At 41.6% G+C, this 57671-nt stretch carries 61 protein-coding genes, 1 pseudogene and 3 riboswitches (1 of these 65 running past the window's edge); of the genes and pseudogenes, 35 read left to right on the top strand and 27 right to left on the bottom strand.

Annotated elements, in window-relative coordinates:
• Positions 1-125: 125 nt before the first annotated feature.
• Together BK139_RS19775 and BK139_RS19780 are read right to left on the bottom strand one after the other, a co-directional pair.
• The gene (locus BK139_RS19775) at positions 126-1139 is read right to left on the bottom strand and encodes an AI-2E family transporter (RefSeq protein WP_076262236.1); all 1014 of its coding nucleotides are present in this window, start codon (positions 1137-1139) and stop codon (positions 126-128) included.
• A 41-nt stretch (positions 1140-1180) separates the two neighbouring features.
• Positions 1181-1489: a hypothetical protein gene (locus tag BK139_RS19780; protein ID WP_286149061.1), complete on the bottom strand. Its 309-nt coding sequence runs from the start codon at positions 1487-1489 to the stop codon at positions 1181-1183.
• A 107-nt stretch (positions 1490-1596) separates the two neighbouring features.
• Here BK139_RS19780 and BK139_RS19785 point away from each other — a divergent pair, with 107 nt between their 5' ends.
• Positions 1597-2442 (top strand): SDR family oxidoreductase, encoded by an 846-nt coding sequence (locus BK139_RS19785; RefSeq protein ID WP_076262240.1) that lies wholly within the window; start codon positions 1597-1599, stop codon positions 2440-2442.
• Here BK139_RS19785 and BK139_RS24470 read toward each other — a convergent pair.
• A complete protein-coding gene (locus tag BK139_RS24470) occupies positions 2439-2771 on the bottom strand; it encodes a hypothetical protein (RefSeq protein ID WP_286149062.1) in 333 nt (110 codons plus the stop codon). The two genes, BK139_RS19785 and BK139_RS24470, sit on opposite strands and share 4 nt — an antisense overlap.
• A 166-nt stretch (positions 2772-2937) precedes the next feature.
• Here BK139_RS24470 and BK139_RS19795 point away from each other — a divergent pair, with 166 nt between their 5' ends.
• Complete coding sequence (locus BK139_RS19795; protein WP_076262242.1) at positions 2938-4080, top strand: metallophosphoesterase; 1143 nt, start codon at positions 2938-2940, stop codon at positions 4078-4080.
• Between the two features lie 25 nt (positions 4081-4105).
• On the opposite strand, the gene BK139_RS19800 is transcribed toward BK139_RS19795, so the two are convergent.
• The 5 genes from BK139_RS19800 to pxpB all read right to left on the bottom strand — a co-directional run bounded on the left by BK139_RS19800 (position 4106) and on the right by pxpB (position 8708).
• Positions 4106-4897: a putative hydro-lyase gene (locus BK139_RS19800; protein WP_076262244.1), complete on the bottom strand. Its 792-nt coding sequence runs from the start codon at positions 4895-4897 to the stop codon at positions 4106-4108.
• A gap of 20 nt (positions 4898-4917) precedes the next feature.
• Positions 4918-6108 carry an NRAMP family divalent metal transporter gene (locus BK139_RS19805; RefSeq protein ID WP_076262246.1) on the bottom strand — a complete coding sequence of 397 codons (1191 nt, stop codon included), beginning with the start codon at positions 6106-6108 and terminating at the stop codon, positions 4918-4920.
• A gap of 110 nt (positions 6109-6218) precedes the next feature.
• Positions 6219-6989 carry a LamB/YcsF family protein gene (locus BK139_RS19810; protein WP_076262248.1) on the bottom strand — a complete coding sequence of 257 codons (771 nt, stop codon included), beginning with the start codon at positions 6987-6989 and terminating at the stop codon, positions 6219-6221.
• A 1-nt stretch (position 6990) separates the two neighbouring features.
• Positions 6991-8001: a 5-oxoprolinase subunit C family protein gene (locus tag BK139_RS19815; protein ID WP_076262250.1), complete on the bottom strand. Its 1011-nt coding sequence runs from the start codon at positions 7999-8001 to the stop codon at positions 6991-6993.
• Positions 7998-8708 carry a 5-oxoprolinase subunit PxpB gene (gene pxpB, locus BK139_RS19820; RefSeq protein WP_076262252.1) on the bottom strand — a complete coding sequence of 237 codons (711 nt, stop codon included), beginning with the start codon at positions 8706-8708 and terminating at the stop codon, positions 7998-8000. Before pxpB ends, BK139_RS19815 begins: the two co-directional genes overlap by 4 nt.
• A gap of 337 nt (positions 8709-9045) precedes the next feature.
• Here pxpB and BK139_RS19825 point away from each other — a divergent pair, with 337 nt between their 5' ends.
• Positions 9046-9768 (top strand): CBS domain-containing protein, encoded by a 723-nt coding sequence (locus BK139_RS19825; RefSeq protein ID WP_286149063.1) that lies wholly within the window; start codon positions 9046-9048, stop codon positions 9766-9768.
• 50 nt (positions 9769-9818) lie between these two features.
• On the opposite strand, the gene BK139_RS24475 is transcribed toward BK139_RS19825, so the two are convergent.
• Positions 9819-9947 (bottom strand): hypothetical protein, encoded by a 129-nt coding sequence (locus tag BK139_RS24475; RefSeq protein WP_286149064.1) that lies wholly within the window; start codon positions 9945-9947, stop codon positions 9819-9821.
• A gap of 152 nt (positions 9948-10099) precedes the next feature.
• Positions 10100-10142: riboswitch (PreQ1 riboswitch) on the top strand.
• 53 nt (positions 10143-10195) lie between these two features.
• Here BK139_RS24475 and queC point away from each other — a divergent pair.
• From queC to BK139_RS23765, 9 genes are all read left to right on the top strand, one after another.
• Entirely contained in the window at positions 10196-10855 is a 660-nt protein-coding gene (queC, locus tag BK139_RS19830) for a 7-cyano-7-deazaguanine synthase QueC (protein WP_076262254.1), read from the top strand.
• 3 nt (positions 10856-10858) lie between these two features.
• Positions 10859-11335: a 6-carboxytetrahydropterin synthase QueD gene (queD, locus tag BK139_RS19835; RefSeq protein ID WP_076262256.1), complete on the top strand. Its 477-nt coding sequence runs from the start codon at positions 10859-10861 to the stop codon at positions 11333-11335.
• Positions 11328-12059: a 7-carboxy-7-deazaguanine synthase QueE gene (gene queE / locus BK139_RS19840; RefSeq protein ID WP_076262258.1), complete on the top strand. Its 732-nt coding sequence runs from the start codon at positions 11328-11330 to the stop codon at positions 12057-12059. The genes queD and queE overlap by 8 nt, the downstream gene beginning before the upstream one ends.
• 144 nt (positions 12060-12203) lie before the next feature.
• Complete coding sequence (locus tag BK139_RS19845; protein WP_076262260.1) at positions 12204-13310, top strand: ABC transporter ATP-binding protein; 1107 nt, start codon at positions 12204-12206, stop codon at positions 13308-13310.
• Complete coding sequence (locus BK139_RS19850) at positions 13300-14103, top strand: ABC transporter permease (RefSeq protein WP_076262261.1); 804 nt, start codon at positions 13300-13302, stop codon at positions 14101-14103. Before BK139_RS19845 ends, BK139_RS19850 begins: the two co-directional genes overlap by 11 nt.
• Positions 14104-14907, top strand: coding sequence for an ABC transporter permease (locus tag BK139_RS19855; protein ID WP_076262262.1), 804 nt, complete (start codon positions 14104-14106; stop codon positions 14905-14907).
• Positions 14904-15977, top strand: a complete 1074-nt coding sequence (locus BK139_RS19860) for an ABC transporter substrate-binding protein (protein WP_076262263.1) — start codon at positions 14904-14906, stop codon at positions 15975-15977. The genes BK139_RS19855 and BK139_RS19860 overlap by 4 nt, the downstream gene beginning before the upstream one ends.
• An 89-nt stretch (positions 15978-16066) precedes the next feature.
• Positions 16067-16840 (top strand): divergent polysaccharide deacetylase family protein, encoded by a 774-nt coding sequence (locus BK139_RS19865; protein ID WP_076262264.1) that lies wholly within the window; start codon positions 16067-16069, stop codon positions 16838-16840.
• A gap of 347 nt (positions 16841-17187) precedes the next feature.
• Positions 17188-17340, top strand: coding sequence for a lmo0937 family membrane protein (locus BK139_RS23765; RefSeq protein WP_113880971.1), 153 nt, complete (start codon positions 17188-17190; stop codon positions 17338-17340).
• A gap of 113 nt (positions 17341-17453) precedes the next feature.
• Here the strand turns inward: BK139_RS23765 and BK139_RS19870 are convergent, their stop codons facing one another.
• Positions 17454-19184: an AAA family ATPase gene (locus BK139_RS19870; RefSeq protein ID WP_076262266.1), complete on the bottom strand. Its 1731-nt coding sequence runs from the start codon at positions 19182-19184 to the stop codon at positions 17454-17456.
• 280 nt (positions 19185-19464) lie between these two features.
• Here BK139_RS19870 and BK139_RS19875 point away from each other — a divergent pair, with 280 nt between their 5' ends.
• Positions 19465-20805, top strand: a complete 1341-nt coding sequence (locus BK139_RS19875) for an MATE family efflux transporter (RefSeq protein ID WP_076262268.1) — start codon at positions 19465-19467, stop codon at positions 20803-20805.
• 52 nt (positions 20806-20857) lie between these two features.
• Positions 20858-20960, top strand: a riboswitch (TPP riboswitch).
• A 63-nt stretch (positions 20961-21023) separates the two neighbouring features.
• Positions 21024-21623 carry an energy-coupled thiamine transporter ThiT gene (gene thiT, locus BK139_RS19880; RefSeq protein ID WP_076262270.1) on the top strand — a complete coding sequence of 200 codons (600 nt, stop codon included), beginning with the start codon at positions 21024-21026 and terminating at the stop codon, positions 21621-21623.
• Positions 21624-21771: 148 nt separating this feature from the next.
• Here thiT and BK139_RS19885 read toward each other — a convergent pair whose 3' ends face one another.
• The gene (locus BK139_RS19885; RefSeq protein WP_076262272.1) at positions 21772-22143 is read right to left on the bottom strand and encodes a VOC family protein; all 372 of its coding nucleotides are present in this window, start codon (positions 22141-22143) and stop codon (positions 21772-21774) included.
• A 170-nt stretch (positions 22144-22313) separates the two neighbouring features.
• Between BK139_RS19885 and BK139_RS19890 the strand changes: the two genes are divergently transcribed.
• Together BK139_RS19890 and BK139_RS19895 are read left to right on the top strand one after the other, a co-directional pair.
• On the top strand, positions 22314-22592 hold the full coding sequence (locus BK139_RS19890; protein WP_286149065.1) for a hypothetical protein: 279 nt from the start codon (positions 22314-22316) through the stop codon (positions 22590-22592).
• Positions 22593-22712: 120 nt separating this feature from the next.
• On the top strand, positions 22713-22952 hold the full coding sequence (locus tag BK139_RS19895) for a hypothetical protein (RefSeq protein WP_076262276.1): 240 nt from the start codon (positions 22713-22715) through the stop codon (positions 22950-22952).
• 81 nt (positions 22953-23033) lie between these two features.
• Here the strand turns inward: BK139_RS19895 and qoxD are convergent, their stop codons facing one another.
• The 4 genes from qoxD to qoxA are packed head-to-tail and all read right to left on the bottom strand — an operon-like array spanning position 23034 to position 26893.
• Positions 23034-23339, bottom strand: a complete 306-nt coding sequence (qoxD, locus tag BK139_RS19900) for a cytochrome aa3 quinol oxidase subunit IV (RefSeq protein ID WP_076262278.1) — start codon at positions 23337-23339, stop codon at positions 23034-23036.
• Complete coding sequence (gene qoxC / locus BK139_RS19905; RefSeq protein WP_076262280.1) at positions 23340-23945, bottom strand: cytochrome aa3 quinol oxidase subunit III; 606 nt, start codon at positions 23943-23945, stop codon at positions 23340-23342.
• Complete coding sequence (qoxB, locus tag BK139_RS19910) at positions 23935-25911, bottom strand: cytochrome aa3 quinol oxidase subunit I (RefSeq protein WP_076262282.1); 1977 nt, start codon at positions 25909-25911, stop codon at positions 23935-23937. Before qoxB ends, qoxC begins: the two co-directional genes overlap by 11 nt.
• Positions 25901-26893 carry a cytochrome aa3 quinol oxidase subunit II gene (gene qoxA, locus BK139_RS19915; RefSeq protein WP_076262284.1) on the bottom strand — a complete coding sequence of 331 codons (993 nt, stop codon included), beginning with the start codon at positions 26891-26893 and terminating at the stop codon, positions 25901-25903. The genes qoxB and qoxA overlap by 11 nt, the downstream gene beginning before the upstream one ends.
• Before the next feature lie 376 nt (positions 26894-27269).
• Here qoxA and BK139_RS19920 point away from each other — a divergent pair, with 376 nt between their 5' ends.
• The 4 genes and pseudogenes from BK139_RS19920 (at position 27270) to ltaE (ending at position 32148) form a co-directional block, all read left to right on the top strand.
• Entirely contained in the window at positions 27270-28769 is a 1500-nt protein-coding gene (locus BK139_RS19920) for a spore germination protein (RefSeq protein WP_076262337.1), read from the top strand.
• A pseudogene (locus BK139_RS24480) lies at positions 28759-29871 on the top strand (GerAB/ArcD/ProY family transporter). Before BK139_RS19920 ends, BK139_RS24480 begins: the two are co-directional and overlap by 11 nt.
• Positions 29858-30985 carry a Ger(x)C family spore germination protein gene (locus BK139_RS19935; RefSeq protein WP_076262290.1) on the top strand — a complete coding sequence of 376 codons (1128 nt, stop codon included), beginning with the start codon at positions 29858-29860 and terminating at the stop codon, positions 30983-30985. The pseudogene BK139_RS24480 and the gene BK139_RS19935 overlap by 14 nt, the downstream one beginning before the upstream one ends.
• Before the next feature lie 131 nt (positions 30986-31116).
• Complete coding sequence (ltaE, locus tag BK139_RS19940; RefSeq protein ID WP_076262292.1) at positions 31117-32148, top strand: low-specificity L-threonine aldolase; 1032 nt, start codon at positions 31117-31119, stop codon at positions 32146-32148.
• Positions 32149-32194: 46 nt separating this feature from the next.
• Here the strand turns inward: ltaE and BK139_RS24135 are convergent, their stop codons facing one another.
• On the bottom strand, positions 32195-32371 hold the full coding sequence (locus tag BK139_RS24135; RefSeq protein WP_175609163.1) for a hypothetical protein: 177 nt from the start codon (positions 32369-32371) through the stop codon (positions 32195-32197).
• 152 nt (positions 32372-32523) lie between these two features.
• Here BK139_RS24135 and BK139_RS19945 point away from each other — a divergent pair, with 152 nt between their 5' ends.
• A complete protein-coding gene (locus tag BK139_RS19945) occupies positions 32524-33384 on the top strand; it encodes a CAP domain-containing protein (RefSeq protein WP_076262294.1) in 861 nt (286 codons plus the stop codon).
• Positions 33385-33410: 26 nt separating this feature from the next.
• On the opposite strand, the gene BK139_RS24140 is transcribed toward BK139_RS19945, so the two are convergent.
• Positions 33411-33557, bottom strand: a complete 147-nt coding sequence (locus BK139_RS24140) for a YwzD family small protein (RefSeq protein WP_175609164.1) — start codon at positions 33555-33557, stop codon at positions 33411-33413.
• Between the two features lie 278 nt (positions 33558-33835).
• Between BK139_RS24140 and BK139_RS24485 the strand changes: the two genes are divergently transcribed.
• Positions 33836-33964 (top strand): hypothetical protein, encoded by a 129-nt coding sequence (locus BK139_RS24485; protein WP_258750318.1) that lies wholly within the window; start codon positions 33836-33838, stop codon positions 33962-33964.
• A gap of 43 nt (positions 33965-34007) precedes the next feature.
• On the opposite strand, the gene BK139_RS19950 is transcribed toward BK139_RS24485, so the two are convergent.
• On the bottom strand, positions 34008-35000 hold the full coding sequence (locus BK139_RS19950; RefSeq protein ID WP_286149066.1) for a DMT family transporter: 993 nt from the start codon (positions 34998-35000) through the stop codon (positions 34008-34010).
• Positions 35001-35096: 96 nt separating this feature from the next.
• Between BK139_RS19950 and BK139_RS19955 the strand changes: the two genes are divergently transcribed.
• From BK139_RS19955 to BK139_RS19965, 3 genes are all read left to right on the top strand, one after another.
• Positions 35097-37265, top strand: coding sequence for a beta-propeller domain-containing protein (locus BK139_RS19955; RefSeq protein WP_076262298.1), 2169 nt, complete (start codon positions 35097-35099; stop codon positions 37263-37265).
• Between the two features lie 154 nt (positions 37266-37419).
• Positions 37420-38424: a DUF3231 family protein gene (locus BK139_RS19960; protein WP_076262301.1), complete on the top strand. Its 1005-nt coding sequence runs from the start codon at positions 37420-37422 to the stop codon at positions 38422-38424.
• A 106-nt stretch (positions 38425-38530) separates the two neighbouring features.
• A complete protein-coding gene (locus BK139_RS19965; protein ID WP_076262303.1) occupies positions 38531-38938 on the top strand; it encodes a hypothetical protein in 408 nt (135 codons plus the stop codon).
• Between the two features lie 34 nt (positions 38939-38972).
• Here BK139_RS19965 and BK139_RS19970 read toward each other — a convergent pair whose 3' ends face one another.
• Entirely contained in the window at positions 38973-39356 is a 384-nt protein-coding gene (locus BK139_RS19970; RefSeq protein WP_076262305.1) for a globin domain-containing protein, read from the bottom strand.
• A gap of 202 nt (positions 39357-39558) precedes the next feature.
• Here BK139_RS19970 and BK139_RS19975 point away from each other — a divergent pair, with 202 nt between their 5' ends.
• A complete protein-coding gene (locus tag BK139_RS19975; protein ID WP_076262307.1) occupies positions 39559-40386 on the top strand; it encodes an aldo/keto reductase in 828 nt (275 codons plus the stop codon).
• Between the two features lie 42 nt (positions 40387-40428).
• On the opposite strand, the gene BK139_RS19980 is transcribed toward BK139_RS19975, so the two are convergent.
• A complete protein-coding gene (locus tag BK139_RS19980) occupies positions 40429-40629 on the bottom strand; it encodes a hypothetical protein (protein WP_076262339.1) in 201 nt (66 codons plus the stop codon).
• Positions 40630-40791: 162 nt separating this feature from the next.
• Between BK139_RS19980 and BK139_RS19985 the strand changes: the two genes are divergently transcribed.
• Entirely contained in the window at positions 40792-41364 is a 573-nt protein-coding gene (locus BK139_RS19985; RefSeq protein ID WP_076262309.1) for a hypothetical protein, read from the top strand.
• 32 nt (positions 41365-41396) lie between these two features.
• On the opposite strand, the gene BK139_RS19990 is transcribed toward BK139_RS19985, so the two are convergent.
• Positions 41397-41705: a hypothetical protein gene (locus tag BK139_RS19990; protein ID WP_076262311.1), complete on the bottom strand. Its 309-nt coding sequence runs from the start codon at positions 41703-41705 to the stop codon at positions 41397-41399.
• A 156-nt stretch (positions 41706-41861) separates the two neighbouring features.
• Between BK139_RS19990 and BK139_RS19995 the strand changes: the two genes are divergently transcribed.
• The 3 genes from BK139_RS19995 to BK139_RS20000 are packed head-to-tail and all read left to right on the top strand — an operon-like array spanning position 41862 to position 42879.
• Positions 41862-42371 carry a hypothetical protein gene (locus BK139_RS19995; protein ID WP_076262313.1) on the top strand — a complete coding sequence of 170 codons (510 nt, stop codon included), beginning with the start codon at positions 41862-41864 and terminating at the stop codon, positions 42369-42371.
• A gap of 3 nt (positions 42372-42374) precedes the next feature.
• On the top strand, positions 42375-42518 hold the full coding sequence (locus tag BK139_RS24145; protein ID WP_175609165.1) for a hypothetical protein: 144 nt from the start codon (positions 42375-42377) through the stop codon (positions 42516-42518).
• A gap of 25 nt (positions 42519-42543) precedes the next feature.
• On the top strand, positions 42544-42879 hold the full coding sequence (locus tag BK139_RS20000) for a DUF3889 domain-containing protein (protein ID WP_076262315.1): 336 nt from the start codon (positions 42544-42546) through the stop codon (positions 42877-42879).
• A gap of 186 nt (positions 42880-43065) precedes the next feature.
• On the opposite strand, the gene BK139_RS20005 is transcribed toward BK139_RS20000, so the two are convergent.
• The 5 genes from BK139_RS20005 to BK139_RS20025 all read right to left on the bottom strand — a co-directional run bounded on the left by BK139_RS20005 (position 43066) and on the right by BK139_RS20025 (position 51326).
• Positions 43066-43650, bottom strand: a complete 585-nt coding sequence (locus BK139_RS20005; protein WP_076262317.1) for an HAD hydrolase-like protein — start codon at positions 43648-43650, stop codon at positions 43066-43068.
• Positions 43651-43738: 88 nt separating this feature from the next.
• Complete coding sequence (gene metH, locus BK139_RS20010) at positions 43739-47185, bottom strand: methionine synthase (RefSeq protein ID WP_076262319.1); 3447 nt, start codon at positions 47183-47185, stop codon at positions 43739-43741.
• On the bottom strand, positions 47178-49028 hold the full coding sequence (locus BK139_RS20015) for a bifunctional homocysteine S-methyltransferase/methylenetetrahydrofolate reductase (RefSeq protein WP_076262321.1): 1851 nt from the start codon (positions 49026-49028) through the stop codon (positions 47178-47180). Before BK139_RS20015 ends, metH begins: the two co-directional genes overlap by 8 nt.
• 4 nt (positions 49029-49032) lie before the next feature.
• Positions 49033-50217 (bottom strand): cystathionine beta-lyase, encoded by a 1185-nt coding sequence (metC, locus tag BK139_RS20020; RefSeq protein WP_076262323.1) that lies wholly within the window; start codon positions 50215-50217, stop codon positions 49033-49035.
• Positions 50214-51326 (bottom strand): methionine biosynthesis PLP-dependent protein, encoded by a 1113-nt coding sequence (locus BK139_RS20025; RefSeq protein WP_076262325.1) that lies wholly within the window; start codon positions 51324-51326, stop codon positions 50214-50216. The genes metC and BK139_RS20025 overlap by 4 nt, the downstream gene beginning before the upstream one ends.
• Before the next feature lie 76 nt (positions 51327-51402).
• Positions 51403-51518, bottom strand: a riboswitch (SAM riboswitch).
• Positions 51519-51707: 189 nt separating this feature from the next.
• On the opposite strand from BK139_RS20025, the gene BK139_RS20030 reads away from it, so the two are divergent.
• The 4 genes from BK139_RS20030 to BK139_RS24490 all read left to right on the top strand — a co-directional run bounded on the left by BK139_RS20030 (position 51708) and on the right by BK139_RS24490 (position 56720).
• Positions 51708-51947, top strand: a complete 240-nt coding sequence (locus BK139_RS20030; RefSeq protein ID WP_048011627.1) for a hypothetical protein — start codon at positions 51708-51710, stop codon at positions 51945-51947.
• A gap of 314 nt (positions 51948-52261) precedes the next feature.
• The gene (gene sucA, locus BK139_RS20035; RefSeq protein ID WP_076262327.1) at positions 52262-55105 is read left to right on the top strand and encodes a 2-oxoglutarate dehydrogenase E1 component; all 2844 of its coding nucleotides are present in this window, start codon (positions 52262-52264) and stop codon (positions 55103-55105) included.
• A gap of 1 nt (position 55106) precedes the next feature.
• Positions 55107-56360, top strand: coding sequence for a 2-oxoglutarate dehydrogenase complex dihydrolipoyllysine-residue succinyltransferase (gene odhB, locus BK139_RS20040; RefSeq protein ID WP_076262329.1), 1254 nt, complete (start codon positions 55107-55109; stop codon positions 56358-56360).
• A 234-nt stretch (positions 56361-56594) separates the two neighbouring features.
• Positions 56595-56720, top strand: a complete 126-nt coding sequence (locus BK139_RS24490) for a hypothetical protein (protein ID WP_286149067.1) — start codon at positions 56595-56597, stop codon at positions 56718-56720.
• 71 nt (positions 56721-56791) lie between these two features.
• On the opposite strand, the gene sda is transcribed toward BK139_RS24490, so the two are convergent.
• Positions 56792-56923, bottom strand: coding sequence for a sporulation histidine kinase inhibitor Sda (gene sda, locus BK139_RS20045; protein WP_035330849.1), 132 nt, complete (start codon positions 56921-56923; stop codon positions 56792-56794).
• 210 nt (positions 56924-57133) lie between these two features.
• Here sda and BK139_RS20050 point away from each other — a divergent pair, with 210 nt between their 5' ends.
• Positions 57134-57671: the 5' portion of a VOC family protein gene (locus tag BK139_RS20050; RefSeq protein WP_076262331.1), read on the top strand. Its footprint extends 257 nt past the window's final position; 538 of the gene's 795 nt are visible here — the first part of the coding sequence; the start codon lies at positions 57134-57136; the stop codon falls past the right edge of the window.

Consider the following 57671-nt stretch of genomic DNA (forward strand, 5'->3'; position numbering starts at 1 on the left):
GGTCTATAATCCTCTGAAAATGATTCAAATCCAGTAAAAAATCAAAAAAGGGGTTCGGAATGAGACTATTCCGAACCCCTTTTGTCTACAAACTGAAACACACAGCAGACTGTGTGTTTTTCAAGTTACTGTATTTTCGGAGGATTGCTCTTGACTTCAAGTACATCCAGCAGAAACACAAACACCGGTATACCGACAATCAATCCCCAAACACCGAAGAAATGCTCTGAGAAAATCAGTACGATGAACGTATAAAATACTGGCAAATCCGTTTTGGAAGACATAAGCTTCGGGTTTAAAATATAGGCTTCAATCGCATGAATCACCATAATTAACAGGAGGATATATAACACCTGGATGAAGCCGCCTAGTGAATAGGCAATTGTACATAAAGGAACCAGGGAAATAATCACGCCTGCTACCGGGATCAGACCAAGCAGGAAGATAAGTATTGACAAGCCCATCAGGTGAGGGAAGTCCATGATCCAAAGGGCAAGTGTTGTCAGGATACAATTCACTGTGGCAATGACCACTTGAGCTTCAATAACCTTTCCAAATGTTTGCACGAACTTACTTCCAAAATAGGAAATCTCATTATAAAAGGCAGCCATTTTGCTGTATTTGAACTTTAAAGTAAACTCCATAAGTTTAGGCTTTTCAAGCAGGAAGAACAAACTAAGGATAAGCGACAGCAATACTTGAATCGCAATATGGCTAATATCGGAAAAATATTGAAGCAGGAACGCAAAGCCCTGTTCGAGATACTTCGTAATTTCATTTCTTTCAAGCATTTGTACAATGTAAGTGATAACAAGATTGTCATGCTTCTGAGTATAAAAGCTTTCAACCTGCTTAAACAGCTGAGAAATCTCAGTTACTATTAAAGGAAGATATTTAATAATCCCGATAGAAAGCAGGCCGATAATTCCTATATAAAGGGTTACGACAGTCAGTTTTCTATTCAGTTTAAATCTAGAAAGGACCAGTTTCACGAGCCTATCCATCAAGAAGGAAAAAATAAAAGTTATCAGGATTAAATTAATCATGCTTCTCGACAGGTAAAGAGCCAGAACTATAATTCCAAAAATGATGAATCGTTTAAAGCCGTTATTATTGAATAGTGATTTAATCGTTTCCAATTCTATTCCTCCACACTTTAGTAAGTTTCTTCAAGGTTCCATTAAATGCGGAGATAGTTACTCTGAAACATGTAGGGTGTCATGTATTCATTGCTTCTATGGAATGCAGCAGATGTAAGACTCTGAAAATACATGCGCCGTGCTTTAAAGTAGGTTGTTTTGGCGGTAGTATTTACTGCAGTTACCAGTGTGCTGCAAAAAGCAGGGTTTTTCAGAGCTGGTGAATCGATCACAATGGCATCTCTTCCCAGGTCATTGAAATCTATCTGCTCCTGGCTTTGCTGCACTGCCGGAATCAAACCGGATAAAAGCAGGAAAATGCTGATAAATATGTGAGCCAACTTGTTCATCCTCTTATTTTCAATATATTTATTATTTTATAATACTTTTACATTTAATTATATATCTATTTACGTTCGAAATAAAAAAATTAAGACCGGAGAAAGGATGAAGGTATTTGAAAAGGAAATATGCAGTTATTACCGGCTGTTCCAGCGGGTTTGGAATATTAATGGCCATTGAGCTGGCAAAGAATGATTTTCAAGTTCTTGCAACAATGAGAAACTTGGATAAAGGCAAAGCTTTAATGGAGAAAGCTGATAAAGAGGGAGTACTTGCTCAGATTTCCATTCACGAATTGGATGTCACTTCATCAGCTTCTATTGAAAATCTAAAAAGCCTGCTGCTCCAATTGCCTTCGGTTGATGTTTTAATCAATAATGCAGGCTATGCGGGCGCAGGATTTGCAGAAGAAATCCCGTTGGATGAGTATAGAGAACAGTTTGAAACAAATGTCTTTGGAACGATCGCCGTGACACAGGCAGTTCTGCCATTTATGCGGGAACAGGGATCAGGTACTATCCTAAACATCAGCTCCATCAGCGGAAGAGTAGGTTTTCCAGGCTTATCGCCATATGCCGCCTCAAAATTTGCGGTAGAAGGCTGGAGTGAATCACTTAGGCTTGAAGTCAAACCGTTTGGAGTAAATGTGGTGCTGATTGAGCCAGGATCCTTCAGGACAGGAATTTGGACAACAGGCAAAAAGATCGCGGAACCCTCTTTGAAAAACGACTCACCTTATTACTCTTATATGAAAAAAATACAGAGGTACCTTGAACAAGGAGAGCCCTTTTATGAAGATCCAATTATTGTTGCGAAAAAAGCAGTGGACATTATCAGGGAAAAAGAACCCGCACTCAGATACCCGGTAGGAAAGGGTGTCCGCACAAGAATTCGTTTGAAACACCTTCTGAGCTGGAAAAGCTGGGAGAAACTCATATTCAAGACACTTTATAAAGATTAATTGATAAACAAATAGCCGGTAATGATTAACCCAACGATAAAAAAGACAAAAGTCCCAGCAAGAAATGGATTGAGATTAATGAAGAAATCTGCTCTTTCTTCTTCATTCATATGAGTCATCATATTTAATTTTGAATCGGCAATTACATTATTTGTCCAGGCATCGCCCTGCGAAAAAGCAAATAAGCTCATTGCAAATAGGAGAAAGCTGCTGTAGGCAAAGGTATCAAGAAGAGGAAAGTTGAGAAGTAATGACACAACCGCTGCTAAAATGGATTCTAAAACAAAAAATAATAATGACCAAATCCAAAACTTTCTTTGTTTAACCATAAGAGGTCCTCCTTATTTCATTTCTTTTTTATACCGAATAAAGAGGAAAAAGGTTTCAAAATTTTCCTTTTTTTCTTCTTTTTTCTTAAGTCCCCAATCTCTGATTAATTTTCTTGCATCTAGAGAAAATAAGAAAACTAATCTTTGATCGTCTGGGGGAGTTGGAATGAAAAAGGGAATGAAAAAATATACGATCACGCTGTTATCATTCATAGCCCTTCTGCTTGTCTGGAACCAGACGGAAGCTGAAGTATCCGGACCGCCAACCATCCATCTGCGCGTGATGGAAACCACTGATTTGCATGGAAATATGATTGGTTATGATTATGAAGACCGCAGGAAAACAGTGGAGTTTGGGCTTTCCAGGACGGCCAGCCTGATTAAACAGGCTAGAAATGAGTCTCCTAACTCCCTTTTATTTGATAACGGGGACATTCTTGAAGGCAATGGGCTCGATGAATATGCCTATAGAAGCCATCCTCTTGATATGGCTAATGTCCATCCTGTTTTTAAGGCTATGAATACGCTGCTTTATGATGCTGCAACAGCGGGAAATCATGAATTTAATTACGGAATTGATTTTATGGAAGAAAGCCTCAGGGGAGCCAATTTTCCTTATGTGAATGCCAATATCTATGTGGAAGACGGCAATCAGCTTGAAGAAGATGACCTCAATTATTTTAACCCCTACACCATTATAGAGAAAGAAGTGACAGATACAGCTGGAGAAAAGCAAAAGCTGAATGTCGGAGTCATCGGCTTTATTACTCCGATTGTTGCGGAGTGGAATAAAGAGTATTTTCGCGGGAACCTTAAAGTGAAAAATATAAAAGAAACGGCAGAGCACTTTATCCCTATAATGAAAAGCAAAGGGGCGGATATCATTGTGGCCCTTGCACATACCGGCCTCCAATCCGATAAAGGGCTGGAGGAGAAAAAGGGCAATTCAGTTCAGGCACTCAGCAAAGTTCAAGGAATAGATGCCATTTTATTCGGTCACAGCCATTCTGTTTTTCCTGTCAAAGATGAGCTGCAAAAGGTGCCGGGGATCGACTTGAAGACAGGAACCATTAATGGAACAGCTGCTGTACAGGCTGGATACTGGGGCAATCATCTCGGTCTCATCGATTTGAAAATAGTCTTTCAGGGTGGAGAATGGAAAGTAAAAAGCAGTCTATCCACCATCAGGCCTGTTTACCGGACTATCAAAAGTAAAAAGAAGGAAGTCATCCCGGCTGACCCATTAATAGAGCAGATTATGAAAAAGGATCATCAAGATGCACTGGATTTTTTAAAACACAAAAAGTAAAAGGCGCCCAATGGACGCCTTTTTCCTATAAAACCGAAAACTCTTCATTTTTTAAATCAGTAATAAACATATGTCCCGGTGCATGTGTAATCATAATTTCCGGCTTTACATGCATGGCAACTGCCTGAGGAGTGACGCCACAAGCCCAAAAGACCGGAACCTCTCCATCTTTAATCGTCACGGCATCGCCAAAATCGGGCTGATGAATATTATGAATGCCGATTGCTTCAGGGTTCCCAATATGGACAGGGGCCCCATGGACAGAAGGGAAGCGGCTAGTCACCTGGACAGCCCGAATAGCTTCCTTCTCTGTCATCGGCCGCATACTCACAACCATTGGCCCTTCAAACCGGCCTGCCTTCACACACTCAATATTGGTTTTAAACATCGGGACATTCCGATTTTCCTCAATATGGCGGATAGGGATATTATTTTTCAGCAATGCTTCTTCAAAGGTAAAACTGCAGCCGATCAGAAATGCCACCATATCACCATCCCAATAAGAAGTGATGTCCGAAAGCTCCTCAGAGAGAACACCGTTTTTATAAATCCTGTATTTGGGCAAATCGGTTGTGATATCAGCATTTGGGGCTGACAGCATCGGCACAGGAGACCCAGGTTCTGTCACATCGATGATTGGGCAGGATTTTGGATTTCTTTGGCTGAAAAGGAGAAACTCAAAAGCCAGTTCCTTTGGCAATATGGCAAGATTGGCCTGAATGTAGCCGTTTGCCATTCCAGCAGTCGGCTTATCCCACTCGCCGCTGCGAATTAATTTGCGCGACTCATCAGGTTTCAATAGAGAAGGGGAGTTCATATAAAAATCTCCTTTCATGTTTATTTAAACAGCTCAGGGATTCCGTTGATTAATGAGTAAACCCCCATGTAAGACATGGCAACCACGATAATGACACCGAAAATTGTCATCCACAGAGGATGTTTGTAGTCACCGACAATTTTGGTTTTATAGGCAGCAATCAGCATTACTCCTAATGCAATTGGCAGGATTAGACCGTTTAATGAGCCCACTAAAACCAGGATTTTTACCGGCTTTCCAATTAAAACAAAGACAAATGTAGAAACGGCAATAAAACCGACAATCACCCATTTATGATATTTCTCGACTGCCGGGCTTAATGTCCGAATGAATGAGACAGAGGTGTAAGCTGCACCGACTACAGAAGTTATGGCTGCTGCCCACATTACGACTCCAAACATTTTATAGCCAATATTGCCCGCAGCCAGCTGGAAAACAGAAGCTGGCGGGTTGGATGGGTCCAGTGCCAAGCCCTGCGAAACTACACCTAGGGCTGCGAGGAAAAGGAAGATGCGCATTATGGAAGCAATCCCGATTGCACTCACAGAGCTCTTTGTGACTTCAGGAAGAGCTTCTTTTCCTTTGACACCTGCATCAATTAGGCGATGGCCGCCAGCAAAAGTGATATAGCCGCCGACCGTACCGCCGACAAGTGTAATAATAGCCAGGATATCAATTTTGTCCGGAACAAACGTTTTGACGACAGCTTCACCAACAGGAGGCTGTGCCGTAAACATGACATAAAGAGTAAGCCCAATCATGACAAATCCTAAAATCTGTGTGAAGCGGTCCATTAATTTTCCCGCTTCTTTTACAAGAAAAATGCCGATCGCCAAAATTCCGCTTAAAAGAGCACCGAATTCAGGAGAAATGCCGAATATAACATTAGTACCTAAGCCGGCACCGGCAATATTTCCGATATTAAAAGCCAGTCCGCCCATGACAATCAGTGCAGCCAGGAAATATCCGAGGCCCGGCAGGACATCATTGGCAATATCCTGGGCCCGTTTTTCAGACACAGCAATAATTCGCCAGATATTCATCTGTGCACCAATATCAATAATAATAGAAATTAAAATGACAAACCCGAAGCTCGCAAGCAGGGTTTCTGTAAATACAGTCGTCTGAGTCAGGAAGCCCGGGCCAATGGCAGATGTAGCCATAAGGAAGGCAGCGCCAAGTAAAAGACTGGCATTAGATTGCTTTTTCATGCATTTTCCCCCAATAATTCAATTTGTGGTTATTTTTTTATGCCATCAGCCTGCAGGGGCTGATGGGGTGCCATTCGCACAAGCATTAATTTTCTCCATCAATACCAATTTTATTTCAAAATATCACTGATTTTTGCTACCTGGATACCAGCTTCATTCAATGCCTTCGGAATGTACTGGGCAAATTCAAGAGCGCTTTCCCCGTCACCGTGGATGCAGATCGTATTGGCCTCAATGGATACATCAGTGCCTTGAACAGAATGAACTTTTCCTTCCTTGACCATGCGGATTACCTGATTAACAGCAGCGCTGTGATCAGTAATCAGTGCATTGCTTTCCCGTCTTGACGTAAGCGATCCGTCCTCCTGATAGGTCCGGTCTGAAAATACTTCATTGGCGGACCGGAGGCCAATTTTCCTGCCGGCTTTAACCAATTCGCCCCCTGAGAGACCGAACAGAATCAGTTCTGGATCCACTTTGTAAACAGCTTCTGCAATTGCTTCCGATAATGGTGCGCTTTTTGAGGCCATGTTAAACAGTGCACCGTGTGGTTTAACATGCTGAAGCTTACCGCCTTCTGATTTAACAAAAGCATATAAAGCGCCAATCTGGTAGACCACCAGGTCATAGGCTTCCTGAGGTGTAATACTAATATCCCTGCGGCCGAACCCGTGCAGGTCCTGGAGTCCCGGATGGACACCCAGGCCAACATTTTTCTCAAGCGCCAATCTGACTGTTTTTCGCATGGTCGCAGGGTCGCCGGCATGGAAGCCGCAGGCGATATTGGCTGAGGTGATGTGGTCCAGGATTTCCTCATCGCGTCCCATCTTGTAGGAACCAAAGCTTTCTCCCATATCACAGTTAATATCTACAATGTGCATGTTAATTTCCTCCTCTGGTTTTTAAAGATATCCCTTGTTTTAATTCCTTTAATTTCAGTTCTCTCTTTATAAGTAACTGTTGCGCCTCTTTATTTGATATTTCCACAAACCGTAAGGCATCCCCGGGTTTAGCTTGTGCCAGAAGGGGAAGATCGACAGCGGCAACCTGTCCAATTTTCGGATATCCGCCGGTTGTCTGCCTGTCAGCAAGCAGGACAATCGGATTTCCATCAGGCGGAACCTGAATGGAACCAAAATTGACGGCCTCAGATATTTGTTCAGCATGCTCTGACAGGGCAAGGGCAGGGCCCTTCAATCTATATCCCATCCTGTCAGATTGTGCTGTCACCTCAAATGCGTGATTAAAAAGCTGAATCCTGCTTTCATGGGTAAATAAATCAAATTGACGTCCCCTGGTGATTCTGATTTCCGGATTCCCCACAGTTTCCGGAATGAGTTTTGAAGCAATGCCCCAGTCGTTTTCAACAAAAACTTTATCAAGGAGCTGCTTTGATAAATAGTCCTTCATTTTCAAAGACTGGAGGGAAGGTTTGCCGGTTTCCACCACATCTCCAGCCTTTAATGCTCTGCCTTTAAAGCCGCCAATACCAGCGCGCAGGTAGGTGGATTTACTGTTCATTACTTCCGGAACGTCAAAACCACCGGAAACAGCCAGATAGGCCCGGCACCCTTTTTGGCATCCTCCGAATTTAAGTTCGCTGCCTTTTTTCACAAAAACAGACCGCCATGTCCGAATAGGCTGGCCATTGATCGAAGGGGAAAGATCACCGCCGCAAATTGAAATTAATGTGTCTTCTTCAAATGTCAGGGTTGGGCCCATCATCGTTATTTCCAATGCAGGATCATTCTCCTCATTTCCGGACAGCAGATTGGCCATCCTATGTGAAAAAGGATCCATTGCCCCGCTGGCTATGACGCCAAACTTCTGATAGCCGGTTCTTCCCAGATCCTGAATGCTTGAAAGGAGTCCAGGCTTTAACACTTTAATCATTGATCCGTCTCCTCCCAATGATGGTATTCTTCCAGACTGATTGGCCTGAATTTGATTTTATCGCCAGCTTTTAACAAGGTAGGGGATTCATCCATTGGGCGAAACAGCTTAACAGGAGTACGGCCGATCAGCTGCCAGCCTCCTGGCGTCTCAATTGGGTATATCCCGGTCTGCATCCCGGCAATTCCAACTGTACGCTCGGGAATTTTTAACCGTGGTGTATCCCGTCTTGGTGCGGCAATTTGTTCTGACATTCCGCCGATAAAAGGGAAGCCTGGCGCAAAGCCGATCATATAGACCAGATAGCTGCCAGAAGAGTGAATGTCTATTACTTCATCAGGGGTAAGTCCATTATGTTCGGCAACATAATCAAGATCAGGACCGAATTCTCCTCCATAGCAAACCGGAATTTCCACTATTCTTGCTTCCACTGCTTTATTTTCCCCCAGCTCTTCCATAAGCGGTTTTAGGAGAGAACATATGAAGTCAAATGGAAGTTCTCCATCTGAAAGCTGATAGATCTCGAATGGATTATAAAAAACAGTGACGGTTGTGTAAGCGGGTATGTATTCAATCATCCAATCTGGACGATGTTTCTCGAGAAAGGCTGTCAGTGTCTGCACTTTTTGATGTGCATCCTCACTGATTTCGTTCCCAAGTTCAATAAGAACGGCATTATCTCCTAAAGGATGTACAGTATACTCCATGATTTCACCAGCTTTCTCAATAATTGTAGGTAGCTGAAGGTTGTAAAATATTATTCAGTAATAATAAATATCCATTTTCGCCGAGACTAAATACACATATTATTCTTTCCTAAAACAAAGGAAATCTATGTTTATTAACGTTAGAACGAAAAAATTTATTAGTAAACTTATATATTTATGCAATGTCTTCAGCTAAACAATATAATATCATATAATAGATTGAAAATTCTATTTGTGCAAATTATTCTGCCGGAAGGCGAGCCAGAATCTTCATAGTTTATTTTGTCCTCTAATATGGGAATAAAGTAGGGACATTATGAATTAGGGAGAGATTATTGTGGGTACAGATATAAAAATGAACTTATCAGAAAGATTTGAGGCAGCCTTTAACCGAATTCACAAGGCTTTGAAACAATCTGCTAAACAAGCCAGAACTGACAGGTTTTATAAGCTGATTGAAATACAGAAAAACCATTCGCTGATTCGATTATATGAGGACGATTTATATCAGTTTGCCAAACTGAGAAATGCTATTGTTCATGAAAAAATTGATCTGGATTATTATATAGCAGAACCGCACCTGGAAACGGTGGAAAAAATTGAACTGATTGCCGGCCATTTTGAAAAGCCCAAAACCGCGATTTCGATTGCTGCCACACCGGTGTTTTATTTTTATGAAGATGGCAAGCTTTCAGATGTACTTGCCATTATCAATAAATTTTCACATTCCCAGTTTCCCATTTACTCCCGGGAAGAGGAATATTCCTGGCTATTAACCTCGGCGGATATTGTAAAATGGATGGCAGAGCATTTTACGGAAGAAACGATCCAGCTGAAAAAGGTGAAAATCAAAGAGCTTTACAACAAGAAATCCAAGCATCAAATAGCCTTTGCCGGTACGAATACCTCTATTTTCGATTTGGAGGATATGTTTGAGGAGAGCAGAAATAATAATGAAAAACTTGAAGGGATCATTGTAACCGAGAATGGAAAGCCTACTGAAAAACCAAAAGGCATCATTACTGCCTGGGATCTGCTGGAGGCTGATTCAGAAAATTGATACGCAAAAAAGGTGCAGGCAATAGCCGCACCTTTTTTTACCGGTTTCTTTTATTGGAGCAGTCCCATTCGTATCAGAGCAGACCTGTCCTGAATATTCATTCCTGCAGACCTTCTTGCAAATGTCCCTTTTTTTGCAATGCCAAAGGAATAGCGTGAAGTCGATGTAAACCTGATCATGGCTTCAATCCCTCCTTTTGAAATCGGCGATGTATTAATACTTTTCCACGATTTTGAATTATAAAACTTTTCGTTTGAATATAAGTAATATCTTCTAAAATTCCTGTAAAGATGATAATATAAACTGATAGTTCAATAGAAAATCCGTGTACACGGTAGAGGTTCTAGCTACCCTCTTTAAAAAACTAAGGAAAACAGGTCTGCTTTCTTAGTGGTCCTGTTTTTCTATGTTAAAGGAGAATATTTTTATGAAAAATGATAAAGCGCTCGTTGTATTCAGCGGCGGCCAGGATAGTACTACTTGCTTATTCTGGGCAAAGGAACGTTTTGCCGAGGTGGAAGCAGTCACTTTTAATTATAATCAGCGGCACAAACTTGAAATTGAATGTGCCAAGGAAATAGCAAAAGATCTGGGAATCAGGCATCATATCCTTGATATGTCCCTATTGAATCAGCTTGCGCCAAACGCACTGACCCGTGATGATATTGAAGTAAAGGATGGAGAGGAAGGCGGGCTTCCATCGACATTTGTGCCCGGAAGAAACCTTTTATTCATGTCCTTTGCCGGTGTACTGGCCAGTCAGATCAATGCCAGGCATATTATTACCGGTGTATGTGAAACAGATTTCAGCGGCTACCCTGATTGCCGGGACATTTTTATCAAATCACTGAATGTCACACTGAATCTGTCAATGGATGAACAGTTTGTGATCCATACGCCTTTAATGTGGCTCAATAAAGCTGAAACATGGAAGCTTGCAGATGAATTGGATGCCCTTGAGTATGTGCGTAATAATACGCTGACATGCTACAACGGCATTCCGGCAGATGGCTGCGGTGAGTGTCCTGCATGTCATTTAAGACAAAAAGGCCTTGAAGAATACCTCAGTGAAAAGGGGGAGCTTTAAGCTATGTACGGTTTCAGGATTGTTGAAAAACTCCAAAAAATTAATGAAGACATTAAGCCGGATCAGCTGAAATACCACCATAAGCGTGTAATGGTCAGCAAGGAATTCACTTTTGATTCAGCCCATCATTTGCATTGCTATGAAGGAAAATGCAAAAACCTGCATGGCCACACCTATAAGGTGATTTTTGGCATAAGCGGATTCGTGGATGACAGAGGGTTAATGATTGATTTCGGCGACATAAAAGAAATCTGGAAAAACGAGATTGAGATATTTCTTGACCATAAGTACCTGAACGAAACGCTGCCCCCAATGAATACGACAGCCGAGAATATGGTTGTCTGGATTTATGAAAAAATGCAAGAAAGCCTGCAAAACAGAATAGAGCAATATGACGGTGCAAGAGTTGAATTTGTGCGCCTTTTTGAAACTCCTACTAGCTATGCTGAAGCAAGAAGGGAGTGGATGGAAATTGAGTAAGATTCCTGTACTGGAAATCTTCGGGCCGACTATTCAGGGGGAAGGAATGGTGATCGGCCAAAAAACGATGTTCGTCCGTACAGCAGGATGTGATTATTCCTGCAGCTGGTGTGATTCCTCTTTTACCTGGGATGGAAGTGCGAAGGACAGCATCCGCCAAATGGAACCGGATGAAATCTGGAAGGAGCTTAAAGAACTCGGCGGGGACGGATTTTCTTTCGTAACCATTTCGGGCGGCAATCCGGCTCTTCTGAAAAATTTGGGTGAATTAATTTCTCTGCTTAAAGCTGAACGTATTAAGCTCTGCCTCGAAACACAGGGAAGCCGCTGGCAGGATTGGTTTTATGATATTGATGAACTGACCCTGTCCCCAAAGCCGCCGAGTTCAGGCATGAATACGGACTTTGAAGTGCTTGATCTGATCGTGAATAAACTGCAGGCAGGCAGAAGAGAAGATCAGCAGTTCTCCCTGAAGATCGTTGTTTTTGATGATGAGGATTATGAATATGCCAAAAACGTATATCAGCGCTATCCAGGGGTTCCGTTTTATCTGCAGGTGGGAAATGATGATACGGTAACAGCAGACGACCGGAATTTACTGCAGAGGCTGCTTGATAAATATGATTGGCTTATTGAAAAAACGATTCATGACAGTGAGCTGACAGATGTGAAAGTTCTTCCGCAGCTGCATACCTATGTATGGGGCAATAAGCGGGGAGTGTAGCATCTATAATCCCGCATTCAAGATGCGGGGTTATTTTTGTAGGCAAATTGCAATATATGACAGATTTCGGGCAATCTATGATATTATACGTTTGAACTTAACAAGGCATACGTGCTGTAAATTTCTATAGATAGGGAGAGTTAGATGACAGATAACACCATTATCCGTTTTAATTCGGTGACAAAAAGATATGATAATGATCCGCCAGTTTTAAAAAATGTCAGCTTTGAAATTGAACGCGGGAAGTTTTATACCCTGCTGGGTCCATCGGGCTGCGGGAAAACGACGATATTGCGGCTGATTGCCGGCTTTACTGAACCTTCTGATGGGGATATCTATTTTAATGGAAAAGTCATTAATCATGTTCCCGCCAACAAAAGGCAAGTAAACACGGTTTTTCAGGACTATGCCCTGTTTCCGCATCTGAATGTGTATGAAAACATAGCATTCGGCTTAAAAATCAAAAAAATGAAGAAAGCGGAGATTGAGAAAAAAGTAAAAGAAGCGCTGAAGTTTGTAAACCTTGAAGGCTATGAAAACCGGGAAATTAAAGAAATGTCAGGAGGGCAGCGCCAGCGTGTTGCCATCGCAAGGGCCATTGTCAATGAGCCTGAGGTCATTCTCCTGGATGAGCCCCTATCCGCTCTTGACCTGAAGCTGCGGACCGAAATGCAGTATGAACTTAGGGAGCTGCAGAGAAATCTTGGCATCACGTTTATTTTCGTCACACATGACCAGGAGGAAGCACTTGCCATGTCAGATGAAATCTTCGTGCTTAACAGCGGAAGCATTGAGCAGAGCGGTACTCCTACTGATATTTATGACGAGCCGATCAATCGCTTTGTAGCAGATTTTATTGGTGAATCCAATATAGTTGCCGGAACGATGATCAAGGATTATCAGGTACAGTTTGCCGGAAGGTTATTTGAGTGTGTTGACGGAGGCTTTGAGCCGAATGAAGAAGTTGAGATTGTAATCCGGCCTGAAGACCTGGCTATTACAGCCCCGGATGATGGGAAGCTGAAGGTTAAAGTTGACTCCCAGCTATTCAGGGGAGTACATTATGAGATCAGCTGCTATGACAGCGATGGCAATGAGTGGCTCGTCCATTCAACCAAAAAGGCGACCGTCGGGGATCAAATTGGCCTTCATTTCGACCCTGAAGCGATTCACGTCATGAGGCATGGGGAAACCGAAGAGGAATTTGATAAGCGTCTGGAAGCTTATGAAGAGGGAAGCCATGAGAACTAATTCCCGCAATTTTTATTTAATTCCTTATGTGCTTTGGATTGCCCTCTTTGTTGTGACGCCTTTGCTTCTTGTTCTGTATTATTCATTCTTTGATATTGAAGGGCATTTCACGTTGGAGAATTATCGGAAATTCTTTACGCCTGTTTATTTAAAAATGACGCTAAGCTCCTTTTGGTATGCCTTTTTAATAACGTTATTTTCATTACTGATCGCATATCCGACGGCCTACCTGCTGACGAAAACGAAGCATAAGCAGCTGTGGCTCTTATTGATCATCCTGCCATCCTGGATTAATCTGCTTTTGAAAGCCTATGCTTTCCTTGGCATCTTCGGAACCTATGGCGCTGCGAATAACTTTCTGGAAGCGATGGGAATCGGCGGAAGACAAATCCTGTTTACGGATTTCAGCTTTATCTTTGTGTCGGTCTATATATTTCTTCCTTTTATGATATTGCCGATATTTAATTCTTTAGATGAATTGAATCCAACGCTTTTGGATGCTTCCAATGATTTGGGCGGTTCTTCCTGGGTAACATTCAAGCGTGTTATCTTTCCATTGACACTGGATGGCGTTAAAGCAGGATGCCAGATTGTCTTTATCCCTGCTCTATCATTATTCATGCTGACAAGACTGATTGCTGGAAACCGTGTCATTACTCTTGGAACCGCCATTGAGCAGCACTTTCTTGTAACACAGGATTGGGGAATGGGCTCTACCATTGCCGTCTTCCTGATTATTGCCATGGTACTCATTATGGTGCTGACAGGCAGAAGAAAGCGGGGGATCCTATAAATGAAAAAGAACAGGAAATGGCCGGCAGTTTATTTGGCTCTTATCTTTATCATCCTGTACGCCCCGATCTTTTACTTAATATTTTATTCCTTCAACAGTGGAGGAACCATGTATCAATTCGAAGGATTTACTTTGGATTGGTATCGGGAGCTGTTTGCGGATACCCGATTGCTCATCATTGTCCTGAACACGGTTATTATTGCTCTTTTATCTGCAGCGATATCGACCATCTTTGGAGTGGCTGGGGCACTTGCGATTGCTTATGCACGAAAGCGCAGAGTGAAAAACACGCTCCTGTCGTTGAATAATGTGCTGATTGTCAGTCCGGATGTCATTATTGGCGCGTCGTTTTTAATTCTTTTTACGATGATCGGACTTAAGCTTGGATTTGTATCTGTTTTACTGGCACACATCGCCTTCAGTGTTCCGATTGTCGTTCTGATGGTTTTGCCTAAGATTGAAGAAATGAGCACATCGATGATTTATGCTGCCATGGATCTTGGGGCCAGCAGGTTGGATGTGCTGACTAAGGTCATTCTCCCTTATATCACACCTGGAATTTTCGCAGGCTTTTTTATGGCCCTGACCTATTCTCTGGATGATTTTGCCGTCACTTTCTTTGTTACAGGCAATGGCTTTACCACTTTGTCAGTTGAGATTTATTCCCTGGCAAGAAGGGGAGTTTCACTAAATATCAATGCTTTATCCGCTTTGCTTTTCCTATTTACCATCATTCTGGTGACAGGCTATTACTTTATTACAAAGCGCAATGATAAGCCGAATGGAATGGGGGTAAGGCAATGAAGAAGCTTATTCAGGCGCTCGCCGCCGTATTAATCGTTTCATTCGCCTTGTTGTACATCGTTTCCGGGCTGAATTCCTCCCAGGGCTACACAAGCGGCAATACATTGACCATTTTTAACTGGGGCGATTATATTGATGCAGACCTGGTGGATAAGTTCGAACAGGAAACAGGCATTAAAGTCATCTATGAAACATTCGATTCCAATGAAGCGATGATGACGAAAATTGAACAGGGCGGAACAGCTTATGATATTGCAGTTCCATCAGAATATGCGATTGAAAAAATGAAGGAAGATGACCTGCTGCTGCCGGTTGATCATTCTAAAATTCCAAACCTGAAATATATTGATCCTCGTTTTATGGACCTGCCTTTTGATCCTGAAAATGAGTATTCAATTCCCTATTTCTGGGGCACAGTCGGTATTCTTTATAACACCGATATTTTAGGTGATAAAAAAATCACGAGCTGGAATGATCTATGGGACCCTGAATTAAAGAACCAGATCCTCCTGATTGATGGAGCAAGGGAAGTAATGGGCATGGGGCTCAACAGTCTTCATTATTCTCTTAATGACAAAGATAAAGGCCATTTGATGGAAGCTAAAGAAAAACTCGATCGTCTTACACCTAACATTAAGGCCATTGTGGGTGATGAAATCAGAATGCTGATGGAAAATGATGAAGCCGGCATTGGCGTGGTCTGGTCCGGCACGGCACAGGAGCTTATGTGGGAGAAGGATAATCTTGAATATGTAGTTCCGGAAGAAGGCTCCAATCTCTGGTTTGATAATATGGTCATCCCTAAGACTGCTAAAAACCCGGAAGCGGCCCACCAGTTTATGAATTTCATCCTTGACCCGGAAAATGCGGCGCAAAATACAGAATACGTCGGGTATTCAACGCCAAATAAAGAGGCGCTGAAATATATGGACAAAGAAACAATCTCTGACGAACGTTTTTATCCGGATGAAGAAATGACAGCGCGGCTGGAGGTTTACGAGAACCTGGGAAAAAGGATGCTTGCTTATTATAATGAGCTTTTCCTTGAGTTTAAAATGCATAAGAAATAGGGTACTGCCAGGATTTAAGATCCTGGCAGTTTTTGTATTGGAACGGATTTAGGGAATCAGGGAATGCTAGCGCAAAGGAGGATGGAAAAATGAAGAGATTCTTCAGCATATTTGTATTGATTTTTTCATTCGGAAGTATAGGAACTCCCATAAGTGCTGCTTCTCCAAAACCTGAATTGGCCATTGTCACTGACGATCTTGGGAACAATATGAAGGGAACAAAAGAAATGATGGAACTGCCGGTGACCTTGACGGCTGCCATCATGCCCTTCATGCCAACGACAAAAGAAGATGCAGAACTGGCAAATAAAAACGGGCATGAAGTAATCGTTCATATGCCGATGGAGCCGAAAAGAGGAAAAAGGAGCTGGCTTGGGCCGGGGGCCATCACAACAGATTTAACAGATGAAGAAATCCGCAGCAGAGTAGAGAGCGCCATTAAAGAAGTGCCCCATGCGGTCGGCATGAATCATCATATGGGTTCAAGAGCCACTGAAAATGAACGGGTCATGAGAGTTGTCCTTGAAGTATGTAAAGAACACGGATTATTTTATCTTGACAGCAAAACAACCGGAAAAAGCGTCGTCGGCAAGCTGGCAAATGAAATAGGTGTTCCTTATGTCGAAAACAATATTTTCTTCGATGATATTTATACGACAGCACATATCACCAAACAGGCTGACAGACTTGCTGAAAAACTCGTGCAAAACGAACGCATCATCGCAATCGGCCATGTCGGCATAACAGGTACAAAGATGGTTAGTGTGCTAAAAGAGTATATACCTGTATATAAAGAGAAAGCCCAAATTGTTCCGCTGTCAGAACTGATTCCAGGCTACGAACTGATTGATGACGGACCTTAAAAATAAAAGCTGCAACCCCTGAGCGGTTTGCAGCTTTAATGGTGTGTGCGAAAGTGGTCTAGTGGTGGTATAGGTACTTGTCACCTATACAGGTGGCCGCCCACATTCCGGTCTGGTTAGTCCCGCAACGATAGCGTTAGAAGAGGTGGGCGGCCGTGAATATAGTATATGCAAAGACGGAGAAAGGATGCAGATACTGCTGATGAAAAATACGGGTATTTGAAAAACTTTCAGGATTAAAATAACTATCCATTGTAAAACATAACAATGTCAGTATTTCAGCAGTTAAGGAATTTTCTTGCCTATAAAGGGGTATGTAAGGAATAAATCAAAAGCGAAGGGGGTGTATGCTTTGGACTTTAGCAGGTATTCTGCTTGTATTATGGATTCTTGGATTAATATTTAAAGTAGCTGGAGGCATTATTCATATTCTGCTGGTAATCGCAGCAATCATCATTGTGGTTAACTTTATCAGAGGCAGAGCATCCGGCAGGGGATAGCAGGTAAAGCCTTCTATATTAGAAGGCTTTTCAAATACACTTTACATAATATTATTATAATAGACAAAGTTAAAAAAGAAAAACCAGCCCCAAGGCAGGGGCCGGTTCCGTTATCATGCTATAACCATTTCTGCCTTCAATTCTCCAGCAATCTCCTGGACTTCACTGCCTTCCAATGTTTCTTTCTCCAGAAGGGCTTCTACCAGTTTCTCAAATTGAGGCTGATGATTAGCGATAATCAATTCGCATCTTTCTAATGCTTTTTGGAATAGATCCTGCATTTTAGCTTCTTTTTGTCCTTTGTTGAAAGTAAGCTCGAAGCCGTTATCAAGTAACCCTGTATCAACCATTTGCTCAATGATATGCTTCGCTTGTTTAACATCACCGCTTACCCCAATGCTGTGCTCGCCAAGAATCATTCGTTCTGATACACCGCCAGCGAGTATCATCGCGACCTGGTCCAGCAATTCACTTGTTGTCGATAAATGAAGTTCTTTCTGGATAGGAGCTACATACCCAAGCGCTTCGCCACGCGGAATAATGGTTGCTTTCCGGACGGATCCAGGTTTTGTTAAAGCAGCCACTAATGCATGGCCAGCTTCATGGATTGCAACCCGCTGCTTCGTTCCGGCATCCTGTAAAGCCCGGGTGGTGGTTCCTAGAATAGTACGGTCCAGAGCGTAATCCAAATCTTCTTTTGAGATAATTTCCTGGCCGTTTCGGACTGCTCTGCGGCTTGCCGTTTCGAAGAGAGAATGAAGATCTGCACCTGAAAAACCAGAGGTGCTTTCTGCCAGATCGCCCAGAGTTGTCATTACATCTTCAGCCAGTAACCTGTTTCGTGTATGAATGTTAATAATCTCTCTCCGTCCCTTTGTATCTGGAAGTGGAACGTTGAAGGAGAAGTCAATCCGTCCAGGACGCAGGAATGCTTCGTCGAGCATATCCTTCCGGTTTGTGGCGGCAATAAATAATATTCCATCATTGGAATGTCCGCCGTCCAGCTGGACCAGCAGTTCAGTTAACGTTTTTTCACTTTCTTCTCCGCCATGTTGCTTTCTCCGTCCTGCAAGTGCATCTACCTCGTCAATAAAGACGACAGCAGGAGAATGCTTTCTGGCATTCTGGAAAAGGTTTCTGACACGGGATGCACCAACACCTACGAATAATTCATTAAACCCGGAACCGCTTATTGAAAAGAAAGTGGCACCAAGCTCCTTGGCAATTGCCTGAGCCAGCAGGGTTTTTCCCGTTCCGGGAGGTCCGTATAAAAGAATTCCCTTCGGCGGCTTGATCCCCATTTTTAAAGATTTCTCAGGTTCTTTTAAGATGGAAAGAGTCTGCATGATTTCCTCTTTCATTTCTTCCTGAATTCCGCCAACATCTTCAAGTGAAACGGAAGGAAGGGCCTTAGGCTTCGAGACACTTTGCTTCATTGTATTTGTAGCGCCCATTCCGCCTTTACCTGATTTAAACAGGTAAATTCCAATGGCTATAAACAAGAGGACTACACCGCCCAGAATCCAGGGGGTATATGGTCCTGTGGTTGCGAAAGTATATTGTATATTATAGGTTTCTACTAATTTATCAACCATCTCACTGTTGGGAGGCACATGAGAAATGTACTCGCCATCAGGAGCTGTAATGAGCAGTTTTCCATTTTTATATTCCTGTACTGCAACAGTCTTTCCATCCTGGGAGGCAATAATTTTTTCCACAGAAGAAAACGGAACTGTCACATCCTTTTTTCCTGCTTGTACGGTCCAAATAACCGCTGCCAAAATCACCGTGACCACCAATGCAATAGAAATAATCGTCGAAGGCTTCTTAAGACGTGATTTCAACTATTTCCCTCCTCATTGAACATATCTACATTATAAGAAATTAAAATTGTTAAATACAGGGTTTTACACTTTTTAAACGTTGTAAATTATGGAAAAATAATTTTGCTTTTTACAAAGTGTGCTACAACAGCGTTCAGACGCCAGTAATATGTGAAAAAAATGTGACAGCGGTTAAGAAAAAAATTTTAGAAACTTAAAAACACACAAAACCATAAAAATGGAAACTGAAAGTGAAATAGTTAATAATAGAAACTGTGAAAAAAATTAGGAAGGTGTATAGATGGCTCAGCAGGATTTTACAAAAGGAAACATATTCAAACAGCTGCTGGTGTTCTCCACTCCCATTATGCTCACAAATTTCCTGCAGATATCCTATCAATTTACAGATAGTCTGTGGGTCGGGAATCTGCTGGGGGCTGATGCATTGGGAGCTGCCGCAGTTTCAGGCACTGTAATTTTTACAGTACTTTCTTTTATCATCGGCATAAACAATGCGGCATTAACGATTTTATCCCAGCAGAAGGGAGGAGATCACGAAGAGGGGCTGAAACGATATCTAAATGCCTTTACCGTCATTCAGGCAATTTTGTCAGTTGTTCTCGGAACAGCCGGATTCCTGCTTGCTGAAAGGATTTTGGCCTTAATGGGCACACCTGCGGGAATGGCCGAAGGTGCAGCATCCTATTTGCAGATTAACTTTATTGGAATTCTGTTTTTATTTGGCTACAATTTTATAGGAACTATACTCAGGGCGCTCGGAGACAGCAAAAATCCTTTATACTTTGTCCTGATAGCAGTTGTATTAAATGCAATCCTGGATCCTCTTTTTATTTCTGTATTCCAGCTTGGTATTGAAGGAGCCGCTTATGCAACAGTCGTATCACAGGGCTTTGCATTTATAATCGGAATGGTATTCATACTCCGCAAAAAGCTGGCACCATTTACTATTCCTTCTTGGCCGCATAAAGAGGAGGCAGCATTGATATTCAAGCTTGGCATCCCTTCAGGGCTCCAAATGACTGTCATATCAGCTGGTGTTATGGCCATTATGTCTGTCGTCACCTCTTTTGGCAGTGACGTGGTAGCGGGATTTGGTGCCGCACAGCGCATTGACAGCATCATTATGCTTCCTGCGATGGCATTGGGAACTGCAGTCAACAGTATGGCGGGTCAAAATATAGGGGGACATCAATGGGAACGGGTGCATCAGATTGCGTTGTACGGAGTCATTTACAATCTTGGAATCATGTTTCTCATCGCCTTTGGGACGGTCTTATTTGCAGAACACGGGGTGCGCCTGTTTATCCAGGATAAAGAATCAGTTCACTACGGCACTGAATATTTAAAGATCATTGCCTTTTTTTATCCGCTTCTCGGCATTAATTTTGTATTAAATGGTGTGGTTAGAGCTTCTGGTGCGATGTTTCAAGTGCTGATACTGAATATCGTTTCATTCTGGATCCTGCGCTATCCTTTAACATTTCTATTTTCAAAGTTTATGGGTGATAAAGGCATAGCTGCAGGTATGGGTGTCAGCTTTGCAATAAGCAGTTTCATCGCCTATATGTATTACCGCACCGGAAAGTGGGATAATCAGGTTATCATAAGCGAGGGAAAATAAATCCTTTTCACCATCATGAATTTCATATATACTAAAAGCGGATAATTTAATAACGTGCCACAAGGGGAGCATATCGCTGAGAGTGAACAGTCCGCTGTTCTGACCCTTTGAACCTGTTAGTTAATGCTAGCGCAGGAATGTGGAATGATAGGCAGGTAGTTTTCTGCCTGCTTGTTCTCCCTTGGGGTATCGTCATACGATTGAAGGGGGATTTTTTTATGAAAAAATTAAGCCTGACGGCGATGATAGAGGCCTCATTTTTTGCTGCCTTTGCTATCATTCTTGATTTTCTGCCATCCATCAAGCTGTCGCCATCCATTTCCATATCTGCCGCGATGATTCCGATTTTCATTCTGGCTTTCAGGCGGGGCTTTAAGGTCAGCTTCATTGCAGGCCTCTTATGGGGAATCTTGCAGATTGCCATGGGGGATGCCTGGATTGCCACTCCGCTTCAGGCATTTATTGAGTATTTTGTGGCATTTGCCTGTATCGGTATTGCCGGTTTGTTTTATCGGGTCATCCAAAATCAGCTGCAGGCAGGTAACAAGAAGAAGGCATTGGCCTGGGTTGTCTTAGCCGTATTCGCTGGAAGCCTGGCTAGATATTTCTGGCATTTCATTGCAGGTGTGATCTTCTTCGGAAGCTATGCGCCGGAAGGGATGTCACCGATTCTCTTTTCCTTCCTGGCAAACGGAGCAACCATGCTCGGAGCGGCAATTCTCTGCTCAGTCCTGGCCGTATTAATTATTTCATCGGCACCGAGATTAATCATAAAGAAATCGGATGAAAGACTTCAAACTCAAAAGACTGCTTCCTAATAATATCCGCCTCTCTGAAATATTTCAGAGAGGTTTTTTATATATCGGCTTTGATTGATAAAAAGTTGTTTTCAGGAAGGATTATGGGAACGTCTGGTTAGGGCGTTCCCGTTCCAATACCGTTCAAAATGAACTATTTATTATAATCTCACCAGTGTACTTGAAGTTTATTGCCATTTGGGTCATAAAAATGGAAAAAGGCATGACCATTATCTTCTTTTATATCCTCGACCTTAACTTGATTATCAATTAAGTGCTGATGAAATTTAGATAATTCTGGACTTGTAAACCCAATGCTAAATTCTTGTTCATTATCAATTGTAAAATGAGCAAAAGTTTCATCTTCGGTAGGAACTAAGATCAGTAAGAAAGGTCCTTCATTTACTTTTAAAATTGCAAGTTTTCCAGTATTGTTTAGTAACTGGAGCCCTAATACATCTCTATACCATTGGGCAGACAGTTCTAAATCTTTTACAGGAATTCTAATATAATGTACTTGTTCAATAAATGATTTACTCATAGAATTCTCCCCTTTATTTAATTCGATATATCATATATTTCCTTTCTATACAGTTTTTCCCTTCCCTATTTTTGATTTAAATGCCTTTACCGGATAATAATCTTTCTAAACAAATCCAATATATTAGGCAATTACTTCTGAAAAATGGGTATATTACTTAAAAAAGGGGAGTGAAGACTTTGGCCAATACATTGCAGGGAAACATTATCACAGGTGTTTTTCATGCGGAAGCCAGTGCCTTTGAAATCCAGAAAGTAAAAAGCTTCAGTACCCAGTCAGTCCTCAACAAAAACCAATGTGAAACTCTGTATAACTATCTATCCCTTCATGAAGAAGATGAGGGAGGACAAATTATTACACTCTACGATCAAATGCCGCTCATGCTGACCCGGCAGGAAATATGCAGTCTGAAGAAAGATTTGGAGAACATTAAAAAGCTATATCAGTAGAAAATCGCTTTGCAGCTTGCAGAGCTTTTTTTTTACGAAAATAATTTTGACAAATTTGTGACAAAAAGTTTGACAAATTTGTGAACATAGTTAGAATATTAAATAAAAGGAGATGGGGAAATGACACTTCAACAGCAGCGTGTACTGCATTTTTTCAGGAATAGTACAGCAGCAGGTATTATAGTAGGTTTCATTGTTTTTATATCAGGCTTTTTTGTAAGCGGAATCACAGGCGAATATGTATTATCCATCGGCTTAAGCATTATGGTTTCTTCCATGCTATTGTTCGGATTCGGATTTTTTATCAACGTAATGGAAGAAATGACAAAGGGAAGCAAGGGAATCAGACAATACAAATAAAACCGGCCTCCAATGGGGAGACCGGTTTTTTTGTAATGCCTAGCATCAGCGCCGTGATCAAGGCACTTGTGCTTTCATAACTTAATGTGAAGCATGTCCAGAGGTTAACACCCAAATAGAACCAACTACAATGACAATTACCATAAATACGGCATAAATCATATTGACCAGGTTCGTTTTGCCGTCTTCACCTTCTCTTAAGTGCATGAACATGAACAGCTGCATCCCTGCCTGAACGACAGCCAGTGAGCCGATGATCCACATGATCACTTTAAAAGAAAGGTTCGTTTTTAATGCAATTCCTGCTGCTGCAAAAGTCAGCACAAGGGAAACTACAAATCCAATGACATGGCTTATCGGGAAGCTTTTTGATTGATGATGTTCCATTTAAGCCACCAGTCCTTTCAGATACACAAATGTGAAGATAAAGATCCAGACTACATCAAGGAAGTGCCAGTAAAGGCCGATAATAAACGTCTTTCTTGCTGTAGTAGGGGTAAGGCCTCTTTTTAGAAGCTGAATGATGACCATCGTTGCCCAGCCGATGCCCAAAGTTACGTGAGCTCCGTGTGTCCCCAGCAAAACAAATAAGCTGGAAAGGAATGCGCTTGTCTGCATAGTTGCACCCTCATGGGCATAATGGACGAATTCATTAATCTCCATGAAAAGGAAGCCTGCGCCAAGAGCGAGGGTAATCACCAGCCAGGTGATTAGCCCTTTAAGGTTATGCCGGCGCATTTCAAAAATGGCAATACCCATTGTAAAGCTACTTGTCAGAAGGAGGACTGTCTGAATCATGACATCCTTGATGACAAAGATATCTTTATGTGTTGGCCCTCCTGCAAAGCGTTCATATAAAACTCCATATACTCCGAACAGAGTGGCGAACAGGACGATTTCAGCGCCAAGGAAAACCCAGAAGCCGAGAATATTCATGCGGTCCTGCTCAGTTTGATATTCAAGCGGCAGAGACGTATCCACTTTAGCTGACATGATCGTGCACCTCTCCTTCTGTTTTTCTCCACGCGTTTTCAATTCGGTGAATTTCTTCTTTTGAAACATGGAATCCTTCGTTGTAATCGAATGAACGGATAATCAATCCGGCAAAGATGCCGATACCGGCAACAGCAGCCGCGATGTGCCATTCAAACACAAGGAAGAAACCTGCGATGCCAAAGATAACACCCATATAAATCGGTACCCATGAGTTGCTTGGCATATGAATTTCTTCAATTTCACTGTCATGCAATGTTAAACCTTCATTCTTTTTCTTCATGTGCCAGAATGGATCAAGAGATTTCACTTCCGGCAGCTTCGCAAAGTTATAGAACTGAACAGGTGATGCAGTAGACCATTCCAGAGTTCTTGCATCCCATGGATCGCTTGAGATGTTTCTGTCCGCATAGCGGATGCTCCAGTATATGTTGTAGCAGAAGACAGCGAATCCGGCAGCGAGAACAATTGAACCAATGGCCGAAAGCATGAATAGAGGTGCAAAACCTGACTCGGCAGAGTATGTGTATGCACGTCGTACAGCTCCGTTTAATCCAAGGAAGAACATAGGCATGAATGTTACATTAAAGCCGATAACGAATAGCCAGAAATGCCATTTTCCGATTTTTTCATTCAGCATGAAGCCGAACATTTTTGGCCACCAGTAGTAAAGACCGGCAAATACTGCAAACACGACACCCGGAATTAATACATAGTGGAAGTGGGCAACCAGGAATAAGGTATTGTGATACTGATAATCCGCTGCACCCATTGCCAGCATAACGCCTGTTACCCCGCCGATGACAAAGCAAGGAACGAATGCAAGTGCCCAAAGCATTGCAGACGTAATTTTTATGCGGCCTTTACGCATCGTAAACAGCCAGTTGAACATCTTAACTCCAGTCGGTATGGCAATCGCCATCGTCGTGATGGAAAAGAATGAGTTAACTGCAGGTCCTGAACCCATTGTATAGAAATGGTGAACCCATACAACCATACTTAATAGCGCAATTCCAAGGATGGAAAATACCATCGATTTATATCCAAACAATGATTTTCTTGAAAAAGTTGCAATGACTTCTGAGAAAATCCCGAAAGCAGGAAGGGCAACAATATATACCTCAGGGTGGCCCCATAGCCAGAACAGGTTAGCCCAAAGCATATCCATGCCTCCGCCGGATACGGTAAAGAAGTGTGTTCCATATAGACGGTCAAACGTCATTAATGCCAATGCGACTGTGAAAATAGGGAAGGCAGCCACAATCAAAATGGATGTTACGAAAGTAGTCCACGTGAACATCGGCATTTTCATCAGTGTCATGCCTTTTGTTCTCATTTTCAAAATCGTGACGATAAAGTTTATACCCGTCATTAATGTACCGATACCGGCAATCTGAAGGGCAACTGCATAATAGTTATTGCCAATGCCTGGACTGAATTCCTTGCCTGCAAGAGGGAAGTAGGAAGTCCAGCCAGCATCAGGTGACCCTCCGATAACGAAGGAAATATTGAATAGCATAGCTCCGCTGAAGAACAGCCAGAAGCTTAGAGCATTCAGCTGAGGGAAGGCAACGTCACGCGCACCGATCTGCAGCGGAATGACAACGTTCATTAAACCAATCAAAAACGGCATCGCCATGAAAAGAATCATAATCACGCCGTGTGTTGTGAAAATTTCGTTGTAATGCTGGGAATTCAGGAATTCCATTTCGGGACGTGATGTCTGAGCTTTCATCAGCAACCCGTCCATCCCGCCGCGGAAAAACATTAATACAGCGGAGATAATATACATAATACCGATTTTTTTATGATCAACTGTAGTCAGCCATTCTGTCCACAGGTATTTCCATTTTTTCAAATAGGTAATCCCTGCCACTGCACCGATCATTGTCAGCAAAATGGCAATCTGGGAACCTAGTATAAGGGGATCTCCCGTAATAAAAAACTCATCCCATTTAATGCCCATGATGGTCACCTCCATGGTTTTCTTCACTCTCATCATGGCCCTTATCTTCGCCATGACCTTCAATTACATTCGGTTTCTTATTTTTATAATTATCGTCTTCTTCGAAAGTCTTACCCTGATATCCATGACCTCTGTAGAGTTCAGGATTTGTATATGCCTTAGAGTCAGGATCGGCATGATTCACCCATTCCAAATGAGTATTTGAATAGGTCAGCCTTCCTAAATGAGTAGGCTTCAGCAGCCCTACATATTCTTTCTCTGTCAATTTAGGCGCTGTATCCTTAACATCTTCAACCCATTGGTCAAAATCTTCCTGGGTTTGAGCGAGCACTTCAAATTTCATATCCGCATAGCCGCGGCCGTTAAAGTTCGTATTCTGGCCTTCATAAGATCCAGGGTTGTCTGCAACAAGATATAATTCTGTTTCCATTTTCGGCATGGTGTACTTTTGTCCGCCAAGTGCAGGCACCCAGAACGATTGCATGGTGCTTGCAGAAGTCATTTTGAACAGCACAGGCCTATCTTCAGGAATATTGACATAGTTCACCGTCTCAATTCCTTCTTCTGGATAACTGAATATCCATTTCCAGTCTGCAGAGGTTACATGTATAGTAATGGGCTCTTTTTCTTCATAGCCTTTTGGTGCTTCTTCGAGAGCATAAAGTGTTTTTACGGTCGGGATCGTTAACGCAATGACAATTAAGATCGGGATCCCGGTCCAGATAATTTCAAGGAGTGTGCTTCCATGTTCCTCAGGCGGTTCATAATCCTTATTTTCTGGTTTCTCACGATATTTCCAGACGATGTAGCCGAATAATCCAAATACGACTACTACAACAAGAAGCATCCAGATCAGGGACCAGTTAATTAATTCGGTAATACTTCTTGCAACTGGCCCCTGCGGTTCAAACACAACCATATTACAGCCGCTGAGAATAAGCATCGGCAATATAGCTGTTAAAGAGAGCAGCATTTTCTTCATCTGATGTTTCATCTCCTTTAAACAAAAACTATTGTTAAATAATTCACAAATAATGTGCGTATTTTCACAAAGATACCAAAAAAATATATAGATGGGAAAATTGCACATCCTTGAAACACTTATTTAACTTAGTTATCACTGTGTAAATGATATTAACATAAGCAATTATGAAAAGTTGTGACAAAACTTAGAAGGAAAAAAATGTAAAGCGCTTGGACATGAATTCATTTTCTGCAAATAGCATTACGACAACGTTTTAACACCATAATAAACTTTTGAACAACTTATGAACTTTATTTCAGTTAATTTTTCCCAAGGGATTTTTTCGATAATGAAGGAGAAAATACAAAAAAAATCCGAATCGTGGTGCAGCAAGATGAACTTTCGCAGCCTGAAAATCAATAAAATCCGCAAACTCAATAAAAATACGGATCAATCTATGCAGCAGCCGCTATTATCTTTTGTGGGCAAATTCGAAGAAACACAGGATTTCAGGGAATGGAGCATTCAAGTTAATGACCAGAAAATCATGATATTTTTCCTTGAATCTGTTGTTTCAAAGGAGAAATTTAATGAGCTTGTATTTGTGCCCCTATCCAACTTAAAAGGGGAACACATTGAAGAGTTTTTGATTTCTCTCAACGGCAAGGAGACAAAAAATCAAGAAGAAATCATCAGTTTATTGTTAAAAGGGAGCTTTGCGGTCTGCCTTCCTGATTCACAGAAAATTTATATGGCAAGCTTCCCGAAAGAGCTGGAAAGAACGATTCAGGAGCCTGTAAATGAAGTTGTGGTAAGAGGGTCGCATGATGGTTTTATAGAAAACCTGCAGACCAATATATTTCTGATCCGCAACCGCATCGAAAGCCCGGATTTAACTGTCAGATATATGGACATCGGGACTAAGTCAAAAACGAAAATTTCCTTAGTATACCTGAAAGGAATTGCAAATGAGGATATTGTCAAAGAGATTGAGAGAAGACTTTCATTTGTTAAAACAGATATGATTATCAGTCCCGGTTATATTGAAGAGTTTATTGAGGACAATTCATTCAGCATATTCCCGCAAATCCTTAATACAGAACGCCCGGATCGTGTAATGGCAAACTTAACGGAAGGCAGGATTATCTTAATGGCTGAGGGCACCCCTACAGCTTTAATAATGCCTGCCACGTTCGTTACTTTCTATCAGTCACCTGACGATTACAATAGCAGATGGATACCGGCAACATTTATCCGTGTTCTCCGGTTTCTAAGTTTTATCATAGCCATTACACTTCCGGGGATTTATATCGCCATTAATGCCTTCCATCTTGAGGTAATTCCCCATGAATTAGTGATTCCGCTGAAAAATTCAGTTGAGGGAATACCGTATCCGCCATTATTGGAAGCGTTCATGATGGAACTGACCATTGAATTAATTCGTGAAGCAGGAATACGTCTGCCAAGGCCGATTGGGCAAACGATTGGAATAGTAGGGGGACTTGTCATTGGCGATGCGGTTGTCAATGCGGGGCTCATTTCAAATATTATGATTGTTGTGGTTGCTTTAACTGCGGTTTCCTCTTTTGTGGTACCGTCAAATGAAATGAGCACTACCGTCCGGCTCCTTCGTTTCCCTCTGATGATTCTCGCTTCCATAATGGGCTTTGTCGGTTTAATGTTTGGGATCATCTATATATTAATTGCACTATGCAGACTGGAGTCTTTTGGCGTTCCGTATTTTGCCCCGTTTGCACCATTTCGTCTAAAGGAAATAAAAGACACATTTATCAGGATTCCGCTTTGGATGATGAATAAACGCCCGCAAAGCTCGGGTGCCATTGATCTTTTTAGGCAGAAGGATTCAAGAGGGTGGAAGAAGCATGAAGAATAAAGAATCAATCGATCTTCCTCAGCTTTTTTTTATCATTATTCAAACACAAATTGGAGTAGGAGTTTTATCTCTTCCCTTCACGATGTATAAGGCTTCAAAGACAGACGGCTGGATATCTTTAATGGTTGCAGGGGTCTTTGTTCAGCTCATTCTGACTATGTATTATTTCCTGCTGAAAAAATTTAATGGACGTAATATATTTGACATCGCCCAAATAACAGCTGGAAAGATAATCGGAAACTTTATTATATGCTTATATCTTCTGTATTTCTTATTGATTGGAGTCATGATCCTTTCGCTCTTTAACAAAATTATTGCCACATGGATACTTCCCAGAACTCCAAGCTGGGCAATTGGAGGCATGTTCTCTTTTTTGGCCGCCGCTCTTTGCAGGGAGGGAATTCGAGTCATTGGCCGATTTTATACATTGGTCACACCCTTACTGCTCCTGCTGATCTTTTTAATCTCATAAACGATAAAGGATGCAAATATTTATTTTCTTTTTCCTATCGGTAAAGAAGGCATCAAGGATATTTTACTGGGAAGCAAGGAAGCTGTTATTGCTATGCTTGGCTTTGAGATGGTTCTGGTTATTTATTCATTGACAAATGCTGAACACAAGCGAAGATACCGTATAATGACCGGTGCCAATGCGCTAATTACTTTACTTTACACCTATTTGATCATTATCCACTTTATTTATTACAGCCCAGAAGAGATTGCGCTCGTTCCTGAACCGATGTTATTTATTTTAAAGTCCTATTCGTTTAAAATCATCGAACGAACCGATTTATTCTTTTTGTCCATTTGGATTATTTCCGTGTTCACTTCTTTTGTGAGCTACCTTTATATGTCTGCAAAAAGTGCAAAAAAACTGATCCCTAAGGGGAAAAACCGCTTCTTTGTTTATATTTTTGCAGCTGTAATTTTCCTTGGCGCCAGTGGAATCAAGCCAATTATAGGATTAACGGAGAAGTTATCCCAACTGATGTCTTATGTCAGTTTACTTTTTATCATTATAATCCCATTCCTATTGCTGGTCTTTTCTTACGTATTCAAGAGAAAACAAAAAGGGGGCAGCAGCCGTTTTGATTACCTTTAAAAGAATACTTCTTCTCCTGATGATCAGCATCTTCCTGACCGGCTGCTGGGATCAGAACTTATTAAAAGAAGCAAGGCTTTATATGAGCGCAAGCTTTGATCTTGAACCGGACGGCAGAATACGTGATGGCGTTACATCACCAGTTCTGGGAACAAGCCCGGATTCCCCATCAAAAGCCCGTTCAGAATATGTTACAGCCACGGGGAACACTCCCAGGGATGGAAGAGTAAATATTGACAAAAAAGCACCAAAAAAATTTGATGCTTCCAAATTAAGAATAATGATTATTGGCAGTGAACTGGCAAAGCAGGATATATATCCGGTTCTTGACGTTTTTTATCGCGATCCCAAAAGCTCCTTAAGTGCCAAAATCGCGATTGCTGAAGGAAGAGGAGATGAAATCCTTAAAAGCAGGCTGCAGGAGGAAGGGAAGGTTAGTGATTATTTACATAACTTAATAGTAAGTACAGAAATAGTATCATTTATCACAGAAGAAAATATCCAATCGATTTGCGCTGAGCTGTTTGATCCCGGCGAAGATTTCCTCTTGCCATATCTCGGCCTGACCTCGGATAATGAAGTCCAAGTTAAAGGACTTGCCATGTTCAACGAAAGGTCATTTACCGGTGAAAGTCTTGGGGAAGATGAGTCAAAAATGTATATCCTTATGGATAATCAATTAGGGAAAACCATGAGATTCACAAAAAAAGCGACAAAAAATGAAGAAATAGGGCATTTAAACTTTATATCATTCGATGTAATAAAGTCTTCAAGCAAATTAAAGCTTCAAATCAGCAACAATTCAATACAGGGTGCGGATATAAAAGTAAAAATGAAAATTAATATTTCAGAGTTTCCCCAGAATAAGCTGGATAAGCAGGATAAAATTAAAGAATTAATTAAAAAATTATCTCAAGAGCTGACTAAGGATGCGAACAGAACAATAAAAAAAATGCAGGCTGCAAATTGTGATGGTCTGGGTATCGGGAGAAGACTCATTGCCATGCACCCTTCTGTATGGGAATCAATAAAATGGAAGGACGATGTATACCCAAATCTGCCAATAAACGTAAAAGTTAAAGTGGATATAGCCGGAAACGGCATTATCAACTAAAAAACGGACCGGCATATTTATATAGATTGTAAAAAAATTATCAAGAGCCTGCAATGGCTCTTTTTATTAATTGAAAAATACAGAATAGTACAGTAACATGAAGTAAAAATAGATAGAGACAGGGTGAGGAAATGATTGATTTAAGAAGCGATACAGTCACAAAGCCGACTGAAGCTATGAGAAAAGCGGCTTATGAAGCCGACGTTGGAGATGATGTTTATGGGGAGGATCCTTCCATAAATCAACTGGAGGAAACAGCTGCTGAAGTGCTTGGAAAGGAAGCGGCTCTTTTTGTAACGAGCGGCACACAGGGAAACCAGATCGCCATTTTAACACATTGCCGCCCTGGCAATGAAATTATCCTCGAAGCAGAAAGCCATATTTTTTATTATGAAAGCGGAGCTTCTTCTGCATTTGCCGGTGTCCAGACGAGAACGTTAAATGGAACAAGAGGGGCCATGAATCCTTCTGATGTGGAGTATGCCATTAGGGGAGAGGATCAGCATTTTCCTGAGACCGGCTTGATTTGTCTGGAAAATACGCATAATCGAGCCGGCGGTGCTGTAATTCCCACCGATAATATGAAAGAAATTCATAAAATCGCAAAAGCAAATAATGTCCCTGTACATATAGATGGAGCAAGATTATTCAATGCCGCAGCAGCATTGAATCTCCCGGCGTCCGAATTTGCTAAGCATTGCGACACAGTCCAGGTATGCCTGTCCAAAGGGCTTGGTGCTCCCGTGGGATCCATACTGGCAGGAAATAGAGATTTCATAACAGCCGCCAGAAAATGGCGCAAAAGACTTGGCGGGGGACTCCGCCAGGCTGGCATCCTGGCTGCTCCAGGCCTTATTGCATTAACACAAATGAGAGAACGCCTGGCAGAGGACCATGAAAATGCCCAATATCTTGCACAGCAGCTTGGCCAAATTAAAGGCATTGAAATTGTAAACCAGGTGGATACGAATATCATTGTGGCAGATGTAAAAAAACTTAAGACCAATTCTTCGGAATTTGTTGAAAAACTAAAGGCGGAAGGCGTTCTGTCAGGAACTTTTGGACCTAGTTATGTACGTTTTGTTACGCACTATGATGTGAACAGAAACCAGCTTGAACAAGCCATTACAGCGATTCAAAAAATAGCTGATCAAGTTATATAATCAGATAAAAAAACGCATGTCATCTGCCGGCATGCGTTTTTTATATTTAGAAATATCTCTGCAGCGGCGCAGCAGTATAGTGCAGGGAATGATAGTGACTCGGATGCCAAATGCTGTGATAGGGATATCCTTGTTGAATAGGCTGACACCAGGGACCATACTGCGTCTGGGAATATCCGTAATAATGGGCACCATTCATGCCGGTAATAACATATTGCCTCAAAGAGAATCCTCCTTCTCATCTTTTATAAATAAACTATGCAAAGCCTTTTAAAGTGTCCTCTAAATGACTGCTCAATTTTTCCACCTATACTTTTCGTCCTTCTCCGTATGATAAAAGAGTAAAACTTACACTTTTTAAAGGAGAATAAGACCATGTTATTAAAGAAAAACTTTTTTATTGGTATTTTCCTTATTCTAACGCTTGCTGCATGTAATAATAATCAGCAGGGCATGGATACTGGGGAATTAACCGGTGATGACCTGAAGGAAATTAGCAATACCAATAATGTGAATGTGGACAGAGAAAGACGGGGAACAGCTCCGCTTGAGTTACAAAAAGTAAATAATGGGTACCTCACTATTGATCCTAATTCATATAGTACTGCAACACCAAGCCAGGAATTCCCTCATAGTCAATTAGCTGATGATGGCGGTATGCCGTTGTACCAATTTGGAGAGGGCCAACAGCAAAATCAGGGAATGGAAGGCGGACAAACTGAAGGGCGTCAATTTGCTCAGCCGTTTAGCCAAGAGGGTCAGCAGCCCCAAGCACCTGCAGAAAACCCTACACAGGAAGGGACTGAACAGGCGCCTCAAGGACAAGGTGAACAGACACCAGCTGCTCAAAATGATGACATAAATAACTTTGAATCTAAAGTAATCCAGTTAACAAATGCAGAACGGAAGAAAAATGGGCTTAATGCACTAAAATCAGATAAACCGCTAAGCGGTGTGGCACAGGCAAAATCAAATGATATGCAGAAGAAAAATTACTTTTCCCATACAAGTCCCACTTATGGTTCGCCATTTGATATGATGAGGGATTTTGGGGTCAATTACAGCACCGCAGGCGAAAATATTGCCATGGGTCAGCAGTCTCCTGAACAAGTGGTGCAGGCATGGATGGAAAGTGAAGGGCATCGGAAAAATATTTTAAACGGCACCTTTACACATATTGGTGTAGGATATACGGATGAGGGATCTTATTGGACACAAATGTTTATTGCAAAATAAAGCAAAACAAAAAGGAAATCGGCGCATTAGTCGATTTCCTTTTTGTTTATTAAAGGTTCAAGCTGATTTTTTATATCATCAAGCAATTCATGAATAGTCATGTCTGTATCTGTTTGCCCTTTATCAAGAGCAGATTCCAATAGCTTTGCAAAATCACTAAAGTTAGATTTCATAATAGACACCTTCAAACAGCAATGTATTTTATGACTCTATACCCTGTTACGATTTTTTAAAACTCACTATATACTATTAACCTGCCAGCTGAGCTGTGAATAAAAATGAATATTCATTCAACCTGATTTTTGCATAAAGGATTACTCTCTCAGAAAATCGGGTATTAAATATTTATAATAATTCTCGGCTGCCCCCATACCTGTCATATGAACAGCGAATAGTATAGCAGGAAAGAGATTATAGATTATGATTACTTTGTTAAAATGGAGGTCTGGTTATGAGATTGGTGCAAATGGATATTGATCAGCTATTGGAATCCACATCTGAGATTGCCGAAGAAGATCTTGGCTATATGATCAGACAGGTGGAAATTGATCATTTATTAGAGCGTACCCAGGATTGGTGATATATAAAAGAAAACTCCCCTCAGCCAGAGCTGAGGGGAGTTTTTATGCTGAAAACGGATCTTCTTGCGAATGACTCTTAGATCGCATAGATTTCCTGGAAGACAGGACTACGCCGACAATTACAATGCCCCCGCCAACTATCTGATATAAATACAATTTTTCCTGTGTAAAACACAAGGCGAAGATAATAGCGAAAACAGGAAGCAGATTGAGAAAAACCCCCGCTTTGGCTGCTCCGATTATGTGAACTCCAAAATTCCATGATAGAAAAGCCATAATGGAAGCCAGAAACCCAACATACAGCAAGATCCCTATAGAGTGAAGGGTGAAGACAGGTTTTGCTGCTTGCAGCAAAAAGTATTCAACCAGGCTTAAGGGCGCCAATAGTAAAATGCCAAGAAAAACAGATACATAAAAAGCAGATAGCAAAGGCAGCACGTCTGCATATTTTTTGCCAATCACAGAATAAATAGCCCACATAAAAACCGCTGCCAAAACGTAAAGATCCCCGCCATTTATTTTCCATGAAAGAAACACCTCAAACGATCCCTTTGAAATGACAAATATAATCCCAAAGACTGACAGGATAATTCCAGCTGCCTGGTGGGCCAGAAGCTTTTCTCTTAATAAAAACACGGCCAAAATGGCGATAAAAAGCGGAGTTGTACTATTTACGACTGAAGCATTTATAGATGTGGTGTATTGCAGTGCAACATAAATGATTGTATTGTAACCGGCAATACCGGTCACAGCCAAGAGCAAAAGGATCTTCATATGCTTCCTTATAACACTCCAATCATTTTTAAGCTGCCTTATCAAAAAAGGAGTTAAAAGCAAAAAGGCAATGATCCAGCGCATAAGGGAAAAAAGGACCGGCGGAAAATAATCAACACCAATTCTCCCTATAACAAAATTACCTCCCCATATCATATTAGCTAATATCAGCAATAGAAAGCCGTTTGTTTTGTTTCTCTCATCCAGCAATAATGAAAACCTTCTTCCTCTATTTAATAAATAAAATTTTAACTCTGCCATCAAGAAAATTCACTAATTTCAGAAAAAAATTTCTTGAAAAATTTGTAACTATTGGAAGAGGCAGTGCGTCAACTTACTTAAAAAGGGGTGTCTGTTATGAAAAATAAATGGCTTTTTCTTGGTTGTATCACATTAATCCTTATAACACTTGTATCTTTTTCATTCTTTAACAGATTAAAAATTGTGAGTACTCTGGCAGGAACTAATGAAGAATTAGTTGTTTTAAACAATAAAGTGTGGGAGATTGCGATCTCTAAAGAACTTAATCCGGATAGTGTTAACAATAGCTCTGTTTATATTCTGAATGAGGAGGGAGAAAAAGAGCAGGTAAGAATCTCACTGGAAAACAATAATAAATCCATTGAAATTCAGCCGCCAGAGAAAGGATATAATGTGCATTCACCTCATTATACATTGGTGATCACAAATGATATTAAAACAAAGAGAGGACAAAATCTGAATCAATCAGTAAAAACAGCCTTTAAAGTTATTAATACATTGCCGGCAATCGGCTCAAGAGAAGAATTGAACAGTTATTTTTCAAGAATGCTTAAGGAAGAAAGGACTTTCTTTTCCGGAAGGGATATGGCGGTAAGCGAGGAGAGCAGCAGTGCAAAGAGCTCAGAAGATTCTGCAGGGACAGATTTTTCGGGGACAAATGTGCAAGTATCGGGTATTGATGAAGCCGATCTGATAAAAACAGATGGAACGCACATATACAAAATCTCCGAAAATAAAGTCCAGATTATCAAGGCAGTTCCGGCAGATAAAATGGAACTGGAATCTCAATTAACTTTTAATGGAGACTTTTCTCCCTATCAGTTATTTATAGAAGGCACCCAATTAATCATTTTGGGTCACAGCTATAAAGATATACCTGGATCCATTGGGAAGGAGTCTTCGGAAAAAAAGATTGCACCTGCATTTCAATCGGTCAAAACAATTGTTTATAATGTCGAAAACAAACAAAAACCAAAACAAATTAGAGAAGCAGACATTGAGGGCAGCCTGCTTGCTTCGAGGCTAATGGATGGAAAAGTATATTTAATTACAAGCTATCATCCCGAATATTGGATACTGGAAAGAAATGAAAATGCCGATTTGCGTCCCCGTTATTACGATACTGCCGGGAGTAAAGAGCAGCAAATCGTTGATTACAATGAAATAAAATATTTTCCCGGTTCTCAAAATGCAAATTATATTAATATAGCTGTATTGGATTTAAATGCCGGCAGGAAGCCATTAGCTGTCACAAGCTACTTAGGCAGCGGAAATGAATTTTATATGTCCCAAAACAATTTATATTTAGCTGCCACCCAATACAATAATGAAATCATTGCCGACAGACAGATGCCACATCCGGATACGAGCATCTTTAAGTTCAATATAAAAGACGGAGAAGTAGAATTCCAGACATCTGCGGAAATAAAAGGCACCGTTTTAAATCAGTTTTCAATGGATGAATACAATGGGAACTTCAGAGTCGTGACAACCAAAGGGGAAGCCTGGGATGAACGGACTCCTTCATCCAATAGCCTTTACATTTTGGATAAAAATTTAAAACAGATTGGCCAGCTTGAAGACCTGGCAAAAGGGGAGAGGATTTACTCCGCAAGGTTTATGAATGACCGGATTTATATGGTTACTTTTAAGGAAACCGATCCTCTCTTTGTTATTGATGGCTCAAATCCTGAAAAACCTTGTGTTCTCGGTGAATTAAAAATTCCCGGCTTCAGCAATTATCTGCACCCTTTGGATAAAAATCATCTCATTGGTTTTGGTCATGATACAAAGATTACTGGAGGCAAAGGAGCTGGCAGCCAGCCTGTTATTACAACGGACGGTGTTAAAATATCTTTATTTGATGTAAGTGATACAAGTAATCCTGTTGAAAAGGATACAGAAATAATCGGAGGACGCGGCACCTACTCGCCTTTAAACTACGACCATAAAGCGCTTCTCGTTGATAAAAAGAAAAATCTATATGGTTTCCCCATTTCGATCTACCAGAATAAAGAAGGAAGCCAGTTTGAATCCACATTCGACTTCCAGGGTGCGTTAGTATACAAAATTACTGTCCAAAACGGAATAGAGCTCCAAAGTGAAATTACCCATCAGACAGAAGAAGCAATCTATGAAGAATGGGAAGATGCAATCGAGAGGCTTATCTATATAGGTGATTACATTTATAGCATTTCACCTCAAAAAGTTGATGCCTATCATACAGAGGGGTTCCAAAAATCAGGAGAACTGAGGTTAAATTAATTTAACAGAACTGGCCTTCCGGCTGGTTCTTTTTCTGTATAACGAAAAGAATATCGGAATAGAATTTCCATATTTTTGAATAAATTTAATATAAAACGGCTAATATAACGTATATAGTATATAAATATAATTTTACTAAATGGCTGGTGAGTATATGAACGGCAGCAGTATCCCTAAATTAATATCGTCTGAAATGGCCATGCTCTGGAATACCTATGTAGCAGATACAGCAGCAGTCTGCTGCATAAAGCACTATATAAAAACAAATGAAGATCCGGATGTGCTTCCGGTATTGAACTACGCACTGACTATCGCGAAGGATCACATAGACGATATTGCCTCACTCTTTAAGACAGAGGAATTTCCCATCCCTGATGGATTTAATGAGCAAGACCTGCACATTGACGCTCCCAAGTTATTTTCAGACATAACCTATCTAAGATTCATGCACCATCTGGGAAGAACCGGATTGAATGCCTATTTACTTGCTAAATCAGTTTCTGCAAGAGAAGACGTTCGCAGCATGTTTAAGAAATACTATGAACAAACCGAAAAACTCTTTGATATGGCAGCTGAGGCTATGCAGGAAAAGGGGATCTTCATTCGATCACCCTATATTGAATATCCTAAAAAGGTAAAGTATGTATCAGACCATAGTTTCCTTGGCGGGATTGCAGGCAAAAAACGTCAGCTGCTGGCTATCGAAATTGCCCATCTGGGAACGAATATCGAGTTATCCAATATTGCCAAAACTATGCTTTTAGCATTCAGCCAGGTAGCTAAAGAAAAAATGATAAGCAATTATTTCAAAAAAGGCTATGACATGAGCCTGGAGCATGTTGAATATTTTCTCAATGTCTTAAAAAATGACGATGTAGCCTATCCCAGCACATGGGATGGGTCCATTACAGACTCAACGATCTCACCTTTTTCGGATAAATTAATGATGTTTCTGATCGCAAGTATAACTGCAGTCGGGGTAATGGACTTTGGAATAGCGATCGGTGCAAGCGTTAGAAAAGATTTGGCTATCCAGTATGCTAAAATGATGATCAAAGTCGGCAGTTTCGCAGACGACGGAGCCAAAATGATGATTGACAACGGCTGGCTGGAAAACCCGCCTCAATCACTTGATAGAGATGAACTCAGGAAAAAATAGCAGTGAAGCATCTTTTTAGAGGGGATGCTTCATTTTTTATGTGTGCCACCCAATAATTGGGGTAATAGAATACTAGCTTACAAAATAAAGAAGGAGATGAAACAGAATGCATAAATCGATGCTTGCTTTTACTGCATGCATGATGCTGACAGCCTGCAGTGAGGGAGAAGAGAAAAAAGATGAAACTGCTAAAAAGGAAAACAGCAGCCAGGAATACAATGAAGCCACAAACACAAAAGGTGAAAAGAAGCCGCTCTCTATTGCCGAGCTGGATGACCGGATTGATGAGGGTATGAATATTGATACGTACTCTGCCGAAGTACAGTCATGGGCTGAAAAGGGTCAGCTGGAAATGGAAGAAACAGTGGTCGTTGAAGATGAAAATACCTCATCTGCAGATATTCTTCAGCTTGCTGATGGATTTTTAGGAGTGGCATATGACGAAAAAGAAGTTACGGAAGTAAAAATGTTTCAGTCGGCAGAGCATGCAAAAGAATATTTTGAATCACTTTAATGAACACTGGACCTTCTGGAAGGAAGGTCCAGTTTCATTCTGGGCTGTTTACCATAATCGCTGCAACCTGCATTAATCGATCATAGAAAAGGACAGATGCAGGATTTTGTTCAAGCCCTGTTTCCTGAAAGGCCTCCTTCATACAGGCAAGCCATCTTTGCGCTCTTAATGGTGTAATTTCAAATGGAAGATGTCTTTGTTTCATTGCCGGCGGGCCAAACTCCTGGCTATAGAGAGGCGGTCCTCCAAGAAATTGTGTAAGAAACATCCTTTGCTTTCGCTTAATATCCTCTATGTCTCCTTCAAAAAGGGGACTTAAAACTGGATCTGCATACACACGCGGATAGAACGCCTCGACAAGTTTTTCAATTGTTTCAGTTCCGCCTATTTCTTCAAAAAGTGTTTTAAAATCGTGCATGATTCTTCACCTGCTTGTAATTCATTATTTTATTGTCATTATATAGAAGATATTCTAGCTGAAACGTGATATAAATCACAGTATAAAGTTATTCTTAGACAAACATCCGCCAAAACTTTCATGTTCAAGCATAAAATTTTGATAACTGAAAAGAATGTGAGAAAATTATCCAGTAATCCAATTGCTAAAAAGAGGTGAAAGAATGGAAAATTTACAATCAGCTGTATCATTACATAACGGTGTCAAAATGCCTTGGCTTGGTCTTGGTGTTTTTAAAGTTAAGGACGGGGACGAAGTTGTCCATTCAGTTAAATCAGCCCTGAAAGCAGGATATAAAAGCATTGATACGGCAGCAGTCTATCAGAATGAAGAAGGTGTAGGCCAGGCAATCAAGGAAGCAGGCATACCTCGGGAAGAGCTATTTATTACAACGAAAGTCTGGAATTCTGACCAGGGCTATGATTCTGCAATCAAGGCATTCGAAACCAGTCTTGAAAAGCTTGGTCTCGATTATATTGACCTTTACCTGATTCACTGGCCTGTGAAAGGGAAGTATAAAGAAACATGGAAAGCACTCGAAACTCTTTATAAAGAGAAGAAAGTAAAAGCAATTGGTGTGAGCAACTTCCAGATTCATCACCTGGAAGATCTAATGAAGGATGCCGAGATAAAGCCGATGGTCAATCAGGTGGAGCTTCATCCTTTACTCAGCCAGTCTGAGCTTAGAGACTTCTGCAGAAATCAGGGAATTCAGATAGAAGCATGGTCACCACTCGCACAGGGAGAGCTTCTTGAAAACGCAGTATTGAAGGAAATTGCCCAAAAGTACGGAAAATCGGTTGCACAGGTTATCTTAAGGTGGGATCTTCAGAACGGAATTGTTACTATTCCAAAGTCAGTAAAAGAACATCGCATCATTGAAAATGCTGATGTATTTGACTTTGAACTTTCTTCAGAAGATATGGACAAAATCAGCAGCTTAAATGAAAATAGACGAGTAGGTCCCGACCCTGACAACTTTGATTTCTAAATAATACAGGAACCGGCAGGCAAATAGCCTGCCGGTTTCCTTTTACTCCTCAAAATAATCCCGAAATTCTTCTGTATCCGTTTCAGTTTTATTTTTGTAGTAAGGATTATCTTCAGTCGAATTTTCGGGATCAAGATTGGTCTTTATTACAAGTGTCGGCCCCGAAGTATGCCCGGCAATCATCCGATCATCCAGTTCTCCGAAGTCCGGCAGCTTTTTGCTTCCTGGTTTTATTGGATCCATGGCTGCACCTCCCATTCCATAGCGTGCAATGAGCAGGTACAATTTATTCATTATAGCCCCTTAAGTACGAAAGAATGTTTGCACAGGCGAAAAAAAGGATATTAGGGAAGAAAACTATCTTGGTGTTACATATACCTACCCTGTTTTGATGGAGGAAGATAAATGAGTATTTTTGAGAATATTTTAGATATCCTGGAGGAAAAGGGGGCTATCTCCATCCCTTCTCTGCTGGATGAAATGAATAGGGCAAGTAATTCTCAGAGAAGCGGTGCAAAACCTGTTGAATTATCGCATGTAAAATCAGTCATCAGCAGGAAAAGAGAGCTCTTCCATATTAAAAATAATATTGTTACGATTGATCCTGATAAAGATCCCATTCTTTTAAGCGTCAGCCTCGGCGGTTATCCGGGGCCCTGGTACAAAATAGAAGTGGATTTCATCAATAGCCGCTTTGTTTATTTTGAATGGCATTTAAGTAATTTTTCATCAAGAAATGAGCTGCCGAAAAAGTCAGGAAGCATTGAGGAATTTAAAAAAGAATTATACCGGCTGAAAATTTGGAAATGGCAGAAGGAATATAAAAATCCAGGGATTTTAATGGATAGTGTCACATGGTCCATAAGGCTGGTCACGAAGGAAAACATTTTTGAGAGTCAGGGGATACAGTCTTTCCCTAATGGCTGGGAAAAGTTTTGCATGGCACTTACGAATCTTACTGGAAAATATATCTGTTAAAAAGCTGCTGCTGAGAAACTGGCTGCAGCTTTTTAGTTTTCTGAAACTATCTTTAAAACAAAGCTCTTATCTTCCTCATCAATATACAGGCAATATTCTTCTTCCTCTGTAATATCCAGCAGCTGCTGAAGTTCTTTAGGGATATGGATGGAGCCATTTTCAGAAATTAGCCTTTTATTGTGGGTTGATTCCAAATTGGCTCTTTCAATAATAATCTGATCATGATCGAAGCGAAGATCAGCCAGTTTTCCCGGCAAAAGGCCAAATTGGCTGCGCCACTTGCTCGGAAGAAGAATTTTACCCGTTTTGTTGAAGTTCTTGCACTTGTACATTGTCATCATGCTGATCAGCTCCTTCTATGCTTGTTAATCTATTACACATATTGGAACTTTCAAAACACGATTTTCAAGCAATTTCGAAAAAAATTCATTGGCTCCCGTAAAAAGGATGAATAAAATTCCTCTAAATACAAAACCTTTAAAAAAAGGTGGGGTAAGATGAAAAAGAAGCTATATTTGCTGCTGATAATTCTCCTTTCCTGGCTGACTGTTCCATTTATAGGCAAAAAGGATTTTAAGCGATTTTATCCTGCTGCTTTATTTATGGGGTTTTATGTATTAATAGAAGGGATTATAGCTGAAAAAAACAAATGGTGGACGATTAAGGAAAGATTTCATCCCAAGCTTAGTGGTGAACTGCCATTAGTATTAGGACCTTTTTTTGCAGGGTCTATATGGATATTAAAATTAACCTATAGAAAGCCGTTACTGTATTTACTTCTAAATGGGGTGGTCGATGCCTTTTTCGCCTATCCTTTTTATACTTGGTTCAAAAAGATCGGAATTTGGAAACTTCGGCGCTTTTCACAAATGAAGCTGTTTATGCTGTTTTTGCTGAAGTCAATCTTCATGTATGTTTTCCACCTCATCTTTGTGGATAAAAAAACAATATCCAGGTTAGCGAATGGTTTAAAAAAAACCCTTTTGAATAAGGGAGAGGAGAGATGAAAAATGCAAGAAAGAAAAGACGTTTCCTGTACAGATGATAAGGATATTCTTCATCATTTAATGGAAGAACAAATTGCTTATATCTGTGTGGAAGAAGAGGAAGAACGGATGAAGGAAGAAACTCTGAAGAGCGGCAATAGCAATTAGGATCCTTCCCGGAAAGAGGTTTAAGATGAAGAAATTAATGATCAGTCTAATGGTATTGATGATCTTAACCGAATATACTCCCATTCGTGCAATTACTGGAGAAGCTTTTGCAGAGAGACCGGAACCAGCCTATGCAAAATGGGGCAGACTGGCTATGGAAACGGCAAAAGAGAAATACCCGAGGGCTAAAATCCTTGACTACCTGCATATCGGCAGAGAAAAGGGACAAACAACAGATATCGAAAGGTTTAAGCTATGGGTAGAGGATGGCGGCAAAGAGTTCGGTTTGTACATTGATATTGAATTTGATTCAAAAACTGACAGAGTTGTCAGGATCAATACGCGAAAATCAGCTAATTAGCTCACTCAGAAGCAAAGCGGGACTTCACCAAGGTGAAGTCCTGTTTCCTTTTATCGCAGTCTAACGGGCAGTAAGACCCCCACTTCAAGACTCAGAGGAGCCAAAGGAGGATAAGTGGGGGTCAAACTTCCCGTAAAGGCCCGATTGGTGAGATACAGTGAAACTTGCCGACGCGCAGGCAGAGGCTTAGTTGAACCAATCGGGTTCGTAGTGTCGATTGATCGCAAGCTCAAATTTCGAATAACAATCAATCGAGAAGTCTGCATAGGGATTAGTGCTGCGGAAAGCACATGTGCTGATGCCGATCTGTCTGGCAGGCATTAAATCTGTATCCTGGTCGCCAATGGCCAAATCAATATGATAACGCCGGTGAAGATATTCATAGGACTCCGGATGCGGCTTTAAGGAGAAACCATCAAATTCCGGGCAGATAACTTCTTCAAAATAGGAAGTAAGTTTCCAATACTCCAGCAGTTCCTCCGTGGATTGCCGGTTACGGTGGGTGACAAGCACGTTAACATTATTTTGCTCTAATATTCCCCTTACATGTGGAAACAATGGCTTTTCATCATGCATAAAAGTTGCTTCCGTTTGACGAAAATCAGCAATTTTTTCTGGAGGAACATCAAATTTCTGATAGGCTGTCCCGTTTTTCAGGGGCGTGAGAACTTCGTGAGGATCCAGCTCTTTGCCGGATATGCGAATAAAAGACTGAACCAAAGTCGGCCAGGTATCCAGAATCGTGCCATCTAAATCCCAGAGAACATTCATAAAAATTTCCCTCCTTACTATGTATTCATTGTATAGGCTGTGAAGAGGCAAAGGCAAATACCCGGCCATTTTACCTGCCGGGTATCTATTATCTCAATACATTAAAATATCTTGCTTCAGGATGGGCAAACACCATTGCAGATACAGAAGCCTCAGGTTCCATCATGCATTCTTCAGTAAGCTGAACACCTATATCCTCAGGCTGTATAAGCTTAAACAGCTTTTTCTGGTCCTCAAGATCAGGGCACGCAGGATAGCCATACGAAAAGCGCTGCCCCTGGTATTTCGCTGTAAAACGGTCCTTCATCGTCATTTCAACCGGATCAGGGAAGCCCCAGCGATCGCGGATCTGTCGATGGATCAGCTCAGCAAGACCTTCAGCCGTCTCCAAAGCCAGCGACTGCAGGGCATGGCTTTCCAGGAATCTGCCTTCGGCTTTTAAACGATCTGCAATAGCGCGTATTCCTTTCCCGGCTGTCACAGTGAAGAAGGAAACATAATCCATTTGACCGCTTTCTTTTGATTTAAGGAAATCTGCCAGACATAAGAATGGCTCTGTTTCCTGGCGCGGAAATTCGAATGTCTCAATGACCGTTTTTTCATCCTCAGCATAGATAAACACCTTATCGCCATCTGACTGGGCAGGAAAGAATTGATAAACTGCTTTAGGCTCAATCCAGTTTTTCTCTTTTGCTTCAGCAATCAGTTCATCAACCACTGCGTTAATTTTAATGGCTTTTTCATCTTTTTCCGCAAGCAGCTTTTGCAGATTTCCTTTTAAGCCAAGGTGATGGCCAATCAGCATTTGCTTATTCACATACGGCTCAATGTGTGAAAGGGAATAGGATTTCAGCAAATGCCGTTTTAAATCTTTTGGAACAAATACAGGTACTTGTGTGCTTACTGTTGGTTTAGGCTTTACTGCAACCGCCACTGATCCGCGGTCATAAGGTACAGCATTTAGCGCTGCTGCCTGTTTTTCTTCCTGCTGGATTCGCAGCTTCACAGCTTCTTCCGGCTCCTGAAGCTGATTGGCTAAAGAGAGACCGTTCATAGCATCCTTGGCATACAGCACGAGACCGTCATATTCCTTGGAAATTTTAGTATCAGTAAATTTCCTTGAGAGGGCTGCGCCGCCTACTAAAATCGGGACATCGATGCCAGCCTGTTTCATATCATGGGCCGTGATGACCATTTGCTGTGCTGATTTGACAAGGAGCCCAGATAGACCGACCATATCCGGTTTCTCACGCCTGATGTTTTCAATCAGTTCAGCAGGGGAGACCTTGATTCCCAAATCTATCACTTCATATCCATTATTGCTTAAAATAATATCCACAAGGTTTTTCCCTATATCATGAACATCGCCTTTAACGGTCGCCAGGATGACTTTTCCCTTGGATGAAGATTGGGCAGCATCTTTTTCCATATAGGGTTCAAGGTAAGCGACAGATGCTTTCATAACTTCGGCGCTCTGCAGAACCTCTGCGACAATCAGCTGATTATCATTGAACAATCTTCCGACTTCCTTCATTCCGTTCATTAAAGGCCCATTAATGATATCAAGCGGAGCAGGGTATGCCTGCAGGGCCAGATCAAGATCAGGCAGGAGCCCTTCTTTCGTTCCTTCGAGAATATAATAGGCTAGGCGTTCCTCAAGTGTCATATCCGGAAGAACACTTTTGCTTTCTTTCTTCTTATCCCGGTAAAAATCAGTAAAGACAGCGAGTGATTCATCAGTAGTTTCGAAAAGAAGCTTTTCAGCCATTAAGACCTCTTCCTTAGAAATGGAAGCAAATCTTTCGAGTTTTTCCGTGTTCACTATCGCATAATCCAGGCCTGCCTGGGTGCAGTGATACAGAAATACAGAATTTAATATTTCCCTGCCGACAGGAGGGAGGCCGAAGGATACATTACTGATTCCCAAAATGGTTTGAACCTCCGGCAGAGCCTCTTTAATAAGTCTGATTCCATCTACCGTTGCCTTTGCAGACCCGATGTATTGCTCATCCCCTGTGCCGACAGGGAAGACGAGGGGGTCAAAAATAAGATCCTGAGGCGGGATATGATATTTATTTACAAGCAAATCATGAGAACGCTTTGCAATCTCAAGTTTGCGTTCAGCCGTAACACCCATGCCTTCTTCATCAATTGTTCCGACAACTACAGCAGCACCATAGCGGTGGATGAGAGGGGCAATCGCCTCAAAGCGTTCTTCGCCATCTTCCAGATTAATCGAATTTATGATGGCTTTACCCTGTGAATAGGTGAGAGCTTTTTCAATCACTTTTTCATCTGTTGAATCGATCACGAGCGGAACTTTGATTTTTTTCACTAATTCCTTGATAAAATTCTCAACATCCTGCATTTCTTCACGGTCAGGATCTGCCAGGCAAATATCAATAACATGGGCACCGCCTTTTACCTGGGCACGGCCTATCTCAGCAGCTTCCTCGAACTTTCCTTCTGCAATCAGCCTTTTAAACTTGCGGGAGCCAATTACATTTGTTCGTTCGCCGACCATTATGGGTCTTAAAGTTGGATCATCATAAATCAGAGGTTCAATTCCGGATACTTTATGCAGGGAATTCCCCTCATAATTCCTTGGTTTATAATCTTTAACCGACTCAGCAATTGCCTGGATATGTTCAGGCGTGGTTCCGCAGCAGCCGCCTACAATATTCAGCCAGCCTTCTTTGGCAAAACCCTCAAGCTTGCTCGCCAGTGATTCGGGAGTTTCATGATACTGTCCTTCTTCATCAGGCAATCCTGCATTGGGATAGCAGCTGACTGCAGTGGATGCCAATCCTGAAAGAGAACGGATATGGTCCTGCATGAATTCAGGACCTGTCGCACAGTTGAGTCCAACTGCCAGAGGCTTCATATGTTCAAGCGAAATATAAAAGGCTTCAATCGATTGGCCTGCAAGGGTCGTGCCCATCGGTTCAATTGTCCCGGAAACAATGAGCGGAAGTTTTATTCCCGTCTTTTTTGATGCCTTTTCAATGCCGATAAAACCAGCCTTCACATTCAGCATATCCTGACTGGTTTCGAGGAGAAGAAGATCGGCTCCGCCGTCTATTAACCCTCTGGCCTGCTCTTCATAAGCTGCTATCATGTTTTCAAATGTAGAACCGCCGGTAACACTCAGTGTCTTCGTAGTTGGTCCCATAGCGCCTGCCACATATCTCGGCCATTCAGGAGTAGACATGCGGTCTGCAGCTTCTCTGGCAATTTCAACAGCAATTTTATTCAATTCATAAGCTTTTTCTTCCAGATCGTAATCTGCGAGAACAATGCTGGTTGCGCCAAAGGTGTTAGTTTCAATAATGTCTGCGCCGGCTTTTAAATATTCAAGGTGAATATGTTCAATAACCGATGGAGCTGTAATATTTAAATTCTCGTTGCAGCCTTCATATTCTTCTCCGCCAAAATCATCCGCTGAAAGATTGGCTCTTTGAAGCATGGTGCCCATTGCTCCGTCCATGATCAGAATCTTCTTTTTTAGCTGCTCCTGCAGTGATGGTTTATGCATGCTGTTTCCTCCTTGAAAGCCGTTCGGTTGTCTCACGGGCATAATTTGATAGCTCGACAGTCATTTCATAACGCATAAATGGAGTGATAAGGTAAATGCCATTAAACAGCTCTGCCGCAGCATCGATCAGCGACTTGGCAATGGCAATGCCTTCAGCGCCAGCTCGTGCTGGATCATCTTTTAATGAAGCCATTCTGCTTCTAATACTGTCGGAAATTTTGATTCCCGGAACTTCATTATGAAGAAACTCTGCATTCCGGCTGCCGGTAAGAGGCATTAAGCCTATATAGACAGGTGCTTTTAAATCTTTCACAGCCTCATGAACCTCAAGCAGTTTTTCTTCAGAGAAAACAGGCTGCGAGATAAAATAATCCGCACCATGCTCCAGTTTCTTTTCGAGCCGCCCGACAGCTTTTTCCAAAGAGCGGACATTGGGGTTAAAAGCGCCTGCAACTGAAAAGGCTGCTTTCTGGCCCAGGTCTTTCCCTGAAAACGATAATCCTTCATTTAACTGCTTGATCATACTGATCAATTCAAATGAAGAAACATCATAGACAGAAGAGGCGCCAGGAAAATCACCGACACGGGCAGGGTCTCCTGTTACAGCAAGAATATCATTTAAACCGAGGGCATGAAGACCCATTAAATGGGATTGAAGCCCTATTATATTTCGATCCCTGCAGGTTACATGCACAAGGGGGCGCAGTCCAGTCTGCTGTTTGACAAGATAGCCAAGTGCAGAGTTGCATACCCTTGGTGAAGCAAGAGAATTATCTGCAAGAGTAATAGAATCGATTCCAGCATTCTTCAATGCCTTTGCACCTTCGAAAAAGCGGGCAGTATCAAGCTTCCTTGGCGGATCCAGCTCAACAATTACCGATGGCCTCTCTCTGACAATATCCTGAAGAGGAGGAAGCTCTCTGGATGATTCCGGTTTCTCTGAAACTATGACTTTATTAACTGCCTTTATTTCTTTTTCCTCGATTGGAGGAAGTCCTTTTAATACATCAGCAAACGCCTTGATATGGTCAGGTGTTGTTCCGCAGCACCCTCCAAGAAGGCGGACACCCTGATTCCGGAATTCTATTGCGGACTGCCGGAAATATTCCGCATCACCTTCATAATGGAATTTGCCGTCCGTATAAGCTGGAATACTGGCATTTGGATATGCCGATAAATGGGCATGTTTTAGCAAAGGTACACTTTCGAGCGTTTTCAGCATATGATGGGGGCCAAGCCTGCAATTGATTCCCACCACATCTGCGCCCATGCCGTCAAGCTTTGTTAATGCGTCTGCTATAGGAGTCTGGTTCTGAAGAACTCCAGCTTCCTGAAGTGAAACCTGTGCGATAATCGGCAAATCGGTTTCTTTTCTGGCTATTGCCAGAACCGTCTCAAGTTCTTCTAGATCATAATAGGTTTCAAGCAAAATACCATCTACATCCTCAAGCAGCAGACAATAAAGCTGCTCACGAAAGCTTCTTTTTATTTCCTCCAGTGTAATCATGTTCGGTTTGAATCCTCTGATCCCGCCGATTGTACCGGCAACATATGCGCGTCCCGCGGCAGCTTTTTTGGCAATCCGGGCTGCCGCACTGTTAATCTCTTTCACAGAGTCTTCAAGCCCATATCGCTGCAGCTTCAGATAATTCGCTGCATACGTATTGGTTTGGATCAACTCAGCCCCTGCGCCTATGTACGCTTCATGGATGTGCTGGATCTGCTCAGATTGCGATAGATTTAATTCCTCAAAACAGCTGTCGGTGCCATAGGAGTAAAGAAGAGTTCCCATCGCTCCATCTGCTATGATGATTTCATTCTTTAATTTATCCAGGAAACTCAAAGTATCACCCCCGCTGTAAAATGGATTGCTTTGTTTGTTCGACTGCAGATAAAGCTGCATTAAAATCTTTCATAATATCGTCTGCGTTCTCCAGGCCAACAGAAAGACGGAGAAGACTGTCTGTAATTCCGCGCTGTTCTCTTTCAGATGCAGGCATGGCTGCATGCGACATTTTGGCAGGGTAGGAGAGGATGGATTCAACTGCTCCCAGACTTACTGCAAAAACAGGAATTTTCGCATTTTCCACAAATACTCTCATCGACTTTTCATCTTCAAGTTCAAAAGACAAGACGGCACCTGCATTCACAGCCTGCTTTTTCTGAATATCATAGCCGGGATGTTCTGCAAAACCGGGATAATGAACTTTCTTTACTGCTGGGTGATCATGAAGGAAACGAGCAATCTTCTCAGCTGATTTCACAGACTGATCCAGCCTTACCTGCAGCGTTTTAATTCCTCTCAGCACAAGCCAGGCATCCTGAACACCCAGAACAGCTCCAAAGGAATTTTGGAGAAAAGCCAGTCTTGCACCTAACTCCGGATCCTTTACAACAGCTAAGCCGGCTACGACGTCACTGTGTCCGGATAAGAATTTGGTTGCGCTGTGCAGCACGATATCCGCCCCTAAAGAGAGCGGTTTTTGAAGGGCAGGGGTCAGGAATGTATTATCCACAAATGTCAGGGCTCCATGCTGTCTTGCAAGTGAACTGATGGCCTGTATATCTGTCACTTTCAGCAGCGGATTGGAAGGAGTCTCTACATAGAAAACTTTCGTGTTTGGACGGATTGCTTCTTTTACTTCCTCTAGATTAGTCATATCAACAAATGTGTGCTCAATGCCAAAACGGGACAGGACTTCTGTTGTCATGCGATAGGTTCCGCCATATACGTCTTCTGTTATGACCACATGATCTCCCTGTGACAAGAGGAGGAATGCTGTAGAAATGGCAGCCATTCCAGAAGAAAAGGCAAACCCTCTAATCCCTTCTTCAAGCTCGGCGATGACTTCCTCAAGTGCTTCCCTTGTTGGATTCAGGCTGCGGCTGTAATCATATTTTCCGAATGCATCTATATCTTTTTGATGGAAAGTGGAGGCATGCTGGATCGGTACACTGACTGCTCCTGTTTCCGGGTCGAACTTTTGATTATTGTGAAGCAATTTCGTTTGAAATGTGTAATTCGTACTCATCGTACTGCCTCCTTTAAAACCTTTGCAAAAGCATGTTCAAGATCCGACTTCAAATCTTCTGCATTTTCGATTCCAACCGAGAAACGCAGAAGCCTGTTACAGACACCGGTTTCAATGCGGATCTCTTCTGGGATGTCCGCATGCGTTTGTGTTGCGGGATATGTTATAAAACTCTCGACTCCGCCAAGGCTTTCAGCAAAGGAGATGAGGGAGAGGCTCTGCAGAAAAGGATTCACCCAGGATTCATCCTGGACCCGGAAAGATATCATTCCTCCTTTGCCTGGATAAAGAACATCCGTTACGGCAGCGTGGTCTGATAAGAAAGCCGCTAATTCCCGGGCATTTTTTTCATGACGTTCCATGCGAAGAGAGAGTGTCTTCATGCCTCTGATCAAAAGCCAGGAATCAAATGGGCTAAGGACTGCACCGGCAGCATTGTGGTTCATGGCAAGATCCTCACATAACTGTTTGCCTTTTGCGACAACTAAACCGGCAAGTACATCATTATGTCCTCCAAGATACTTTGTCGCACTATGGATGACAATATCAGCACCAAGCTTTAGAGGCTGCTGAAGAAGGGGGGTGTAAAATGTGTTATCAACGATCAGGAGAATATTATGCCGTTTCGCGATATCAGCTATTAACTGAATATTTGTCTCTTCCATCAGCGGATTAGTGGGAGTCTCCAGAAAAATAGCTTTCGTATTTTCGGTGATTAATTCTTCAACATTTTCCGGAGTGCTCGTATTCACATATTTGCTCTGCAGTCCCCATTTTTTGAAGCCCTGTTCAAGCAGACGATAGGTTCCGCCGTATAAATCCTTGGAAACAATCCACTCATCACCTGATTTAAAGAGGGAAAGAATCGTAAGGATGGCGGCCATACCAGAACTGCAGGCATAGCCTTGATCGCCTTCTTCCAGATCGGCGATCGCCTTTTCAAGCAGCTGGCGGGTAGGATTGCCTGTTCGGCTATAGTCAAAGCCGGTTGACTGGCCAATGCCTTCATGCCGGTAGGCAGTTGAAAAGTATACAGGCGGATTGACTGCACCTGTTGCTGATTCGCTCCTGTTTCCGATTTGCGCTAATTTGGTGTCAATATTATACATGCTGGTAAACACTCCTTTATCGTAATAAAAAAAAGCCTTCTATAAGAAGAAGACTTTTTAATGTGAACAGCCATTCTTCTTATCTTTCAAGTTTCTAAAAAACTTGCAGGAATTAGCACCTTTTCAATCAAAATACGATTGCTGGTTGCTGAGGCGTCGTCGGGCCTTACCCTCGACCTCTCTGGATAAGAAATCAAATATTAAATTTTCTCTAAACTTTACTACAGTAAACCGTTAATAGTCAACACTTTTTCGAATATTTCATGTATTGATTTAAAATGACTCCTCCTGGCATAAACTGTTATAGGTAGATCGCTTTAAAGTTCAGAATATTTCCTTTATAATAATGAGGAAAATAATATTTCTTGGAGGGAAGCTTTTATGCAAGAACATAGTCATTGCCGTCACAGATTTGCTGAAACAGATGGACCAGCCGTTTTCCGGACAATTGATGGCATTGAAGTGAATGTTGCCGGCAGCTTATTCCAAAAATGTACAACATGCGGTCATTTTGATTTTCCCGTGGATACTAGAGAAGCCATTGAATCTTCCCTTAAAGAAAACAGAAAAAATACCAATGAATCGAAACAAATCTATATTAACCTGGTAGAAACTTTTTAAAGCCGAAACTTTTCGGCTTTTTTTATGTTCAGTTATTTCATATTTATAAATGTTTACCTTTTTACAAATCATTTTTTTAGAATAAGTAATTACTAGAAAAAATTTTTTATAGTTTTCCACTATATTCATGTTTTTATCTTTGTACAACTAGATTTTACGTGTTAGAATAGCTGTGGAAACGTTTTATCCTCTGAAAAATATTATTATTCGTAAAAATGAATTGTTAATTTCTTCTAATGATGGGTATTGTACTTTTAGAGAGAAAAAACGTATTGAATTATTCACTTACAAAACAGTTATGGAGGTAATTTTCCATGAAAAAGCCATCGAATGGTGAGGGACCTTTTGAACAGGGATTTCATGGCCCAAACCTTGGCTACGTTATTGAACTTTATGAAAGATATTTAGAGGATCCATCCTCGATTGATCCTGAAATGAAAGAGTACTTTGAAAAAAATGGTTCCCCTTTAACAAGTGAAGGGACGGGACAAATGGCTTCATCAGCAAATCAGCCAATGAATGCCGGACAGCTTGAGAAAACACTTGCTGCTATTCGCCTGGCTGATAATATCCGCACATATGGCCACTTGGCTGCCGATATCTATCCGCTGGGTAACAATAAATCGGAAACTGCTTTATTTGAACTGAGCAAATATGGCTTAACTGAAAATGACTTAAAAGAGATCCCTGCTGGTGTCATTACCAAAGATGCCACATACCCTTTACGCAACGGACTTGAAGCAATTGAATTCCTGAAGAGCGCTTATATGGGACCCATTGCTTTTGAATTCCAGCATATATTTGATGAAAACGAAAAAGACTGGCTTCGCCGTAAAATAGGAGCCAACAGCCATAAGCTGTCAATGCAAAAGGCGGAAAAACTGAAAGTTTTAAGAAGACTGACTGAAGTTGAGGAATTTGAAAAGTTCCTTCATAAAACCTTCGTCGGACAAAAAAGATTCTCCATTGAGGGTCTTGATACAATGGTTCCTTTATTGGATGAAATTGTTTCTGAATCTGTTTCGGATGGAGCAAAAACAATTAACATCGGCATGGCCCACCGCGGAAGGTTAAACGTTCTTGCCCATGTTCTTGGCAAGCCATATGAAATGATTTTCGCGGAATTCCAGCATGCGCCGAATAAAGAACTGGTTCCTTCTGAAGGATCCATCGGAATCAATTACGGCTGGACAGGCGACGTGAAGTATCACCTTGGTCTGGATAAACAGATCAAAGATGAGAATACGACCATTGCCAGACTGACATTAGCTAACAATCCGAGCCATCTTGAATTTGTAGGTTCACTGGTTGAGGGCTACACGCGAGCTTCACAGGACAACAGAACAAAGGCCGGTTATCCTGAAGTAGATCCAAAAGCTGCTTTAGCCATTATCATTCATGGAGACGCTGCATTCCCTGGTCAGGGCATTGTAGCAGAAACACTAAATCTTGGACAGCTGACAGGCTATAACACTGGCGGTTCGATCCATATCATTGCCAATAATACAATTGGTTTCACAACAGAATCACATGATTCCCGCTCTACCAGATATGCAAGTGATCTGGCCAAAGGGTATGAAATGCCAATTATGCATGTTAATGCAGACGAACCTGAAGCAGTAGTGGCAGCGGCAAGAATTGCCTGCGAATATCGTGCTAAATTCCAGAAGGATATCCTCATCGACTTAATCGGATACCGCCGTTTTGGACATAACGAGATGGACGAGCCTATGACGACGAATCCTCTTATGTATAATATTGTACGCAATCGGCCAACCGTGAAAGCGCTGTATGCTGAAAAGCTTTTAAATGAAAAGATCATCAGCAAAGAGGAAGCTGAAGGCGTCCATAATGAAGTACTGGAAAAAATGAAGGCTGCCTATGAAAAAGTGCCAAAAGAAAAGAAGGCAGCTGAGTTAACCGATCCTCCTGAAACTGTCGAAAAGGGTCTGCCAAAAATTAATACAGCCGTTTCAATTGATAAACTCAAGCAAATCAATGAAGAACTATTAAAATGGCCGGAGGATTTCAAGGTATTTGATAAACTCGGCAAAATTCTGCAGCGCAGATTGGAAGCGCTTGAAGGGGACGGCAAGATTGATTGGGGTCTCGCAGAAACACTGGCATTTGCAACCATCCTATCTGATGGTACACCTGTCAGACTGACTGGCCAGGATTCAGAGAGAGGAACATTTGCTCAAAGAAACGTTGTTCTGCATGATCATACAACTGGAAAAGCGTATTCACCTTTGCATAAACTCTCAACTGCCAAGGCTTCATTCGCAGTCCATAATAGTCCATTATCTGAAGCCGCTGTTGTAGGCTTTGAATATGGATATAATGTATTTGCTCCGGAAACGCTTGTTTTATGGGAAGCTCAATATGGTGATTTTGCCAATGCAGCACAAGTAATGTTTGACCAGTTTATTGCTGCCGGCCGAGCAAAATGGGGGCAAAAATCAGGTCTTGTCATGCTCCTTCCGCATGGTTATGAAGGACAGGGGCCTGAACATTCAAGTGCGCGCCTGGAAAGATTCCTGACTCTTGCAGCTGAAAATAACTGGACAGTTGCCAATCTTTCTTCATCAGCACAGTATTTCCATATTTTAAGAAGACAGGCTGCCATACTTGGAAAAGAGGAAGTTCGCCCGTTAGTGATCATGTCTCCGAAAAGTCTGCTGCGCAATCCGACTGTCGCATCAAATGGAATTGAATTGAGCGAAGGAGAGTTCCGATCTGTAATCGAACAGCCTGGTTTAGGTGAAAATCATGAAAAAGTGAAACGCATCATTCTTGGATCAGGAAAGATCACAATTGATTTAGCCGAAAACCTGAAAAATTATCCGGATCAGGATTGGTTCCATATCTTACGTGTGGAAGAAATCTATCCGTTCCCAATGAATCAGATAAAAGACATTTTAACCCGTTATCCAAATGTGGATGAAATTGTCTGGATTCAGGAAGAACCTAAGAATATGGGTGCATGGAATTTCGTTGAACCTAGACTGAAAGAAATCGCAGGCAGCGATATCGATGTCACCTACATCGGAAGAAGACGCCGATCAAGCCCGGCAGAAGGTGACCCGACTGTTCATAAGAAAGAACAAGCACGCATAATAGATGAAACCCTATCACGCAAGCAAGAAGGAGGAAATTAAGGTGGCAGAAATCAAAGTTCCAGAATTGGCGGAATCCATTACAGAAGGTACGGTGGCACAGTGGCTGAAACAGCCTGGTGACACTGTCAATAAAGGTGACTATGTTGTCGAACTTGAAACAGACAAAGTAAATGTTGAAATTATTTCTGAACATAGCGGAGTTTTACAGGAAATCAAAGCACAGGAAGGCGACACGGTTAATGTAGGTGAAACCATTGCTATCGTTAATGAAAGCGGACAAGCTGCACTTGCACCGGAAAAAGCCGAAGAAAAGCCTGAAGCAGCTAAAGCTGAAGAACCTAAAGCAGAGGAGACGCCAGCACAGCCTGCTGCTGAAGAAAAAACAGGCGGACAGCGTCCAATCGCTTCACCGGCAGCACGTAAACTGGCAAGAGAAAAAGGCATTGACCTGAGCCAGGTGCCGACAGGGGATCCACTGGGCCGAATCAGAACACAGGATGTTGAATCCTTTAATCCCAACCAGGCAAAACAGCAGGCTCAAACGCCAAAACCGGCAGCAGCTTCCAAACCGGCTGAACAGGCATCAGGCGGAAAAGAAGTGGAACGGATTAAAATGTCCCGCCGCCGCCAGACAATTGCAAATCGCCTTGTAGAAGTACAGCAAACAGCAGCCATGCTGACAACGTTCAATGAAGTGGACATGACCAATGTAATGAACCTTCGCAAGAAGCGGAAAGATAAATTCTTTGAAGAAAACGATGTTAAGCTTGGCTTCATGTCATTTTTCACAAAAGCGGTCGTTGCAGCACTTAAGAAGAATCCTTACTTAAATGCTGAAATTCAAGGCAATGAAATCGTTCTAAAAAAATTCTATGATATTGGTATCGCTGTTTCAGCTCCTGAAGGTCTTGTCGTTCCGGTTGTCCGTGATGCAGACCGCAAAAACTTTGCTGAGATCGAAAAGGATATCATGGACCTTGCAGTGAAGGCAAGAGACAATAAGCTTGCTCTTTCAGACCTGCAGGGAGGAAGCTTTACCATCACAAATGGCGGTGTATTTGGCAGCATGATGTCTACGCCAATTCTGAACGGACCTCAGGTTGGTATCCTTGGAATGCACTCCATCCAGCTGCGCCCGGTTGCGATAGATGCTGAAAGAATGGAAAACCGTCCAATGATGTACATTGCACTATCGTATGACCACCGCATTGTTGACGGAAAAGAAGCTGTAACCTTCCTGAAACGCGTCAAAGAACTGATTGAAGATCCGGAAAGCCTTCTTTTTGAAGCCTAATAAATAATGAAACCAGAGTGGAGTTCCGCTCTGGTTTTTTTAATAGCATAGGAAACTATAAAAATGAACGATATTAATAGCTCTGTGGAAGAGTGTCTGCATCCAGCTCCAGCGCCTACCCCCTCGAGGTGTAGGGGGTGAGCAAGGCGCTTCCGCTTTCGTTATGGAAAATTATTTGCATTAAGGAAACAATGTACAGGTTATGAATAGTATATTAAAAAGCAGGTGATAATCTTGAAAAGACGGCAAATGAAAATTCTGCAGTATAGTGCGGTGTTAAAGAAATTAGGGGTTATAAGTGAAGAGGAATATGAAAATATAAAAAAAGCAAACAAACTTACAGCATACGTCCGAAGATAATAAAAAAAGCGGGAATAGCTCCCGCTCTACATATTCAATAAGTATTTGCAAACTAATATGGTATTTGAAACTTACTCTTTAAACGGTCTTAAGCCGCGTTTTTGAATCTCCGTTTTTAATATCCTAATCCATTCCTTTTCAGACCCTGACTTTAATGCATCACGATACGAGACGACCAGCTGTTCATTACTCATAATTTTCATTATGCATACCTCCTGGTTAAATGGATTGAATATTCTATTTTTTATTATTGTAAAGGTTATTTAAGATTTTGTGAACCCTTTATTAAAAAAAGATTTATTACATTATGGTGACATTTTTCTGCAAACTCTTTTCACAGGAGCAGAAGGTAGACGGTGTTTTACAGGAAAGGTAAAATTTATATAACTACTGAATAAAGGGAGAATCTGCATATGAATGTAACGCTTGATCATATTGTCCACTTTATTAAGGCTGAGCCGGCTGCTGCTGCTGCAAAATGGAGGGATCATGGATATAAGGCAATCGCTGGGGGCAGCCATGAAAAATGGGGAACATATAACAGTCTTTTGTACATTGGGCATTCCTACCTCGAATTTTTATCGATTGAAAAGGATCATATTGCCTTAAGTACAGATAATCCTCTTATTAAACAGCTGACAGAAGAAATCAGACATGGAGAAGGGATAGGCCAAATTTGTTTCCGAACCAATAATATTGAGGATTTGCAGAATGAATTAACGGAAAACGGCTTTGAGACCTTTCCAATCTTTAATGGAAGCAGAAAGAGGGAAGATGGAAGCATCCTTTCATGGAAAATGCTCTTTATAAAGGAAAACCCAGGTTATAAATACCCATTCTTTATTGACTGGGGCATGGAAGACGATAAGAGCTTAGAAGGATTGAAACAACAGGGCTTAATTGATGAGAAGCTTGCTGCTAAAAAGATTGAAGCAGTCTATATAGCTTCAA

Origin of the sequence: Paenibacillus sp. FSL R5-0490 (assembly GCF_001956215.1) — a bacterium.
Classification (GTDB): Bacteria; Bacillota; Bacilli; order Bacillales; family Cytobacillaceae; genus Cytobacillus.

Bases quoted from the DNA above. Each gene is read 5' to 3' on its own strand.
- BK139_RS19780 (WP_286149061.1), bottom strand. From the start codon at position 1,489: ATGAACAAGTTGGCTCACATATTTATCAGCATTTTCCTGCTTTTATCC.
- BK139_RS24470 (WP_286149062.1), bottom strand. From the start codon at position 2,771: ATGGTTAAACAAAGAAAGTTTTGGATTTGGTCATTATTATTTTTTGTT.
- BK139_RS19795 (WP_076262242.1), top strand. From the start codon at position 2,938: ATGAAAAAGGGAATGAAAAAATATACGATCACGCTGTTATCATTCATA.
- BK139_RS19800 (WP_076262244.1), bottom strand. From the start codon at position 4,897: ATGAACTCCCCTTCTCTATTGAAACCTGATGAGTCGCGCAAATTAATT.
- BK139_RS19805 (WP_076262246.1), bottom strand. From the start codon at position 6,108: ATGAAAAAGCAATCTAATGCCAGTCTTTTACTTGGCGCTGCCTTCCTT.
- BK139_RS19810 (WP_076262248.1), bottom strand. From the start codon at position 6,989: ATGCACATTGTAGATATTAACTGTGATATGGGAGAAAGCTTTGGTTCC.
- BK139_RS19815 (WP_076262250.1), bottom strand. From the start codon at position 8,001: ATGATTAAAGTGTTAAAGCCTGGACTCCTTTCAAGCATTCAGGATCTG.
- pxpB (WP_076262252.1), bottom strand. From the start codon at position 8,708: ATGGAGTATACTGTACATCCTTTAGGAGATAATGCCGTTCTTATTGAA.
- BK139_RS24475 (WP_286149064.1), bottom strand. From the start codon at position 9,947: ATGATCAGGTTTACATCGACTTCACGCTATTCCTTTGGCATTGCAAAA.
- queC (WP_076262254.1), top strand. From the start codon at position 10,196: ATGAAAAATGATAAAGCGCTCGTTGTATTCAGCGGCGGCCAGGATAGT.
- queD (WP_076262256.1), top strand. From the start codon at position 10,859: ATGTACGGTTTCAGGATTGTTGAAAAACTCCAAAAAATTAATGAAGAC.
- BK139_RS19845 (WP_076262260.1), top strand. From the start codon at position 12,204: ATGACAGATAACACCATTATCCGTTTTAATTCGGTGACAAAAAGATAT.
- BK139_RS19850 (WP_076262261.1), top strand. From the start codon at position 13,300: ATGAGAACTAATTCCCGCAATTTTTATTTAATTCCTTATGTGCTTTGG.
- BK139_RS19855 (WP_076262262.1), top strand. From the start codon at position 14,104: ATGAAAAAGAACAGGAAATGGCCGGCAGTTTATTTGGCTCTTATCTTT.
- BK139_RS19860 (WP_076262263.1), top strand. From the start codon at position 14,904: ATGAAGAAGCTTATTCAGGCGCTCGCCGCCGTATTAATCGTTTCATTC.
- BK139_RS19865 (WP_076262264.1), top strand. From the start codon at position 16,067: ATGAAGAGATTCTTCAGCATATTTGTATTGATTTTTTCATTCGGAAGT.
- BK139_RS23765 (WP_113880971.1), top strand. From the start codon at position 17,188: ATGCTTTGGACTTTAGCAGGTATTCTGCTTGTATTATGGATTCTTGGA.
- BK139_RS19875 (WP_076262268.1), top strand. From the start codon at position 19,465: ATGGCTCAGCAGGATTTTACAAAAGGAAACATATTCAAACAGCTGCTG.
- thiT (WP_076262270.1), top strand. From the start codon at position 21,024: ATGAAAAAATTAAGCCTGACGGCGATGATAGAGGCCTCATTTTTTGCT.
- BK139_RS19885 (WP_076262272.1), bottom strand. From the start codon at position 22,143: ATGAGTAAATCATTTATTGAACAAGTACATTATATTAGAATTCCTGTA.
- BK139_RS19895 (WP_076262276.1), top strand. From the start codon at position 22,713: ATGACACTTCAACAGCAGCGTGTACTGCATTTTTTCAGGAATAGTACA.
- qoxD (WP_076262278.1), bottom strand. From the start codon at position 23,339: ATGGAACATCATCAATCAAAAAGCTTCCCGATAAGCCATGTCATTGGA.
- qoxC (WP_076262280.1), bottom strand. From the start codon at position 23,945: ATGTCAGCTAAAGTGGATACGTCTCTGCCGCTTGAATATCAAACTGAG.
- qoxB (WP_076262282.1), bottom strand. From the start codon at position 25,911: ATGGGCATTAAATGGGATGAGTTTTTTATTACGGGAGATCCCCTTATA.
- qoxA (WP_076262284.1), bottom strand. From the start codon at position 26,893: ATGAAGAAAATGCTGCTCTCTTTAACAGCTATATTGCCGATGCTTATT.
- BK139_RS19920 (WP_076262337.1), top strand. From the start codon at position 27,270: ATGAACTTTCGCAGCCTGAAAATCAATAAAATCCGCAAACTCAATAAA.
- ltaE (WP_076262292.1), top strand. From the start codon at position 31,117: ATGATTGATTTAAGAAGCGATACAGTCACAAAGCCGACTGAAGCTATG.
- BK139_RS19945 (WP_076262294.1), top strand. From the start codon at position 32,524: ATGTTATTAAAGAAAAACTTTTTTATTGGTATTTTCCTTATTCTAACG.
- BK139_RS24140 (WP_175609164.1), bottom strand. From the start codon at position 33,557: ATGAAATCTAACTTTAGTGATTTTGCAAAGCTATTGGAATCTGCTCTT.
- BK139_RS24485 (WP_258750318.1), top strand. From the start codon at position 33,836: ATGAGATTGGTGCAAATGGATATTGATCAGCTATTGGAATCCACATCT.
- BK139_RS19950 (WP_286149066.1), bottom strand. From the start codon at position 35,000: ATGGCAGAGTTAAAATTTTATTTATTAAATAGAGGAAGAAGGTTTTCA.
- BK139_RS19955 (WP_076262298.1), top strand. From the start codon at position 35,097: ATGAAAAATAAATGGCTTTTTCTTGGTTGTATCACATTAATCCTTATA.
- BK139_RS19960 (WP_076262301.1), top strand. From the start codon at position 37,420: ATGAACGGCAGCAGTATCCCTAAATTAATATCGTCTGAAATGGCCATG.
- BK139_RS19965 (WP_076262303.1), top strand. From the start codon at position 38,531: ATGCATAAATCGATGCTTGCTTTTACTGCATGCATGATGCTGACAGCC.
- BK139_RS19970 (WP_076262305.1), bottom strand. From the start codon at position 39,356: ATGCACGATTTTAAAACACTTTTTGAAGAAATAGGCGGAACTGAAACA.
- BK139_RS19975 (WP_076262307.1), top strand. From the start codon at position 39,559: ATGGAAAATTTACAATCAGCTGTATCATTACATAACGGTGTCAAAATG.
- BK139_RS19980 (WP_076262339.1), bottom strand. From the start codon at position 40,629: ATGGATCCAATAAAACCAGGAAGCAAAAAGCTGCCGGACTTCGGAGAA.
- BK139_RS19985 (WP_076262309.1), top strand. From the start codon at position 40,792: ATGAGTATTTTTGAGAATATTTTAGATATCCTGGAGGAAAAGGGGGCT.
- BK139_RS19990 (WP_076262311.1), bottom strand. From the start codon at position 41,705: ATGATGACAATGTACAAGTGCAAGAACTTCAACAAAACGGGTAAAATT.
- BK139_RS19995 (WP_076262313.1), top strand. From the start codon at position 41,862: ATGAAAAAGAAGCTATATTTGCTGCTGATAATTCTCCTTTCCTGGCTG.
- BK139_RS24145 (WP_175609165.1), top strand. From the start codon at position 42,375: ATGCAAGAAAGAAAAGACGTTTCCTGTACAGATGATAAGGATATTCTT.
- BK139_RS20000 (WP_076262315.1), top strand. From the start codon at position 42,544: ATGAAGAAATTAATGATCAGTCTAATGGTATTGATGATCTTAACCGAA.
- BK139_RS20005 (WP_076262317.1), bottom strand. From the start codon at position 43,650: ATGAATGTTCTCTGGGATTTAGATGGCACGATTCTGGATACCTGGCCG.
- metH (WP_076262319.1), bottom strand. From the start codon at position 47,185: ATGCATAAACCATCACTGCAGGAGCAGCTAAAAAAGAAGATTCTGATC.
- metC (WP_076262323.1), bottom strand. From the start codon at position 50,217: ATGAGTACGAATTACACATTTCAAACGAAATTGCTTCACAATAATCAA.
- BK139_RS20025 (WP_076262325.1), bottom strand. From the start codon at position 51,326: ATGTATAATATTGACACCAAATTAGCGCAAATCGGAAACAGGAGCGAA.
- BK139_RS20030 (WP_048011627.1), top strand. From the start codon at position 51,708: ATGCAAGAACATAGTCATTGCCGTCACAGATTTGCTGAAACAGATGGA.
- sucA (WP_076262327.1), top strand. From the start codon at position 52,262: ATGAAAAAGCCATCGAATGGTGAGGGACCTTTTGAACAGGGATTTCAT.
- sda (WP_035330849.1), bottom strand. From the start codon at position 56,923: ATGAAAATTATGAGTAATGAACAGCTGGTCGTCTCGTATCGTGATGCA.